The following is a 57,671-nucleotide window of genomic DNA, read 5'->3' on the forward strand; positions in this document are numbered from 1 at the left end:
TTTAATCAGGGTGTCGGGCGTTCAAGTCGCCCATGGGTCACCAATTTCTAAATTTAGCCGCAGATGATGCGGTTTTTATTTTGTTTGAATCAAAAAAATGCCGCCCAAGATCTTGACCGATCGTGGCGGCATTTTTTTAGTTACAGGCGCTAATTTAGTCTAATCTATCGATAATACTTATCAAGGACAAGCATGATCTCATCAATTTTCGCTTCACCATCGCCTTTTTCAAAGGCATCTGCTACACAAGAATTCATATGTTTTTTTAAAATTTCCAGGTTCGTCTTTTTTAAAAGGGCCTGAACTGCGAGGATTTGTTTCGAAATGTCAATGCAATACCGATCATTTTCAAGCATCTTTATAATGCCATCAATCTGACCCCGGGCAGTTTTAAGCAGGTTTAGCTCGGTTGTACGATCTTTGACTTCCATAATTATTCAGTGATTTCAGAGGCCGGGTAACCTGCTTCTGTGAGGGCAGCAGTCACTGCACTTAGATTAACATTATCGGAAGCTGTGAAACTGGCCTGGCCTTGTTCTAGAGATACGGACACATCACTGATTCCATCAATGCCATTTAACACACTTTCAACACATTTAACGCAGTGTTGACAACTCATATCACTAACTTTTAATAATTTTTTCATTTTTTTTCCTTCTTTCATTTCAATTTTTTTATCTTTAAGCAGTGTTGCTTTGCTAACGGTAGGATTTGCTTCGGGTTGCTTTACGTTTAATAATTTAGCTTTAAATGTTTTTAGCGATAAAGCGTTGAGCACAACGGAAACTGAACTTAAGCTCATTGCGCCGGCGGCAAACATTGGGTTTAGTTTTAGCCCAAACGGTATAAATAAAACACCAGCAGCAAGGGGGATACCAATCACATTATAAATAAAGGCCCAAAATAAGTTTTGTTTGATGTTCTTCAAAGTGGCCTTACTTAATTGTATTGCTGAAACAATATTCATTAAATCGTTTTGCATAAGGATAACATCGGCCGATTCAATGGCGATGTCGGTGCCGTTACCGATTGCAATGCCGACATCACTTTGGGCTAACGCCGGGGCATCATTGATGCCATCTCCGACCATGATTACCTGATGTCCCTCTGCTTGCAGATTCTTTATCATCGATGCTTTTTCATGGGGAAGCACATTGGCTACGACATTTTCGATGTTGACCGTGTTGCCAATCGCCTGCGCTGTCCGTTCGTTATCGCCGGTGAGCATATAGACCTTGATCCCCATTGCTTTTAGTTGCGAAACGGCTAAATTACTGTTTTCCTTAATGGTATCGGCAACGCCGATGATGCCTTTGACCGATTGATCCCAGCCTACTAATAGCGGCGTTTTTCCCAAATCAGAGAGTCGCAGATAATCATTCATAATGTGTTCAACGGAAAGGCTATTTTGCTCCATTAGTTTGATATTTCCTATCACTACATTTTTACCAGCAAGCTGACCTTGAATACCTAATCCAGATAACGAATCAAATTTTGACACTTCATGTAAAGAAAGATGAAGTTCATCAGCTTTCTTTACAATCGCTTCACTCAGCGGGTGCTCTGATTTTTTTTCTAAAGAAGCGGTTATGGTTAACAATTCATTCTGATCGATTTCAGAATCATAAAGAATGATATCGGTAATCGATGGAGAACCGATCGTTAAGGTACCGGTCTTATCGAAAACAACGGTATTTGATTTGCCAAGAATTTCCAAAGCCGGACCATTCTTAAATAAGATGCCTTTTTCGGCGCCTTTTCCGGTACCAACCATAATAGCTGTTGGAGTGGCTAGTCCTAAGGCACAGGGGCAGGAAATAACGAGAACAGATATCGCAGCCGATAAGGCAAAAGATAGCCCAAAACCAAGGATCATCCAGATTATAAAAGTCAGCAGTGAGATTCCCATTACTGCGGGAACAAAAAAGCGACTGATTTCATCGGCAATTCTGGCAATTGGGGCTTTCGATGACTGTGCTTCTTCAACCAGTTGTATAATTTTACTGAGGGTAGTGTCCTGTCCGATCTTAGTCGCTTTAAATTCAAAAGAACCGGTTTTATTCATACTGCCGGAAATAACAGTGTCACCGGTCACTTTTTCGACAGGCAAACTTTCGCCAGTCAGTAGAGATTCGTCAACGCTGGAATGACCACTCAGAATAATCCCATCGACAGGAACACGTTCTCCGGGGCGAATAATGACAATATCATCGATTCGAACCTCATCAATAGAAATTTCGACTTCTAAATTATTTCTTAACACGCGGGCGTTTTCGGGTACTAAAGCAATCAATTTTTCGATCGCTTGGGACGTTTTTCCTTTTGCTTTTGTTTCAAGAAATTTGCCTAAAGTGATTAAAACTAAAATAACAGTGGTTGATTCAAAATAGAGTTCATGTGAATAGTGATGAATCAATTCCATATTATCATATGAAAAACCATAAGCGAGGATAAACAAAACGATAACCCCATAGATAAAGGCAGCACTCGTGCCTACGGCCACGAGCGAATCCATATTAGGAATACGTTTGGCCAGAGCTTTAAAACCATTGATGTAAAAATGCCGACACAAAAAGACAACCGGTAAGGTTAGAAACATTTGCGTTAAGGCGTTAATCAGTAAGTTTTTTTCGCCAGCTAAAAAAGCGGGAATTGGCAAGCCGATCATCGGACCCATGGCGAGATAAAATAAGGGGAGGGTAAAGATCAGCGAACTGATGAGTCGCGATTTAACTTCGTCAATTTGAACTTGATAACTGGGCTTATCATTTTGTTTTTTATTAGTACCTGAGGTGAATTTACTTCCTTCTTCAACCAGTGTTGCGCCATAGCCTAGAGCTGTGATGGTGGTGACAATCAGCGGTACGGGAGCAAGTGTCGGATCATGCTGGACAATTAGTTTCTCATTTGAAAAATTAATAACGGCAGAATCGACACCATCTATTTGGCCAACTTTACGTTCAATGGCGCTGGCACATGCGGTGCAGGTCATGCCACTAATATTAAACTGCGTTCTTTCCATAGTGAGTCCTCCTTTTAAATCTACCCCTCATGGGGAGGGGGTGTCTTTATAACCGAATAATACACCATTTATCGATTTGTGTCAACACAATAATTAATTTTAAGAAACATGCAATCGGTTGCTAGAAAAAATTACATCTTGCTATCATTTTTTAAAGTGCTATAATGAAAAACAGAAATATTGGGTATATTAATAAGAAGAAAATGTTTTGAAATTTAATTGAAAGGAGATTAATCATGTTACATAGTGAAGACGCAGATATTAATTTGGTTATCAGGCAAGTTATCGATCTTGATATGAAGGCGGTGCGGATCAAAAAAAATGTTAGCCAACGAGCGGATCGAATTTTAGAACATACTAAAAATAAGATTAAAGCAAATGAGAAAAATGAATTAGATGGTGTTCAGGAATTAGCCAAACAAAACTATCACGTGGAGATTAGCAAAGCCAAAGAAGAGCGTCAAAGCATCATTGATTCGATGGTTCAGGAATTAGCTAAGACTCAATGCCGATATGATGAGAAAAAAGATGAAAAGGCACTGGAAGTTCTGGAAAAACTCTTTAAGTAACCGATGGCAGTATCTGATTCTATGGATTTTCGATCTAAATTTTATAGAAAAGTGTGAGAGTTAAATGTCTAAAAGTAAACATGCAGCTATAAATACAAAAGTGCTTGCAATGCGAGCTCGAAGAATTAATGATAAAGATTATCTTGAGTTGATTAAGGCAAAAGACTTGAAAGAAGTATTCCTTTACCTAAGAGATCATACTTATTATGGCGATTTTTTAAGTAAAATGAATCCAGAAGATCTTCATCGAACAGAGATTGAAGCGCACTTGAATGATTTGAAAGTGCGTGACACCGAAAAGCTGATGCATTACCTACTCGGTGAGGAAAAGAATTTTCTTCTGATTTTGCTAATCCGTATGGAGGTCGAATCGATTCGAATTTTAATTCGTGGCATCGCCAGAAGTGGTAATTTGGAATCACTCAAGGCACTAATGATTTTTTCCGAAAAGTACACTAAAGTACCTTTTGATCGTCTTTTTCGTGCTAGAGACTGGGAAGAATTTAAAAAGATGCTCGTTAATACCGATTACTACCGTATTTTTGAAATTTATAAGGATATCAAGGGTCCCCATGACTTAGTAATGGTGGAAAAAAATCTGGATCGCTATTATTATGATTTGTTAAAAAACCGTTTAATGAAGCTTGATAAAAAATCGAATCAAGATTTAATCGATCTACAAAGACGAAACTTCGATTTGCTAAATTTAATCTGGATTTATCGCGGAAAAAAATTCTATAGCTTATCCCGAGAAGAATTAATTGCCTATTCGCTACGCGGTGGTCTGGAGCTTAATGAGAAACGTTTATTAAGCCTGGTTGATGCAAAAAATCTCGTCGAAATTAAAGCTTTATTAACAAATTCTGATTATGCATTTCTTTTTAACCACACGGATACCATCGATTTATTTATGGAAAGACGCAAGGAACGCTATTTGTATTATCAGAACTTAAAGCTTTTCGGCGATAGTGACAGTGGTTTGGGTCGGGTTGTAGCATATGTGCGCTTGTTGGATTTTGAAATCGAAGATATCACGTCAATAATTGAAAGCAAGCGTTATCGAATGGGCGCGGATGAGACAAAAAAATATTTAATCAGACCCATTGATTAGGGTGTGAAAGGAAGTACTCTATGGCAGTTGAAAATGTGATTATGATGGATGTAGTCGGCAAAATTAAAGATGTAGACAAATTTGCCAAAGACATTTTTCTTTTCAATGACATACAAATAGTGGACGCCATGCACGAGATTGACTCGGGTAGATTTATTCTGCCAATTCGGGAAGAAAACATGGGAGAACTATTGGGGTTTGCTCAGCTTGTGTCTGGAGAAACCATGATGGATGAGAAGAATTTTGTCAAAACCGTAAATAAATTAAATGAACTCTACAAGGGATCCCTCAGTTTAGATATGGTGTCTTTAGCGAAAGGTGATACGGATCTCGGAAAAGCGTTGGCCAATGCTAAAGCTTTTGAAAACAATTTAGTCCTTGAGTATGGTGAGATCAAAGAAATAAACGATCGCCTTGAAACGCTTGAAAAAAGCAGAACGGCTTATGGCTATTTAGATGAACTGGAAGCTAATATGAGCGAACTTGATCATCTCGAAAATTTTTCGTTTAGTATGGGATCAGTTACAAAGGATAATGCCGCCCGCTTGAAAAGTATTTATAACAGTGTGACTTCAATTGTATTTCATGTTGGCAATCAGGTAGACAATGAAGAAGTGTTTATGATTGTGTCCCCCAGGGATTTAGAAATTGAATCCAAGCGGATTCTAAAGGCGCTGAATTTTAAGCCCATTGAAGGGTTTAGTTCAGAATATACCGAAACACCAAAGATCATTCTTAAAAAAATTAATCAAGAAGTTGAAGTGTTAAAAGAAAGAAAATCAAAGTTACTTGTGGATTTGAATGCCCATTTAAAAGAAAATAAAAAAGAAGCAACGGAGAGTTTTAATACCCTGAGTTTATATGGGAATTTGAGCATCATTAAAAAATATATGGCCTTTAGTGAAGAGAATTTTTATTTTTCTGGATGGATTTCCAGACGTGATAAAAAACGGATGGAGGCGATCGCCGCTAAATACCCGGAAATGATCATCATGTTTTCGGATACAAATAGTGGTAGTGGAAAGCCACCCACTAAATTGAAGAATAATTGGCTTTTTCGTCCCTTTGAGACCTTAGTAAAAATGTATGGCGTGCCCTCATTTAATGAGCTGGACCCAACCCCTTTTTTAAGCATAACCTATATGTTTTGTTTCGGATTTATGTTTGGTGATGTTGGCCAGGGCCTTATTTTGGCTCTCGCTGGCTGGATCCTGGGAAAAAGGGGAGTAGAGCTTGGGAAAGTGCTGTTACGATTAGGGATGTGCTCTACGTTTTTTGGGTTTATGTATGGCAGTATTTTTGGATTTGAAGAGGTGATTCATCCGCTCTGGTTAAGGCCCTTCCATGAGATTAATACCGTCCTTCTTTCGGCCGTTCTGATCGGAATTGTGATGCTTTTTGTTGCCTATATTTATAGTATCATCAACAAACTTAAAAAGAAAGATATCAAAGAGGGGGTTTTTGGAAAAAACGGCCTCTGCGGTTTTGCTTTATATGTCAGTCTCTTGGGGATTATGGGTTTGAACTTTGGAATATTTCCGCATCTGGAAATCTTAGTTCCCGGGTTGATTCTTCTGGCAGTGTTTTTGGTATTTCTGGTACTAATTAGAGAGCCTTTGGCAAACTATTTGATGAAGAAAAAGCCCTTGTATGAAGAAACGGCATCAGAGTATTATGTCGAGAGCGGTTTTGAGCTTTTCGAAATGTTTTTGGGTATGTTGAGCAACACCCTTTCCTTTATCAGAATCGGTGCCTTTGCATTGACCCATGTGGGTCTGTTTATGGCCTTTCAGACATTGGCCATCATGGTACAAAATGGTGTGATCAGTTTTGGAATACTCATCTTTGCCAATATATTTATCATTGCCTTGGAAGGTCTAATTGTTGGTATTCAGGCATTAAGATTACAATTCTATGAGTTGTTCAGTAAATACTATTCAGGTGACGGGATTGAGTTTAAACCGGTTGATCTGGAAATTAATCTAAATTAAGGAGAATTAAAATGAATCTATTAACTCTGATTACAATTGGAGCAGCACTGTTAGTTTTGGGAACAATCGCTTGTGGGGTCTATTTTGTCTATAATGATTGTGATGAAAAAAGTCAGAATATGAAAAAATTCTTGCGCGTAAATCTGTCAACATTTATTCCTTTACTCGCTGGGGCCCTTATTTTTATGGCTCCCAGTATTGTTTCAGCCGCGACTGACGGTGTATCCAGTGGAATCACAGATGCCGGTTTAGGTTATATCGCGGCAGCACTATCGACCGGGCTGGCTTGTGCTGGGGCTGGTTATGCAGTCGGGGTTGTTGGTTCGGCCGCCTTGGGTGCCGTTTCTGAAGATCAGAAAATTTTAGGTAAAACCCTTATATATGTTGGCTTGGCAGAGGGTGTTGCAATCTACGGTCTGATCATTTCAATTATGATTATTGGAAGTTTATAAAAATGAAATCTTATGTGATTAGTGAGAACCGGGACTCTTATCTGGGAATGCAACTAGCGGGTATCGAAGGGACTTATTTAAAATCAAAAGATGATATTGAAGCGGCTTTTAAAGAAGCCTTGAAAAACAAGGATATTGGAATTATTTTTTTGACGGAAAAAGCATATTTGATGATGGAAGAAACTGTAAATGAAGTAAAGAAGAAGTATTTTACGCCTTTAATTACAATTATTCCGGATCGTTATGGTTATCAAAGAAGCGAAGGAATGATAACACGGTATATTAAAGAGTCTGTGGGATTGTAAGGATGTGATAAAATGATTTCTGTAGAAGAAAAACTCCGGGTGTTTACCCAATATATTTTAAGTAAAGAACGAAAATGGGGAAAAGATATCATCTACGAAGCGAAAGAAAAGCGGGACGCCCTATTGGAAGACTCGTGGGAAAAAATCAGAAAAGAAAAAAGGTCTGTTGAAGAACGGAGTTACCATACTATTTTCAGAGATAAAAATAAAATTATCGCAGAAGGAAAAAACAAAGCCAAAGCATTAGAACTGGAAGAAAAGAAACGCATTTTACTGGATTTTAATCAGATTATCCGGGAAAAGGCCAGAGCGTATCTGACCGAAGAAGTTTACGAGTGCTATTTGCGTGATTGTATCGCCCAGATACCGCAGGTATTTGAAAGTAAAAAGGAACTGGTTGTTTTTGTCAATGAACGCGATTACGAGCAAATCAAAAACCTCATTGACGAGCAGTTAGATGGTTATGCGGTAAACTATCATAAGAATTGTCAGGAGTGTATTGGCGGATTCATTGTCGAAGATGAAGAAGTCAGCCTTCATTGCGATTTTACCGTTGAAAGTCTCATAAAAAGCAATTATAAACTCATCGGAATGACACTTAATGGGTTTATGGAAAAGCAGGTGATTTAGGTGGCAGTTACAGAAGAAAAGAAAATTACCGGGATGATTTCGGCGATTAATGGACCGGTTATCAAAGGTAAAAACATGACCACCTTTAAAATGCGGGAAATGGTCACGGTTGGTGACAAACGGCTCATTGGCGAAGTGATTATTCTAGAAGGTGACATAGGCACGATTCAGGTTTATGAGGAAACGGAAGGGCTGAAAATTGGCGAGGTAATCAACCCTACCGGCAGACCACTGAGCTTGAATTTAGGTCCTGGGATGTTAAAAAACATGTTTGACGGAATCCAGCGTCCCCTGGAAAAAATTCAGGAAATCTCGCCAATTTTTATTCCGGAAGGAATAGGACTTTTATCCATTGATGACAAAAAAATGTGGGAAACCGTCTTGAGTGTTAAACCGGGGGATGCGTTAGCGGCGGGGTGTATTTTTGGCACCGTTTCGGAAACGGAAGTTATAAAAAATCGGTTACTGGTGCCACCAAACCTTTCGGGAACCGTTATTGAGGTGGTCCCTGATGGCAGCTATACCATTGACGATGTGCTGGTGCGAATTTCGGATCATAAGAATCAGGTTCATGAATTAAAAATGGCCCATGAATGGCCAATTCGTACACCTCGTCCCAATGCCTACCGAAAAGAAACCCTGGTGCCATTAATCACTGGACAGCGGGTAATTGATATCTTTTTCCCCATTGCCAAAGGTGGAACAGCAGCGATCCCCGGGGGATTTGGAACCGGAAAAACGATGACTCAGCATCAGTTGGCCAAGTGGTCGGATGCAGATATCATTGTCTATATCGGTTGCGGTGAGCGGGGAAATGAAATGACTGAAGTTATTGAAGATTTTCCCAAACTTATCGATCCCCGGTCGGGCAAATCGATTATGGAGCGAACGGTTTTAATTGCCAATACGTCCAACATGCCAGTAGCGGCCCGGGAGGCCAGTATTTATACTGGCATCACCATTGCCGAATACTATCGGGATATGGGTTACGCGGTGGCAATGATGGCAGACTCTACTTCGCGCTGGGCGGAGGCGCTGCGCGAGATCTCCGGCCGTCTGGAAGAGATGCCGGCAGAAGAAGGATATCCGGCCTATTTACCATCCCGAATTGCTGAATTTTACGAACGGGCTGGTAGTATTGAAACCCTGGGCGGGGATGAGGGTTCAATTACGATTATCGGTGCCGTATCACCAGCCGGAGGAGATTTCTCCGAACCGGTTACTGAAAACACCAAGCGCTTTGTCAATGTTTTTCTGGCGCTGGATAAGAGTCTTGCCTATGCCAGGCATTACCCGGCCATTAACTGGCTGGAAAGCTACAGTGGCTATATTAAAATATTATCAGACTGGTATGAGGACAATGTGGCCGAGGATTGCATTTCACTCAGAAATAAAATGCTGGAGTTGATGTATGAAGAAAACAAGCTCCAGGAAATGGTGATGCTAGTTGGAGAAGATGTGCTACCCGACGATCAGCGCTGGGTTCTTGAGATTGCCAAACTGATCAAAGTCGGTTATCTGCAACAGAACGCCTATAATAAAGATGATACCTATGTCCCCTTGGAAAAACAGTATGCGATGCTAAAAGCCATTGAATATTTATACGAACGCGGTCGGGAAGGCTTAAAACTCGGAATACCGACATCGCAACTAAAAGATCTGAATATTTTTGGGCAGTTCATAAAAATGAAGTATACCATTCCAAATGATGATTTAAGCGGGATTGATCGGCTAAAAGATGAGATCGACCAGTATTTTGAAGTGCTTTTTAAAAAATATGAGAATTAGGGGGAAACAATGAAAAAAGAGTATTTAAAAATTGATAAAGTCGTTGGTCCCCTGATTCAAATCTCGGATGTGGACGATGTTTTCTACGGTGAAGTGGTTGATATTGTCGAAATCAGCACCGGGAAAGTCAAAAAGGGAAAAGTCATCAAAATTGACGAAAAAAAGGTTACCGTCCAGGTTTTTCAAAGTACGGCCGGCTTGGCCGCCGGAAACAGTATTATCAAATTTACTGGCGAATCCTTTAATTTGCCGATGTCCCTGGATTTACAGGGACGGATCTTTAATGGCATCGGTGAACCGATTGATAATGGCAGTGACATTTTTAGTTTGGTTGAAGCAAACATTAATGGTCGTCCCATTAACCCGATGTCCCGGGAATATCCGCGGAATTTTATCCAGACGGGTATTTCTTCCATCGATACTCTGGCGACGCTGATCCGCGGTCAAAAATTGCCGATTTTTTCAGGTAATGGCTTACCTCATAATGAATTGGCCGCTCAAATTGTTAAGCAGGCCCGACTAGGAGACAATGTTCACGAAGATTTTGCGATTGTTTTTGCCGCTATTGGGGTTAAACACGATGATGAAAAATTCTTTAGGAAGAGCTTTGATGATGCCAATGTCATGGACCGGGTGGTAATGTTTGTCAACTATGCTGATGATCCCATTGCTGAACGGATTACAACGCCCCGCTGCGCTTTAACAGTAGCCGAGTATCTGGCGTTTGAAAAACATATGCATATCCTGGTCGTCATGACCGATATTACCAGTTACTGCGAGGCATTGCGGGAAATATCCTCCGCTCGTGAAGAAGTTCCCAGCCGTAAAGGCTATCCCGGTTATATGTACTCGGATTTGGCTTCTCTTTATGAACGAGCTGGGATGTTAAAAGACCAGGTTGGTTCAATTACGTTTTTACCAATACTGACCATGCCAAATGATGATATAACGCATCCGATCCCGGATCTGACCGGATATATCACCGAGGGGCAAGTTGTTTTAGGGCGCGATCTTTTCCAGCGGAGTATTTACCCGCCGGTGGCTATTTTGCCATCGCTGTCCCGACTGATGAAAGATGGTGTTGGTGAAGGTTTCACCCGGGAAGATCATGCTGAGGTTGCCAACCAATTGTTTGCTTCCTATTCCAAGGTTCAGGAAGTAAGGGATTTATCTCAGATTATCGGTGAGGAGGATCTAAGTCCCACTGATAAAAAATATATGGCTTTTGGACGTGCTTTTGAGGCGAAATTTCTAAACCAGGGTTTTGATGAAAGTCGAAATATTATGCAAAGCCTTAACCTGGGGTGGAAACTTCTGGCTTTATTACCACTGACGGAGCTGGATCGACTGAGTCCTGAAAACATCGAAAAATATTTCCCTAAAGAAATGTAGGTGGGACGATGGCCATTAAAATAACGCCAACAAAAGCAAACCTGATAAAAGCGAAGAGTCGAATGAGTTTTTCGGTAAAAGGGTATGATCTTTTGGATAAAAAAAGAACCATCCTGATCCAGGAGATCATGCAATTGGTTAAAGAAGCGGAGTTGATTGAAAATGAGATCAACCAGAAGTTTCAGGAAGCCTATAAGGCATTGCAACAGGTTTGCATTAGCATGGGACTCAATCACCTGGAAGAGTTTGCCTTATCAATAAACTCGGAAATGCCCTTTGAGATTCGAATTAAAGGGGTAATGGGGGTTGATATACCGGAGGTGGTTTATACCGAAAAATACGAAAAAAGTCTTCCCTATGGATTTTATGAGAATAATCCGGCCCTGGATATTGCCATCAAAAAATTTAATGATGTCAAATTTTTGTCCTATCAATTGGCCCAGGTTGAAACAACGGCCTATAAACTTTCGTTAGAAATTAGAAAGACTCAAAAAAGTGCCAATGCCCTGGATAAGATTCAGATTCCCCGATTAAAGGACGAAATTAAGTATATTCAGGATACCATCGAAGAAAAAGAGCGGGAAGAGTTTTTCCGGCTTAAAAAGGTTAAAAATAGACGATAAAACAAAGCCGGAGCAACGCTCCGGCTTTTACTATGTCGTCAACTGCCTGCCGACCGAGCAATTATTAATTCATTGTTTGCTTGCGGACGAATAATTGTTGGTACGGGGTTAATAAGGGACCAAGTGTATTTTGTTTAGTTATTTTGAACGTTATATACGGCCTCTTTGGGAATCAGGTTAAAATCCGAGGCGGTCAGCAGGGCAATGGCTTTTTCCTGATCGTCGGCTTTTAAAATAATCAGGGGTGAACCCTGGTTATTGGGCATAACGAAAGAATAGACATATTCAATATTGACGTCATTTTCAGAAAGGAGCGAAAAGACATCATGAAGGCTGCCAACCTTATCAGAAGGATCCACCGCCAGCACATAGCTTTGTTTAACGACATGCCCAGCGTTTTTTAGAGCCTCGGCGCCCACCTCGGGTTTATCCACGACGATCCGCAAAATCCCGAATTCAGCGCTGTCAAAAACGGAAATAGCGCGAATATCAACCTGGGCATCTTTTAAGACTTTGGTGATCTTGCTGAGATGGCCTTTTTTATTTTCAATAAAGACTGATAATTGATTAATAAGCATGGTTTGCCTCCTATAAATTTTTAAGATCGCAGATCGATGACCCGTTTGGCTTTTCCTTCGGAGCGAACCAGACTTTTAGGCTCAACCAGATGAATACCGGCGTGGATGCCAAGGATCGTATGCAGTTTGGATTCGATTTCTTTGTAAAGCTGATCAAGCAGGGTAACCGAGACCAGCAGGTCCTGATTGATCACTTCGACATCGATTTCGATACGATCAAGATACCCTTTTTTGAGCACCCGAATCTGGTAATTTGAGCCGATTCCCTTAATGCCCAGGAGTACCCCTTCAATTTGTGATGGGAAAACATTAACCCCACCGATGATTAGCATATCGTCGGTTCGGCCAGTGATCTTTGCCATCCGGGCAGAGGTTCGGCCACAATCGCAGGGGGTGGTGTCAAGCTGAGTGATATCCTTGGTGCGGTAACGGATTAGCGGTAGTCCTTCTTTGGTAATTGGTGTAATCACCAATTCGCCGACCGAACCTTCCGGCAACACTTCCAGGGTTTCGGGATCAATAATTTCGGCAATAAAATGATCCTCATTGATATGCATGCCGTTAAAAGCCTGACACTCTCCGGAGACTCCGGGACCGATCAGTTCGCTCATGCCATAGTTTTCAGTCGAGATAATGCCCCAAGCTTCGTTTAGTTTTGCCCGCATTTCTTCGGTGGAGCCTTCGCCGCCAAAGAGTCCGTAGTTAAGAAACAGTTCTTCTTTGGGATCAATCCCCATTTCCTGGGCGGTTTCAGCCAGATGCAGGGCGTAGGAGGGGGTTCCGATCAGGACGGTGGATTGGAAATCCTGCATGATCATAATTTGTTTTTTAGTATTTCCGGAAGAAATCGGGATCACCCCGGCGCCAACCTTTTCCAAACCCTGTTGTAAGCCAAAGGCACCGGTAAAGAGACCAAATCCAAAGGTGATCTGCGCGGTATCTTCATTGGTGACGCCACCCATGGTCACAATCCGGGCGATGACTTCCCGCCAGACTTTTAGATCATTTTTGGTATAACCGACCACAGTTGGTTTTCCGGTGGTCCCGGAAGAGGCATGATAACGGACAATTTTATTTTTGGGTACGGCAAAGAGTCCGAAGGGATAATTTTTCCGCAGGTCTTCCTTAGTGGTGAGTGGGAGGAGCCGCAGATCTTTAAGGCTTCGGATATCCACCGGTTTAACCCCGGCGGCTTTGAACTTTTCATGATAATAAGGCACGTTTTCATAAACGTGATGCAGGGTTTTCATTAAACGCTTAAACTGGAGTTTCCGGATTTCTTCCCGGGATATTTTTTCTTTTTCAGACCATATTTTCATAACTTATTCCCCTCGTCTAAAAGCAGCATGTAGCAGCATTAATAAATTTATTTTGTCGGTTTCCAAGAACTTTTTAAAGAGACGATCTGGTTAAAAACCAGTGCACCTGGTTTAGAATATTTAGGATCGACCGAGAAAAAGCCGTTGCGGATAAATTGGAATTTTTCATAGGGCTCGGCCTTTAGCAGTTCTGGTTCAATATAGGCTTTGACAATTTCCAGTGATTTCTGATTGATCCGTTCCAGAAAGTTATCTTTGTTGAGGCCGGCATCATCCTCAACCAGGTAGTCGTAGAGGTGGAGTTCCACTTCGCTGGCGTGGTTGGCGTCCACCCAGTGGATGGTCCCTTTGACCTTTCGCTCACAGCCAGCGCCGGATTTGGTGGCCGGGTCGTAGGTACATTTAAGCTCAATCACCTGGCCATCGGAATCTTTGATCACTTCCTGACAGGTGATAAAGTAGGCACCGCGCAGGCGGACCTCATTTCCGGGGAATAGCCGAAAATACTTTTTGGGAGGAATTTCCATAAAATCCTTGCGGTCAATTAAAATTTCGCGGCTAAATGGTGTGCTGTAGCTTCCCATCGCGTCATTTTCCTGATTAAGTGGTAACTCAACCCATTCTGTTTGATTTTCCGGGTAGTTAGTAATGGTTACCTTCAGAGGATCAATGACCGCCATTAAACGGGGGGCCTTTAGTTTTAAGTCGTCCCGAATAAAATGTTCCAGCATCGCGATATCCACAGTACTGTTGGTTTTGGCGACTCCAATGGCTTCGCAGAAAGCCTGAATGGATTCCGCCGTAAAGCCACGGCGGCGCAAGCCGGAGATAGTGGCTAAGCGGGGATCGTCCCAGCCGTCGACAATTTTTTCATCGACTAATTGCTTTAAAAACCGTTTGCCGACAATGGTTTTTGTCAGATTGAGTTTGGCAAATTCGATTTGTCGCGGGGGTTCGTTCTTAAAATCGTCGATGTTAGCAAGCACCCAATCATAGAAGGGGCGGTGGTCTTCAAATTCCAGAGTACAGAGGGAGTGTGTAACACCCTCGATGGCATCCTCGATCGGATGGGCATAATCGTACATCGGATAAATAAACCAGTCGTTCTCGGTCGAATGGTGTTTGGTGTGCATAATCCGATAGATGGCCGGGTCCCGCATATTCATGTTGGGGCTGCTCATATCAATTTTAGCCCGCAGGATATAAGAACCCTCTGGTAGCTTTCCAGCCTTCATCTGGGAAAACAGGCTCAGGTTTTCGTCAATGCTGCGGTTGCGGTAGGGACTTTCTTTGCCGGGTTCAGTCAGGTTTCCCCGATACTGGCGCATTTCTTCAGCGGAGAGCTGATCAACAAAGGCCAGGCCCTTACCAATCAGTTCAACGGCGTATGCCGCCATTTTATCAAAATAACTGGAGGCAAAAAAGAGTCGGTCGTCCCATTTGATTCCCAGCCAGGTGAGATCTTCCTTGATCGAATCGACATATTCTAACTCTTCTTTGATCGGGTTGGTGTCGTCAAAGCGGAGATTAAACTTGCCGTGATATTGTTTTGCAATGCGATAGTTAAGTAGTGAGGCTTTAGCATGACCGATATGTAAATAGCCGTTTGGTTCGGGGGGGAAGCGGGTGTGAACGCGATCGTTGGTGTAGACTTTGTTAATAATGTCCTGATCGATTGCATTGGTGATAAAATTCGTCTTTTTTTCCGTGGTCTCCATTAATTTCCTCCTGTTTATATATTTGCCAATAATACCATAAAGTCGGGGTTATTACAATTTTTTTATAAACCGACCGTTCTGATAAAAGAGCTCTCCGTCGGCATAAATCGCACCGCCGTCTTTCATGTCACAGAGCATGTCCCAATGGAGCATCGAATCGTTGATGGGTCCGCATTCTGGATAGGATTTACCCAGAGCCATATGGATGGTGCCACCAATTTTTTCGTCAAAAAGCATGTTTTTGGTAAACTTAGTAATGCCATAGTTGGTGCCGATGGCAAATTCGCCAAGATAATGGGAACCTTCGTCCGTATCAAGTAGAGCGTTAAGCAAATCTTCGCCACGTTTGGCACAAGCCGTTACAACCCGGCCATCTTTGAAGGTGAGCTTAATGTCTTCAATTTCCTGTCCGCTGTAAATACCAGGAAAGGTGAAACGAATGGTTCCGTTTACGCTTTCTTTTACCGGCGCAGTAAAGACTTCGCCACTGGGGAAATTATGGTGGCCGTCGGAATTGATCCAGATCCGGTTTTCGGTGCAAAGGGTCAGATCGGTATCTTTGGCAAGCACATGGAATTCTTTTTTTTGATTTAAATAGGTGACCATTGCCGCCTGTTCATGATGAATTTTCTGCCAGGACGCAATGGGATTGTCGGTATTGAGGAGACAGGCAGAAAATACGAATTCTTCATAGTCAGAAAGTGACATGTTCGCTTCCTGGGCGCCACTTTCAGTGGGATAGAGACACAGCGTCCAATCCATTTCACCCCGGGCGACCCGGTCATTGTAAATTTTAGTAACCGGTGCGCCAGAACGGCGTTGTAGAGCGATACGCTCACCAGGAATTGCGGCCAGGGACCTTAAGTTATGGTCTCCCAAAATGTTTAGAATCTTATCCGCTTTTGAATAGATTGACATCATCATGGGGGCATTAAACTGCAGTTGATCATCACTGCCTTCCTTTAAAAGAATTTCTGAAATTCCTTCCGGGTTAAGCAAAACGGTAGGGTGGGCGCCAGCTTTTAACACGGCCTGGTAGCATTCTTTAATCAGGGGCAGAGCCAGATCAGACCCCCGGATTACAACCCATTCGTCTGGTTTCACATAGAGGGAATAGTTGATTAGGGTTTGGGCATATTTTATCAGTCGATGATCTCTCATGGTTTATCTCCTTATAATTGAAATAGTATTAGTTAAATATATCCGAAAAAAGAATTTAACTCAATAAAAAATTAAAAAAACAGGTGACAAATGTAAACGAACATTGTATAATAACTACAGTATAGTTAATGATTACATGTTCATAAATGGTAACAACGTTCAGACAGAATGGTCCATGCTCCATTTAAAAAAGAATAATCAGATCCTGTACATAAAATTAAGTGGAGGTTACTCATGGAAGACAGAACTTTAATTTGTCAAGATTGTGGCGAAGAATTTGTATTTACTGTAGGTGAACAAGAATTCTACCAGGAAAAAGGTTTTGACAATGAACCAAAAAGATGTCGTGAATGTCGAACAAAAAGAAAACAAACGAGAAGACCAAGAAATAGCAATTTCTAGGAATTACGAAAAAAACAATAAAGATCCCTTTTAGGGATCTTTTTTTCATGGTGTGCCAGTTAGCATCGGAATTGCCAGAATCAAATCGATTCGTAGATGGAATCGATTTGTCTTTATAATAGACGTCTCCGAGAAGATTTTCCGCGGATACGGAAAGAAAGATAAACAAATGATAGACAAGGCTTACGTTTATATCGTAAAATGTAATGACAATACACTTTATACGGGGTGGACTTGTAATCTAGAAGCTCGGATTAAGGTTCATAATTCGGGAACCGGAGCAAAATATACCCGGGGTCGCCTGCCGGTGACGCTGGTTTATTGGGAAGCCCTCAATAATCGGTCGGAAGCCCTCAGTCGGGAAGCCGTGATAAAAAAAATGTCAAAAAGACAAAAAATAAAATTGATTGAGTGTTGTGAATCGCAAGACCAATGAGGAGTTTTCATATGAATCCGTTAGTCAATGAATTTCCGGTATACGAGACCCTTGCCAATGGTAATACCATTATTATTATTTATGATTTGTTTATCCTTTCGCTTTTTTTGTTTGAACTTTTTCTATTTTATAATAAAGAACGACTTGTTGAAGCAGTAAAGCAAAATAAAACTAAAAAAATCAAACCATTTCGCCGTTTTCTGGTAAAGTTAATCGTTAATTATGAGTATCAGGGGATTCTAATGGTTACCAGTGCATTGCTAATTATTTCACTGGTGGTCGTGTCCAGCCATCATCGTATTCTAATGAGTGAACTGATCGGAATTTTAGGAAGTTTTGCCGTTTTTATCATCGTTGTATTTTTGGTTCAGCACCTCTTTATGAAAATTGACCAGTTTCAGGATCTTGTCGTCTCCCGATTTGTGGATCTGATCTTTTATCTGGTTTTGGGTCATTATTTTGTATTGTTTGCGAATTTTATTTCACCGCCAAGTTTGCCACTCGGTCTGGTGGGGCTTTCTTTTGCCTTGATCCTCTGTTTTTCGGTGATGATTCGAGCCATTGCAAATCCCAGTATCATTCGGAGTTCGGTTTCAAAAAGGCGAAAATATCAGGAAACCGCCAGTATTTTAAAGGGCATGCTGGTACTGGTTGTCAGCGAAATGAGTATCCTCTATTTAATGGTTTATAATTGCTTTAAGATCGATCCGAATTTTTATGCCGCTAATTCAGACCGGACCCTGGACGCCTTTGATATGCTTTATTACATGGTCATCTCTTTTGCCACCATCGGCTATGGGGATATCCATCCTGTACGCTTTAATGGGATGATCTACGGTGAACTGGTGGCGATGGTCATCGGTTTAGCCAGTATGTTCAGTACCGCTTGCTTTGTTGGGGCAGTGGTTGCCGGAGCCGCCCAGATGAGTTGGAGTCAAAGCCTGGAAAGCGAAAATCACAGTGACGGATCAGAGCAGAACGAACCCAGTGATCGAAAAAGCATGATCACCGTGGTTCGAGAAAAATTAAAAAATAAACAACTGTAACGTTCGCGGCACGATTGCAACGTCAATAATAAGAAAGGTTATTAATCATGAAATTTTATCTTGCATTATGGTTTGCAAAATTAATGGGTGTGGCCATCAACATGATCAGTAAGGATCGGGGCACCAATCTGCCTGGAGAAAAGGCTTTGACGATCGACCCTGATTTTGTAAGACATTTTAAAAACATCGACTATTCGAAGGTTATTTTCATTACGGGGACGAATGGAAAATCGTCAACGACTAACCTGGTTACCCACATTTTAAAACAAAACAGAAAAAAGATCGTCTCGAATCTGGAAGGTGCCAATTTACTCGGTGGCATTGCCACAATTCTGGCCAAAGAAGCGAGTTTATCGGGGAAACTTAAGGCCGACTATTATATTTTTGAAACGGATGAGCGCTACCTGCCCTTGATTTATGCTCAATTGCCAGCTCAAAACATGCTAATTACCAATTTGCAAAAAGACCAGGTCCAGAGAAATGGGGATCCGGATTTTATTATCCGTAAATTAAAAGAGGTGGTGAATCCCAAGATGACACTGATCCTCAATAACGAAGAACCGCGATCCCGATTTTTTGAGGAAACCGCCTGCCGCTCGATCTATTACGGAGTTTCCCATCACGATGAATCATTCACCAAAGGTGCGGATTTTCCCACCCAGGCGTGTCCCAAATGCCATCACGATATGAGCTTTGACTATTACAATGTGGACAGTATCGGGCCTTTTCATTGCGACTTTTGTGGCTTTGCCAGCAAAAAAACACCGGACTATCTGATCACTGACCTGAATTTTTATGATCAAAGTTTTAAGTTAAAAGATGTGAGCTTTCATATGCCCTACGATCTGCCCTTCATGTTTTATAATTACGCCGGTTCTCTGGCTGTTTGTGAAGCAATTTGTGGGATTGCGCCAGAAGCTGCGGCCAAGGCTTTTGAAAACTTTAAAAACATCGGCGGCCGCTTTGAGGTATTGACCTATAAGAATAAAACCATTAAATACATGCGGATTAAACAGGAAAATCCCGATACCCTCCAAAGTGCGTTAAATATTATGGCTTCTGATCAGAGTGAAAAAATGGTGGCCCTGGGTTTGTATGTGGTCAATGACTTTGTGCCTCATTATATCAATACCTTTTACGCCTTTGACTGTGATTTTAAACCAGTAGTCGATTCCAATGTTGAGCGATACCTGTGTTTCTCTGAGCATGTTTCATATGATACCGCCAATCGGCTTATTTATGATGGGGTTGCCAAAGAAGCGATCACGATCATGGACAGTGATAATATTAACGAAATTTTCGCCGAAATTGATAAGGCCAAAACCGATAATATTTATTTGATTACCTGGCTTTCCACCTTTGAAAAGATGAAAAAATTTATCGAGGGAGGACAGAATTAATGCAACAGACGATAAAAGTCGGCTGGCTTTTTAATAATATGTTTAACCTGCATGGCGACCGGGGTAACCTGTTGGCCATTCGGGCTGAAGGGGAACGGCGGGGTTACCGGGTTGAGGTCGAACAGATTAATCTCGATACGGAGACCTTTAATCCGATCGATTTTGACTTCCTGTTTTGTCCACCGGGAGAAATTGAACATTTTGAAGCAGTTGCGGCCTATCTGGAACCGCACCGCAAAGAACTGATGGATTATATTGAAACCCGGCCGATGCTGGTGACCGGCACCTCGGTGGGTCTTTTTGGTGAAACAATAAAGCGGGATGATCAGTCCACGATCAGAGGATTGGGAATTATTGAGGTGAAAACACGGGAAAATCATGTCGTCTACGGAGATGATCTTTATTACAGTTGTCGCTACAACGGCAAAGAAATGGACATCATCGGTAGTCAAATTCAGATGTTGGATCTGGATATCAAAGAAGAGTCGCCTTTTGGCTGGTTAAAATATGGTTATGGCAATAACGGCGAGACCCGCTTTGAAGGCGTTATCAGCGGCAAGGGTATGTTTACCAATACCTTGGGTCCGGTTCTGGTTTGTAACCCCTGGCTGACCGAAGAAATCATCAATTTAATTGAAGCCAATAAAAACTGGCCAGTCTGGGAAGACCAGCGTGATAATTTCTTGGAACTAAAATCACTAAAAACCAAGATCGCCCATATTAATAAAAAAGAAACCCGGCTGAAAAAGCTCGGTGAGCGTTAATCTAAACAACTAAGAAAGTGTTTAACGTGGTATTTAGCAGCAGCATTTAATACGAGGACTTGATCCCGACACTTAATATGAATAGAAAGAAAATAACCGTGAAAAAGAAAAAAGTAATAATCGGACTGAGTGGCGGTATTGATAGTGCTGCCTCGGCAAGTCTTTTAAAAAGTGAAGGTTACGAGGTTATTGGCGTAACCTTCAATTTTTTAAGTTCAGAACAAACCATCACGGCCGCAAAAAAGGTGGCCGAGAATCTTCAAATTGAGCATCATGTACTGGAAGCACAAAATCAGTTTAGAAAAAATGTCATCTTGCCCTTTATTGATGCGTATAAAAACGGCGAAACCCCGAACCCCTGCATGCTGTGTAATCAGACCATGAAATTCCCGCTGCTTTGTGATTTTGCAAAGATTAATGATCAGGCTGCAATCGCCACCGGTCATTATGCCGAGGTCAAAAAAAAGGACAACAGTTATGAATTATGGGCCAGCCCTAATGCCAGAAAGGATCAATCCTATTTTTTGTATCACCTTAACCAGGAGGTACTTAAAAAACTGATTTTTCCGCTGAATGCTTTTGAGTCCAAGAATCAGGTACGCGGGATGATTAAGAAGCTTTTACCGGAACTTTCAAAAGGTGCGGAAAGCCAGGGGATTTGTTTTATCCCTAAAAAAGGGCACCAACTTTTTTTAAAACAAGCAATTTTTGGATCACAGCCCGCCGAAGCTGGTATTTTTGTGGATTCTTCGGGGAAAATTTTAGGGCGGCATAAAGGGATACAAAACTTTACTCTGGGCCAAACGCGGGGGCTTGGTCTTTTATCAAACACAAAATGGGCAGTGGTCGGTCTTGAGCCGCAAACAAATACCGTTGTTCTTGATGATGAGCAGGTTTTGTTTAAAGATCGGATTTTTGTGGATCAACTATTTGTGCATCCTCACGTTGACCTTACCAAACAGGAGTTTTCCTTTAAAACCTGTCGTTGGGGTCATATCTACCGTGGTCAGATTGAACGGCTACCTGGCAATCAGGCGATTGTTCACAGTCGGCAATCAGTGCGGGCACCAGCCCCTGGTCAGGCCCTGGTTTTTTATCAGGGACGCCGGGTACTTGGAGGCGGAATCATAAAACATTTTGAATTTCGGTAGTCCTGCGGTATAATAGGTGAGATTTTAACATTTGCATGAGAAAATAAAGGGATGCACTGCAAAATAATTAATAAAAGGCTGGTATTGCCGATAAAATAAAGATAAGGTTTTTTATTTTAGTCGCTAAATTTTATTAGTTTTGGTTTATGAGCATACAATCGAAGGAGTTATAATAGATGGGGAAATTATTTGGTACCGATGGTGTACGTGGTATATATGAACAGGATTTAACATTGGAGTTGGCCTATGGCCTTGGTCAGGCGGGAGCCAGCGTATTAGGCAGAAATGCCCACCGGCCAAAGATTGTCATCGGTCGGGATACCCGTGAATCGGGATCGCCGCTAGAGATGGCATTAGCTAAGGGAATTCTCGCGGTGGGCGGCGATGTGCTACTGGTGGGAGTGCTACCAACGCCGGCCGTGGCAGTTATTACGCGGGCGCTTAAGGCCGATGCCGGAGTTGTGATCTCGGCGTCTCATAATCCTTATGAGTTTAATGGGATCAAGTTTTTCAATGGTCAGGGCTTTAAGCTAGCGGATGCGGTGGAAAACGAAATTGAAGAAATTATTTTACAAAGTCAGGTCGTGCCGCTAAAAGATGGTGGTAGTATTCAGACACTGGAAAATCCGGAAGTATTCTATCTCAACCATATCAAAAAAGCAATTGAAACAGATTTTTATGGGCTTCGGGTGGTACTGGATTGTGCTAATGGTGCTGCTTATAACATTGCACCGGCATTGTTTTGTGACCTTGGAGCAGAGGTTATCGTTATTGGTGATAAACCAGATGGAAAAAATATCAACGCCGGGTGCGGTTCGACGCATCTTACACCGCTTCAACAACGGGTAGTAAAAGAAAAAGCTGATATCGGTATCGCCTTTGACGGGGATGCTGACCGGTGTCTGGCCGTGGATAATCATGGGAATATCATTGATGGTGATAAGATCATGAATCTCATTGGCAGTCGGATGAAGGCTAGTGGCCGGCTGAAAAAGGATACGGTTGTGGTGACGGTGATGAGCAATATCGGTCTGGATATCGCCCTGAATCAAGCCGGATGCCAGACGATCAAAACCGATGTGGGTGATCGTTATGTACTGGAGGCCATGATTGAGGGGGATTATAATCTCGGTGGGGAACAATCCGGCCATCTTATTCTGCTGGATCATAATACTACTGGAGATGGCATGCTGACAGCGTTGGTTTTGCTGGAACTACTAAAAAAAGATGGACGAGATGCCAAAACACTGGGAGATCTCATGACGGTTTATCCCCAGATTCTGGTGAATGCCCGGGTTGAAAATGGACGAAAACAGGATTACCTGCGTGACGACCAGATTCAAAAAAAGATCAAAGAGGTCGAAACCCATTTTCACGGACAGGGGCGGGTACTGATTCGGCCTTCAGGAACGGAACCACTGGTTCGGGTGATGATTGAAGGAAAAGATCAGAACGAACTAACCCGGATCGCAAAAGAATTGGCTCAATTGATTGAGGCACGTTTGAGCGATTCAATCGAAGCCGTGGGGCGGCCTGTGGTGGCATAATTCGAATAAATAGCGAAAATCATTAAAAATTGATTAAGAAATGAGGGCTTAGGTCCTCATTTCTTTGTGTTAAAAGTGCTTTTATGATAGAATAATCGAGTTAGTATTTGGGGATAATAATGGGCCAAAACCAAAGTACAACAAAGAAGCGCCAGAACTCAAGTGTTGGTCCACACAAGGTTGAGTTGACGAGGTCAGGGAGTATCGAAAATTCGGCGGATGCCCTGGAGAATTGTCATAAAAAACTAAAGAGTGATCTTTAGGACAAAGATGGCATAAAAAAAGAAAACAGGTGAAAAAATGTGTGGAATAGTAGGTTATATCGGAGCTAAGCAGGCTCAGGACGTTTTAATTAACGGTCTTTCCCGGTTGGAGTACCGGGGCTATGATTCGGCCGGAATTGCAACGCTGGAAAATGACATCATCCGGATCGAAAAGAAAAAGGGACGGCTTATAAATCTGGAAGATGCTCTGGAAAAAGCAACCCTTTCCGGCCAGGTTGGCATTGGCCATACCCGCTGGGCGACCCATGGGGTTCCTTCTGATGCCAATGCCCATCCCCATTCCAGTGTTAATCAAGAGATTGCCGTCGTGCACAATGGCATCATTGAAAATTATATGGCATTGAAGAACGAGCTTAAAGATAGGGGCCACGTGTTTGTTTCCGACACTGATACGGAAGTAGTGGCTCATTTGCTTAATGAGCTGTATACCGGGGACATTGTCAAGACGATTCAAATGGCGATGCAGCAGCTAAAGGGTTCTTATGCGTTGGGAGTTCTTTGCGCTAATGAGCCGGATAAAATTGTGGCTGTACGCAAAGATAGCCCCCTGATTGTGGGTTTGGGAGACGGCGAGAATTTTATCGCTTCTGATATTCCGGCGATTCTAAACTATACCCGGGAAGTTTATCTGCTGGATAACGGCGAAATTGCAGTGCTTACCGCCGACACTATCCAGGTAATGAATAGTGATGGTGAGATCATCGAAAAAGAAATTTTCGCCGTCGATTGGGATCCCGGAGACGCGGAAAAAGGCGGCTATGATCATTTTATGCTTAAAGAAATGGTGGAACAGCCCAAAGCCATGATGGAAACATTAATGGGCCGATGCTGTGAAAGTGGCGTAACCTTCGCCGGTCTTAAGCTAAATACCGAGATGATGAAAAACATCAACCGCATTCAGATTGTTGCCTGTGGTACGGCTTATCATGCCGGAATGGTGGGCAAATACTATTTTGAAAAATTTGCCCGGATCAGCGTGGAAACCGAGGCAGCTTCAGAATATCGTTACAAAGATCCAATCGTGGATAAAAACACTCTACTGATTGTCATCAGTCAATCCGGCGAAACCGCTGATACGCTGGCTGCTATCCGGTTGGCTAAAGAACGGGGGGCCTGGGTTTTAGCGGTGACCAATGTGGTCGGAAGTTCGATCGCCCGGGAAGCCGATGATGTGATCTATACCAATGCCGGGCCGGAAATCGCTGTGGCATCGACTAAGGCTTATGTCACTCAGGTGGGTTGCATGATGATGTTAGCCTCGTTTTTAGGAGAACTTAACGGGAAAATGGAAAAGGCAGAAGGCTCTCGGATTTGCCATGGTCTGATGATGACCCCGGGACTCATCGAAAAAGCCCTGGAAACCCAGGCCGTAATTAAAGCGTTTGCCGATAAAAATCATGAAATATATGATCTCTTTTACATGGGTAGAGGTGTTGATCTTTATACCAGCATGGAAGGTTCGCTAAAACTCAAGGAGATTTCCTATATTCATTCCGAAGCCTACGCGGCCGGCGAGCTTAAACATGGCCCCATCGCACTAATCGAGGACGGTACCATTGTTGTGGCGGTTTGCACCCAGGAAAATGTTTTTGAAAAAATGCTTAGCAATATTAAAGAAGTCAAGGCTCGAGGCGCCCATGTCCTGGCGATTGTCCAGGAAGGCCATGAAGATATTGCCACAGAGGTCGATGAGGTGTGGGTAATTCCAGAAATGGACGATGATATCACCGCCATTCCCACCATTGTTTATCTTCAACTGCTAGCCTATTATCTGGCGGTTGCCAGAGGCTGTGATGTCGATAAACCTAAAAATCTGGCTAAGAGCGTGACGGTTGAGTAAAGAAGCGATTCGTCTTTAAGAGCTTAAATTCTATAATTGAAGTTAAGTACCAGTGCAGCAAAAAAGCTGATCAGATTATTTATTAATCGGATCAGCTTTTTTAGGTGCGCCCGGCATGGGCGCAATCTAACGGGTGAAAGTCCCGAGCACGGGTAGGTAGTGCCAAGTGCATAGCTTAAGGCAAGGGTGTCCCCGGTGACGGAGAATCTGAAGGAAGCCAGCGGCAAACTTCCGGTCTGTCGAACAGAAATCACATCAGGCATGTTCAACTGGGTAAGGTTGCCTAACAAACTGAAGCCCCAAAACTACTCGGAAGTTGATGGTGTAAATGTGGCAGATAGATGGAAGGAAAGATTGCGTTCTTACCCGGGGAGATCTCACGGACGTGTGGAAACAGAGTATGAAATACGGTTGAAATAAGATTTATCGTGAGAAGTCAGCCGAAGCCATAGTACGGAGACAATCTAGATGTCGAAGGAAGGGCTGAACCAGAGGAGGTGAAGATCAATGAAGATTACTGACGGTGATAAAATAAAACACAGAAAACTTTATAATGAAGGCGATCTGCAAAAGATATCTGCGGAACAGAAAAGATATGCAGACGTGTGCGCATCACCAAAGATAATTGAAACCGAAATCACCAATACAAACGAGCAGACGGATGGAATACTGGAGAAAATTCTAACCCGGGATAATCTGAACCTGGCCTATAAGCAGGTGAAGAAAAACAAGGGTGCAGGTGGAATAGATGGCATGCAGGTAGATGAACTTCTGCCCTACCTGAAAGAAAACCGGAATGAACTCATTGAAGCCATCCGAAGTGGTAAATACAAACCCCAACCCGTCAGATGGGTAGAAATACCAAAAGAAAACGGGAAGACACGAAAATTGGGAATCCCAACCGTTGTGGATCGATTGATTCAACAGGCGATCGCTCAGGTGTTAACGCCGATATTCGAACAACAATTCTCAGACAGCAGTTACGGATTCAGACCCAAACGCAGCGCTCAGGGTGCCCTGAAACAATGCCAGCAAAATATTACCGACGGATATAAATACGTCGTCGATATGGATCTGGAAAGGTACTTTGATACCGTCAATCACAGTCGACTCATTCAGATTCTGTCTGAAACCATCAAAGATGGTCGGGTCATCTCCCTGATCCACAAATTTCTGAACGCAGGCGTCATGTCAGGTGGCGTGTTCGAGCGTAGTGAGGAAGGCGTGCCGCAGGGCGGTCCACTCAGCCCAATTCTTGGAAATATCATGCTCAATGAATGCGATAAAGAACTGGAACGTCGTGGACACCATTTTGTCCGGTATGCTGATGATCTGATGATTTTCTGCAAGAGCCGGAGAGCGGCCGAACGAACCCTTAAGAACATCGCCCCGTTTATCGAAGAGAAACTGTTTCTTCGTATTAATCGGGAGAAAACGAAAGTGTCCAACGTCGCAAAAGTGAAATTCCTCGGATACGGATTCTATATCTACCAGGAACAGGGAAGGTTGCGAGTTCACCCCCAGAGCATCGATAAGCTGAAGGATAAAATCCGACAGATTACCGGACGCAGTAATGGGATGGGAATTCAGAGACGAAAAGAAAGAATGCTGCAAATCGTGCGGGGCTGGGTCAATTATTTCAAGCTGGCGGATATGAAAAATATATTGAAACCGCTGGACAAGTGGATGAGAAGCCGAATCCGGATGGTGATCTGGAAACGCTGGAAGAAAGTAAAAACGCGCTTTACCAATCTCAAAAAGTTGGGACTGGACGAAAAACGGGCGTGGATGTGGGCAAACACAAGAAAAGGCTATTGGCGAACCGCCCATAGCCCAATCTTAATGAGAACCCTGTCTAATGATCGACTCAAGCGGGCAGGATATCCCAATTTTTATGATTATTATCTGCAAGTAACCGTGTAAACTCTGGAACCGCCGTATACCGAACGGTACGTACGGTGGTGTGGGAGGTCGGCTGATCAATTAATGGTCAGCCTCCTACCCGATTTCTTATTCTACCAGGTACTAAGGATATAATTTGCAAGTGCCGAAAGTGAGGCGACGATGCCGCCAATAGCGATAATCAGGTTACTGGTCGTTTTTTCCTGTCGATACTTGATAATAAAAGCCATCCCCAGGTATCCCCAGAACATTGCATTTAAATCACTGATCGGAAGGCCTTTAAATAGATTATAACCAAGTAATATGATAAACATACCGGTTAGACCCAGTAAACCATAATCCTGGGATTTATCAGCAGTTACCGTTTGAGTCGCTTCTGGATTTGGGGTTTCATTTAGTAATTCATCATCTTTCATTTCATACCTCCAAATTTTTATTAGTTCTAACTATATCAGATTAGAAATAGTTTGTCGAGACAAGATCATAAAAGCGCCAAGGAATATAACTTTCTCAGTGATTTATTGGCGATGATGTTGTTCTAAGTACGCTCTTTTGTCGAGTTCAGGATTTGTAATGCGGTTGTTGATATACGACTTGAATATAGAGGAATGATTACCTTAGCTCAGAATCATCCATAATTATAATTGGAAGTACTTGACCTATTTAAGAGGCGCAGTGATTGGCATGGAATGGTTTTTGTAGATTTTTGTAACCGGAGACAAGGATACGGAAAAAGAAGAAGTAAACACCGTTATTCTTACAAACGGACACCAAAACTATGCCATTTTTGTGGATCAGCTTAAAAAAACAGGGATTTGTTGTGATGACTCTTGAAGATCACCTGGCCGCGAATCCGGGAATAACCGATTCGACACTGTTGGGAAACAGGCAGGTTGTCTGGTATGAGATGCTAAATTGTTTTTGGCTCCTCAACAGTTACATTTGTAACACGTTCAAGCGATTTCACAACCGTCTGACCGTTTACGTTGAGGTCTAAAAGTCAATCAAGTAACAGCTTAAAAGAATCTTAAAGGTGCGACCATGACATCTTGACATCTTTTTTAAAAAGTGGTATAAAATAATCAAAGTTAGCACTCGTCGATAGAGAGTGCTAACAAATATAATATGTAAAGGAGTGGTTATGGTGACAGCACTGATTCCGTTTAACAGAAAAAGAAATGATTTGATGAATACCGGTTTTGAAGATTTCCAAAATATGCTAGACGACTTTTTTGCAGAGGGTTGGCCGATGAGAAGAAGCTTGGCGGGTGACACCTTCAAAATTGATTTGCAGGATAATGAAAAAGAGTACATTGTCGAAGCAGAGATGCCAGGTGTTGCTAAAAGTGACATCAATGTTTCACTTGACGAAGGAAAACTGCAAATTTCAGTTAAGAAGGAAGAGCTCAAGGAAGAAAATGAAAAGAATTATATTCATCGTGAAAGAAAGTTTTCTTCCATGACCCGGAATGTATTTCTGGTCGACGCGGCTTCTGATGACATTAAGGCTAAGCTGACAGATGGAGTTTTGACCATTACAGTGCCCAAAGCGGTAAAACAGGAACAGTCCCGATTAATTGAAATTGAATAAGGGTCGTGATGCGGTAGAAAAAGTTCTACCGCTTGTTTTGAGCAAAAAACCTCATTAGCCTGGCTGATGAGGTTTTTTGGTACAATTTGGAAGCCTTTAGTTTTTTAACGATCGTGAAATAGTTTTTTCTCCCTGGCGCATCATTCATAGGATTGAGCAGACCCAGGTCCTTATTATTTCAGTGTTGGATGGTCGTCGGAATCTGGAAGATTTATAGATGAAAAAATTAGTTTTAAAATAAAAAGCAGAGAAAAGTAATCATGTACAGTATCTTTTCTGGCTTAATCGTCTAAAGTAAGTAATAACCCTTGTAAATGCTATAAATATAGTTTATAATTAAATGTCAAGTGATCAATCAAGCTGTATCTTCTTTTTTGCGGATACAGCTTTTTAATTTGAAAAATAAAAAGAGAGTAGAAATAAAACGTGATAAATAAAAAATTTAACCAGTATAAACTCAGTGATGAGCTATTAAAAGCCATCGAAAAACTAAATTTTGAAACCCCTACCAAGGTTCAGGAAGCCGTGATTCCGATTGCTTTAGAGAAAAAAGATATTCTCTGCAAGGCTCAAACCGGCAGTGGTAAAACCGCTGCCTTTGGGATTCCGATCTGTGAGCTTTTAGATTGGGAAGAAAACAAGCCGCAGGCCCTGGTGCTGACTCCGACCCGGGAGCTGGCACTGCAGGTTCATGAAGATATTTTTAACATTGGCCGCTTCAAGCGGGTGAAGGTATCTGCCCTGTATGGAAAATCGCCGATTCGCCGTCAGGAAAAAGAACTGAAACAGAAAACCCATGTGGTAGTGGGAACCCCAGGCCGGGTCATGGATCATATTGAACGGGGAACCTTTATTACCGATGAGATTAAATATCTGGTCATCGACGAAGCCGATGAGATGCTAAATATGGGTTTTATCGATCAGGTTGAGGAGATCATCAATGAGATGCCCAAAAATCGAGTGACGATGTTGTTTTCGGCCACTCTGGAAAATGAGATTCAGCGGTTGTCAAAAAAATATATGAATGATCCCCAGATCATTGAAATTGAGGCCGAGGCCAAACGAACTGATGCCATCGAACAATTTGCTTATAAAACTGGCCATGAAGATAAACTGGATGTACTAAAAGATGTGCTGGTGGTAGAAAACCCTGACAGTTGTATTATATTTTGTAATACCCAGGAACGGGTCAATGCTATTTATAATCTTCTTGGCAAGGACAATAAGGCCTGTGAAAGGATTCACGGCGGGATGGAACAGGACGACCGCACTCTAGTTATGCAGCGCTTTAAAAAGGGCGCTTTTCGCTATCTCATTGCCACCGACGTAGCCGCCCGGGGGATTGATGTCCATGAAATTTCACTGGTCATTAATTTTGATGTGCCCTGGGAAAAAGAAACTTATGTCCACCGCATCGGACGGACGGGCCGTCGGGGTACTACCGGTAAAGCCATTACCCTGGTTTCCTCAAAAGAAGTTCGCTTGTTCCGGGACATTGAGAATTATACCGACAAAGAAATTATTGAAAAGGAATGTCCCACCCTGGCTACGGTCCATTCACTAAAACCGGCTTTTATAGAAAAGATGCAGGAGAAACCGGAGGAAAAGCTGGACAAAGCCCATGATCTGGTCAGTGAAATCACCAAGCTTCATATCAATGCCGGTAAAAAGACCAAAATGCGAGCGGTGGATATTGTCGGGACTCTTTGTAATCTGGAGGGCATGACGGCTGCGGATATCGGCGTGATCACGATTCTCGATGTATCCACCTTTGTGGAAATCCTAAATAACAAAGGCCCTCAGGTATTAAAAGAGCTGCAAACAAGGAATATTAAGGGGCGGCCTAGAAAGGTGACCCTGGCCGAAGATAAGCCGGTTACCATTGCGCGTAAGAAGCCGATTCGTCGGTTTTACTAATTAAATGATCAAGTAATTAAGTTATTAGGTTTAATAAGTGTAACACGTGAAATGATTATAGTGAGGTGTCTATGGATTATTTATCAGCCATCACAGCGTTTAAGCCCGGATCAGCCCAGGAGCAGGCTGATCAAAAAACGATGATAACCTTTATCAAAAAAAATCCGAATGTCTTGCTTCGGGAAAATAAAATTGCCCATCTGACCAGCTCAGCCTTGATTTTTAATCCAGCGCAGGATAAACTGTTAATGATTTATCATAACATTTATAAATCCTGGTCCTGGACCGGTGGTCATGCTGATGGTGAACCGGATCTGCTGCAGGTGGCCATCCGCGAAGCCAAAGAAGAAACCGGATTAAGACAAGTAACCGCCGTAGCGGATAAAATTATCTCATTGGATATTTTGCCAGTTTTTGGTCATCTTAAAAATGAACAACCGGTTTCGGCTCATTTGCATTTATCGGTAGCCTATTTACTATCGGCTTATGAAGATGAACCGCTGGTGATTAAGCCAGATGAAAACAGTGGGGTTAAATGGATCACGATAGATGAATTGTCAAGCCATGTCAGTGAACCCCATATGCTGGTGGTCTATAATAAAATTCTGAACAGATGCTAATTTGTTGTGTCTATATTAAATTGCGTAAAATGGTTTAGCACGGGCGATCCGAGATCACCTGTTTAGTTGTCAGTCTAATTTGTCACACCCGTTAATCAAACGTATGGTAAGATTTAAAATCAAGGAGGATCTATGTCCATTTCAAAAGCCATTGAATTTTCTGCCAAAGCCCATGACGGTCATTTTCGCAAGGGCTCCAAAATTCCTTATATCACTCACCCCTTTGAGGTTGCTAAAATTCTCGGTGAGACAGTGGATCCGGAAGAAAATGAAGCCCTGATCTGTGCCGGACTCCTTCACGATACGGTGGAAGACACGGATACCAGTCTGGAAACGATCCGTCGGGAATTCGGAGAAGCAGTGGCCGAACTGGTAGCCTCCGACTCAGAAGACAAATTGTTGCCCTGGGAAAAACGCAAGCAGAATACCATCGATTTTCTCAAGAACCGAGCGACCCGGGAGATGCAGATGCTGGCCTGCGCCGATAAACTGGCAAATCTGCGAAGTGTTAAAGAAGATTACGAAAGAATCGGAGAAGAGGTCTGGGATATTTTTGTCAGAGGTAAAGAAAAGCAGGCCTGGTATTACAAAGGTGTGCGGGACGCATTGGCACCCCTAGCGGGTTTGGCAATGTATGAAGAACTAAAAGAATTGATTCAGGAAATCTTTGACTAATAGAAGGATGTCCTGCTGATCCTTATAAACGTAAAGAATGAAGCGTTAATAAAAGATAATATTACTCCATCCAGTCGAGCTGGAGAGAAAGGACGGCCATATAAAGTCAATCGGATTAAATTGGGAGGTTGGAATACCTCTCTTTTTGTTTGCCAATTTAACAGAGTATTAACAATCTCTTTACCTCCACAAAACCTTTTAGTCTTTTTTATTTGGTAAGATAGCTATGCAATCAACGAAATTTAAGGAAATTTAAAGGAGAAAAAAATGTCAAAAAGTTTGAAAAAAGTTTTAGTATCATTGTTAGTCGGTGCAACGGTGCTGACCCTCGCAGGATGTGGTTCTTCAGGATCAACAACGGCAACCACCAGTGACGCAATTTCAGGAGAAATAAACGGTGGGGGCTCCACATCAGTGCTGAAGGTCATTGATGCAGCTGGTTCAGAGTTTACTGCCTTAAACCCAGAAGTCAAGTTTACCTACAGTGGAACCGGTTCTTCCGACGGAATTAAAGGAGCAGCAGCGGGTACTTATTCCTTTGGCTGTGCATCACGAGACTTAAAAACCGAAGAAAAGGGTAGCTTAACCGAATTGGTCTTTGCTTTTGATGGTATTGCTGTTGTTGTAAATCCAGCTAACACAGTATCCAACCTGACAACTGAACAAGTTGCAAAAATTTATATGGGTGAAATCACCAACTGGAGTGAAGTTGGCGGAGCAGATGCACCGATTGTTGTTGTATCTCGTGAAGATGGATCGGGAACGCGTGGTGCATTTGAAGAATTAGCGGATTTTGAAGAAAAACTCAAACCTGATGCCACTATTAAAGAAGGTAATGGAAATGTTCAAAGTACGGTTGCCGGAAATGAAAACTCCATTGGTTATGTTTCTTTAACCTTTGTTGATAAAACCGTTAAAGCCGTTGATATTGACGGCGTAAAAGCGACTGTGGATAATGTTAAAAATAAAACTTATAAAATTTCACGACCCTTCCTGGCTATGTATGATAAATCAAAGGTTGATGATGCAACTCTTGCTTTCCTTGACTTCCTGATGACCAAAGATGGACAGGCCATTGTTGAAGAACATGGTGGTATCTCAGTACTTTAAAAAAATAATTGAGACTCCTGAAAAGGAGTCTCTCTTCATTAAAATAATCCCATGACATCAAGTAACCTGCATGGGTTAGAAAAGGAGCGTTTATTTTGCAAGCAATTAAACGTAAGAAGCAACAAGAGAAAATAATTGAAGGCTTTTTTCTTGTCTGTGCTTTTGTCGCTGTCGTCAGTGTTTTGGCGATCACTGCCTTCGTTTTTTACAACGGACTAAAACCTTTTATTTCCAACAGTTATCCGCTTTGGAATTTTTTATCCGGTGTTGAATGGCGACCGGGTTCGAATATGTATGGGATCTTTTACATGATTGTGGGATCTGTTTTTGCAACATTAGGCGCGATTCTGATCGGAGTGCCAATCGCGATTCTCACAGCAGTCTTTATTTCAGAAATGGCCGGATCACGGGTAGGCAAAATCATTCGTTTTGCGGTGGAATTATTGGCAGGGATACCTTCCGTTCTATATGGGGTTTTTGGATTAGGAATCATTGTTCCTTATGTGCTGAAAATATCGCCTATGGCTCAAGGGGAGTCATTGTTGTCGACCATTCTGGTTCTGGCAATTATGATTCTACCAACCGTCGTCAGCATTTCAGAAACGTCCATCAGTGTGGTTCCAAAGGCATATCGAGAAGGCTCCTATGCGTTGGGTGCATCGAAAATACAAACCATCTTTAAGGTGGTGTTACCGGCAGCACGTTCTGGGATTATGACTGGTGTTATTCTTGGTATTGGCCGGGCCATTGGTGAAACGATGGCGGTTATGCTGGTTTGTGGTAACCCCATTGCCGGTATACCCACTAGTCTGTTTGATCAGGTTCGTCCGCTGACCACTAATATTGCGCTGGAAATGGGTTACGCCTCCGGTGTCCATCAGGAGCTGTTATATTCAACCGGTGTGGTGCTATTTATTTTCATCATGTTGATTAATCTGATTGTTAATAAATTGGTTAAGGCAAAGGTGGGCAGTTAAATGAGCAGAAGCATAAAAGACCTATTTGTTAAAGGTATTATTTATCTGGCAACCGGAATTACATTAAGTGTGTTGCTTTTTATTATTGGCTTTATTTTTGTTCAAGGAATCGGGTTGGTTAATTGGGATTTTTTAACCCGGGATTTCAATGAAAAAGTAGGTTATGCCTTTACTGAGGCCAAGGACGTACCTTTAAGCATTGATGAAGAAAAGCTTAATGATATAAATTCATTGGATAACCGATATGAGACCGCATTAGAGGGACCAATCTACGTCGAGAACATTGGGGCAGCTATTTCTAAGGTCGCTTATAAAAACCATAGTACCGAGCGCGAACAGATTGTTGTTACCTATCTCGAAAAGGACTCACCATTACAAAGTGCTATCGATTCAACTGGAGCAGAAATAAAAATTGGCCCCGACTATATGTTACAGAGTATTAATGGAAAAGATTTTACTGATTTATCGCTAGAAGAGGTCGCCAAAACCATCGCGACTGAATCCGGTGAACTGAAAATAAAAATCGTCCAGCCGGGTGGCGGAATCAAATCAAATATTATCACAACACTATACATGGTCTTGCTCTCCTTGCTTGTGGCACTGCCAGTGGGTATCTTTGGAGCGATTTATTTGACTGAATATGCAAAACCAGGGAAACTGGTTAATATCATTCGATTTGCTGCCGAATCTCTGGCGGGTATTCCTTCGATTATTTTTGGTCTGTTTGGGATGGCTTTCTTTGTAGTCGCTCTGAATTTTCAGATCTCACTGATTTCCGGGAGTCTGACGGTTGCGGTCATTCTTTTGCCGGTTATTATTCGGAGTACAGAAGAAGCTTTAAAAACGGTCCCCATGGCTTTTAGAGAAGGATCTCTGGCACTTGGTGCCACTAAGCTTCAAACCATTTTTAAAGTCGTACTACCCTGTGCGGTACCTGGTATTGCCACAGCGGTGCTACTCAGTATTGGCCGGGTGGTTGGTGAGTCTGCGGCACTACTATTAACTGCAGGGACGGTTGCTCAAATCCCGGGTACGCTATTTTCACCAGGGAGCACCCTAACCGTACAGGCCTATTACGTGGCCAAAGAAGAAGGCAATATTGAGCTGGCTTGTGCAGTCGGCATTGTCATAATTGTAATTGTTATTGTACTGAACATCTTGTCCCGTATCACCTCTGACAAGTTGGATGTCTTTAATAAAAAATGAGGAGTAATATGGATAGAAATATAAAGTTTAACGCGAAAAATCTTGATTTGTATTATGGCGATTTTCAAGCGCTTAAATCAATCAATATGGAAATTCGCGAAAATGAAGTTACCGCATTTATTGGACCATCCGGCTGTGGAAAATCCACCTTCTTACGTTGCCTGAATCGGATGAATGATTTAATCGACTCGGTAAAAATCAAGGGGGAAATTCTCTTTGATGAAAAAGATATTAATGGTGATATTGATGTCATAAACTTAAGAACCCGGGTGGGGATGGTCTTTCAGAGTCCGAATCCCTTTCCCATGAGTATTTATGAAAATATCGCCTATGGACCCAAATGTCAGGGTATGAAGGACAAATCGAAATTGGACGCAATCGTAAAGGAGAGCTTGATGAAAGCGGCTCTCTGGGACGAGGTTAAGGATCGATTAAATAAATCGGCACTTGGCATGTCAGGTGGTCAGCAGCAACGTTTATGTATTGCCAGAACCATTGCCATGAATCCGGAAGTGATTTTAATGGATGAACCAACCTCGGCGCTTGATCCCATTGCGACGGCCAAGATTGAAGACTTGATGTCGAGTTTAAAGAAAGACTATACCATTATTATCGTTACTCATTCCATGCAGCAGGCGGGCCGGATTTCAGATAAAACAGCTTTCTTTTTAATGGGAGAGGTGATTGAATTTAATGAAACACCGATTATTTTCACAAATCCCAATGACAAACGGACAGAGGATTACATTACAGGTCGCTTCGGTTGATAAGGAGAATAAATCATGCGAATAGAGTATAACGAAGAATTAAGAATGATCAAAGACGAGATTTTGATGATGTCAGCGATGACAGAAAAAATGTTAGCTGATTCAGTCCAGGCATTAAAATCTCAGGACTGTGAGTTGGCCAGATCAGTGATTGAACGGGATGATTTAGTAGATGCCAAAGAAATTGAGCTTCAACTGATTGTAAGTCAGGTGATTGCCACCCAAGGACCGGTTGCCACCGATTTAAGACGACTGGCGTCAACCTTGAAAATTATTACCAATCTGGAACGAATTGCTGATATGACAGTCAATATTTCCAAACGGGTGATGGAATTATCAGATACTGTTTATATGAAACGATTGGTGGACATCCCTCGTACCTGTGATCTGGCACAAACATTATTAAAGCTTGCAATTCAAGCTTTTGTGCATGAAGATATCAGTCGACTCCGGGAAGTCGTTGATCTGGAGGATGAGATTGATGCCTTGAATATGCAGATTCATCATGACTGTTTGGCTTATATGATTGATAATACTAAAAATATCCATCAAGGTTCGGTATTCATTTTTGTTGGATCTTATCTTGAGCGTATTGGTGATCATGCCACCAATATTTTTGAAACAGTTTTTTACATCATTACCGGAGATTATATTGATTTTAATGATCTGGATGAGGAAACCATTGTGCGTATCATTGAAACACAAAAGAAAATTGAAGCCGCCGGAAAAGAAGACTAAGCGTTAAAACGGATAAAAAAAGCCAGAGGATTGATTCTTTTGGCTTTTTTTGCATTAAAAACATAAAACGACCTATTAATTGGAGAAAACGGGAATCTGGGGAGAAGTAGAACGACAGCGTAAATAAAACAAGGGGTAAATACCCCTTGCCCATCTTTAACGATTGCGACCGTTAATCTCTTCATCACATTCAGTGATAGATTTGTTGAGTTTTTTTATTTCTGCATCAAATTCTTCCATTTGGGCAACGATCTTCCCGCTTGAGACATGCATGCCGGATTGCTTAAAAATAAAGCTGCGTTCATTTTCAACGTCTTCCAAGTCTTCTTTCAAACTGGCCAATTTATTCTTTAGTTCGACATCATTTAGTTTACTTAATTCATTCATCTTTCTCTCCTGTTATTTAAAATGATTCTTATTTTTAGTATAACATGGTCAATTTCTGAATGCAACCGACTAAATAATTGAAATGACCCAGATAGGAGAGAAGAACACAGAAGGCACGATCAAAATTATATAAAACGAACAAAATACTATTTTTGTCTCATTAAAAAACCTAGGAAACCAGGGCGAAACAGCAAAAAGGCAGGTGAACACCTGTCTTTTTGCTGTTTCGCCATTGCTTTTGGGTGTTTTAAGCATTATAATAAACGAGTTGCAAAAAATTAAGTTGGGTAAAAACTTTGTAAAAAAACGTTTACACACGGTTGGAAATGGTATATAAGTATCATTAATCTTTAATGTAAGAATACTTTAAAACTGCTTCTTGAATACGTATGAATTCGCGTAGATTGAATTCTGGTAGAGTGAAATTCAATACTTTTGAGAAGCCAAACAATAAAGAAAAGGAAGGGGAGAGTATGAAATCAATCAGGTTACGTCTTATCATGTTGTTCACCGCACTCATTTTGGCAGTCACAGGTATTTTGGGGGTGATTGTCGTTGGTCAGTTTACCAGCGTTCTGGAGGAGGATGCCCATGAACAATTACGAAGCATGGCACAGGTTCAGGCCCGGTATATTGAAGCCAGAATCAATAATCAACTGAATTATGTAGAGACTCTGGCTCAAAATTCGATGATTCTGGATCCAGCAGTGCCTCAGGAACAGCGGGATGCTTTTTTCGAGGCTGAGGCCGCAAGAACGGGGTATGATTCTTTTGCCATCGCCGATTTGACAGGAAACGGTATTACGCAGAGTACCACTAGAAATGTGATTAACGTCGCCGACCGAAGCTATTTTATCGGGGCAGTGGCCGGCGTTCCAACGGTATCGGATATTGTCCTTAGTCGGGTTGACGGGGAACCAATTCTGATTGTTGCAGCGCCGATCCGTCGAAATGGCGAAATTATTGGAGTTCTTTTTGGAGCAAAGGAAGGAAGAACCTTAAGCAGCATTGTCGGTGAGGTAACCTACGGAGAAACCGGTTTTGGCTCATTGATTAATAACGATGGGATTGCAGTGGGAAATGCGGATCTGGAGTTGGTCAAGCAGCAGTTTAACTTTGCCGAGGCTGATGTAGAAAATCCCGATTATGCCCAGTTGGCTGAGCTGGTACGCAGTGACATGTTAACCCGTGAACCGGGCTATGGTGACTACAGCCTTGACGGGAAGGACATGCTGATTGGTTTTGCCCCAGTCGAAGGAAGCCCCTGGATACTGTCAGTAGCTATGGATCAGGTTGAGGTGGATGCCCAGGTGGCTGAAGTCAGAACTACCGTCATAACCGTGATCCTGTTAGCAATTATTGTTGCAGCATTTGCCGTATTCCTAATCAGTGGCACCATTGCCAAGCCAATTATGGCAACCACTGAGGAATTAAACCGCCTGGCGGGCTTTGATTTTCGACATAATGAACAATCCAATGCTGGTAAATATCTCAATCGACAGGATGAAATCGGTACGATGCTAAAGGCTGTGACAACCATGCAGCAGAATGTAACGGAAAATCTGATTAATAAACTGGAACATATTTCCCGGGGGAATCTGGATGATGAAATTATTATGGTCGGTGACAATGATCAGGTCGGACCAGCCTTACAGGATACCCAGGATGCCATCAAAACCCTGATCACCGATACCAGTATGTTAGTTAGTGCAGCAGTTGCTGGCCGGCTGGATGAACGGGCCGATGCGTCAAAGTACAATGGCGATTATCAGAAGGTGATTGCCGGGGTCAATCAGACTCTGGATGCGGTGGTTGAACCGATTAAAGAAGCCTCCAGCGTTCTGGAAGCGATGGCCAGAGGGGATCTCACACAAGACATGCAGGGCGACTATAAGGGCGAACATGCGCTGATTAAAGTCTCTGTTAACAAAACCTTTGAGAGTATCAAAATGCTGGTCAGTGATACTAATTCTCTAGTAGCAGCTGCTGTCGCCGGAGAGTTAGAAACCCGGGCCGATACCACCAAACATCAGGGTGAATATGCGAAAATCATTTCCGGGGTTAACGCCACCCTGGACGCCATGGCTAAGCCGATTCAGGAAGCCTCCGGGGTCCTTGAGGAAATGGCCAGGGGTAATCTTGACCAGGGTATGGCAGGCAATTATACAGGGGAATATGCGGTTATTAAAGATTCGGTTAATAAAACCTTTGACAGTATCAAGATGTTAGTTGGTGACACCAACAGTCTGGTTGAATCTGCTGTGGCAGGCGATCTCAATGCCCGGGCCGATACCTTTAAACATAGCGGCGAATATGCCCGGATTGTCGCTGGTGTCAATGCCACTCTCGATGCCATGGTAGCACCAATACAGGAAGCCAACACGGTGCTCGAAGAAGTGGCCAACGGCAGCCTGAAACTGCGAATGGCAGGGGAATATCAGGGTGAGCATTCAGCCCTTAAAGATTCCCTCAACAGTACCCTGGACTTTTTACAGGGGATTGTTGATGAAGTGTCTGATATTCTGGACCAGATGGCCAATTCCAATATGGTCGTCAGTACTACCGGGGACTATAAGGGTGATTTTGAACCGATTAAAACGGCCCTTAACCATATCATCGCATCCTTTAACGGGATCTTAAACGACATGAATGAAGCGGCCGATCAGGTCTCTGCCGGGGCAGCTCAGGTATCGGATAGCAGTCAGGTGTTGGCCCAGGGTTCGACCGAACAGGCCGCCGCTATCCAGCAATTGAGCTCGTCCATTGATGAAATAGCGGATAAAACAAAAGACAATGCCAAGCGGGCCAGCGAAGCCAATATGCTTTCGACCACCGCCCAGGAAAAAGCCCAAAAAGGCAATGACAGCATGCGCCAGCTCCAGGCATCGATGGATGAAATCAACCAGGCGTCCGGCAATATTTCAAAAATCATCAAGGTCATCGATGATATTGCTTTCCAGACCAATATTCTGTCGCTAAACGCTGCTGTAGAAGCCGCCCGAGCCGGGCAGCACGGCAAGGGCTTTGCTGTAGTCGCGGAAGAAGTTCGTTCGTTGGCCGCCAGAAGTGCAGAAGCCGCCAAGGAAACGACCGCTCTGATCGAAGGATCAGTCAGAAAAACCGAAGATGGTACCGCCATTGCTGATGAAACAGCCAACGCATTAGAAGAAATTGTAGCAGAAATTACCAAGGCCGCGGAACTGGTTCAGGAAATTGCCGAAGCCTCCAATGATCAGGCTACCAATATCACCCAGATTAATCTGGGGGTCGACCAGGTCTCTCAGGTTGTCCAGGGAAATACAGCAACCGCTGAGCAATCTGCGGCAGCCAGTGAAGAGTTATCCAGTCAATCGCAGTTACTCAAGGAAATGATCACGCGGTTTAAATTAAAATAATAAGCTTAAATACAAAAGAATCAAACCAAAAAAGACAAGGAAATTTTTCCTTGTCTTTTTTGGTGGTAAGATCTTCGCACGCGAAGAGAGTACAAACTTCTTTACGAAGAAGTTTGTTATTCTTCTTTAGCCCAATCATCAAATCCCTGCATAACCTTATCATAGGTTTGTTGGGAGATTTCTGGAAGTTCACCGCCAAAGGCTTTTTTAGCACTTTCAAAGCCTTCTTTAAAGGCATTTCTGAGGGTTTCAAGTTTGCTTTTATCACCACCGGAGAGCGCTTTAGCAAAATCAATAATCCGTTCTGATGTTTTGTTTACCCCATAATAGCCATCTTCAGAAATCGCTTCCTGGGCAGCCGCTTGAGTTTTTGAATCGACAATGATGTTAACTTCTTTTCCGTCGGCCAGATCTTTAAGAACCTGACTCACTTTCTTACCCTGTTTTTCAATCATGGCTTCAACCATTTTCTTGAAAGATTCGGTATTTCGGGCAAAATCCTGCTTGATTGCGTCTATCTTTTTACGGTCGACCGTGTAGGTTCCAATGTCTTCAGAAGTAGCAGTGCCAAGTTCTATGGAGTCGAGTTTTTGTACAACGGGTTGGACTTTATCGGCAGCCTCGGGCTCAACTTTGATGTCAGCATTTTGGGTGACGCCTTTTGTCTGAACTGCTTGATTCAGAGTTTTGTTCGCATCAATTGCATTTGCATTCATAACATCCTCCTTAATAGATATTAAATAATCGTTTCTAAATTATTTTCTCGCTTCTATAAACTATATCGACAAAATTCAGCAAAATATAACATTAAATTTAAAATAATCGCAGTTAGAAAATAATCAGAACCGATTTCATGCAGATGGTCGCGATAAAACCACTTGATAAAAGAAAAACGAAGTGGTATACTAAAAAATAAAAGTTTGCACTGTCTAACAGAAGTTTTTAATTTGCAATTCGTTAATCTGATAAATGGAAGTAATGGGAGTTATTGATGGAGAAGATACAAAAGGATCAGGTCTTTTATCAGTCCCTTGAAGTCATTGCCGAAAAACATGCGCCAGTTACTCTGATTCTCTTTGACATTGATGATTTCAAGGTAGTCAATGACGTCTATGGCCATCTTTCCGGTGATTATGTGATCCGGGAGGTTTCACAAATTATAAAAAAACAGCTTCGTACCTCAGATATTGGGGCCCGATATGGCGGAGAAGAGTTTGCGGTGTTGCTACCGGGAACCGGGGAACCTTTTGGACAGAAAATTGCCGAACGGATTTGTACTTCTGTTGCAAAGTACCCTTTTGAATTTGATCATCAAAAAATGCGAGTAACTCTCTCAGCTGGGGTTTGTCATTCAACGGTAGCATTGAGTCGGGGTGAACAAACCATGTTGGTTGATCGGACCGATGAACTTCTATACTGTTCAAAAAGAAATGGTAAGAACCGAGTTACCAGCGCTCAATTTAAATAAGGTCCGTCGCGAGGAAAGGATAGTTAGATGACAGAAAAAAAGGCATCCCGAGAGATCTGTGATTTTTCGAAATATTTAAACGAAGTGTATCAGCGATATTATGTAGTAGGAAATCAGGAAATCTTTACTGTAAAATTCCGGACCTATCTGAAACAGTTGATAAAAAAACTCAATGAGGCATCATTTGATGATCTGAAAAAGTATCGAAACGCAAACTGTCTCAGTAATTGTCTGCCGGGACATTCCATCCGATGCGCTTTGCTGGCCATGGGTATTGCTAAAGAGTTGGGTTTGCGCCAATCGGAGATCACAGAAATTGGGCTGGGGGCAATCCTTCATGATATTGGCAAGCTCTTTATTCCCAGAGAAATCCTGGACAAGCCCTGTAAACTCAGTGAAGTTGAATTTGATGTTATCAAAACGCACTCGGAAATTGGGTTTCAGGTGCTCAAAAAGCAAAAATGGTTGCCCGTGTCAAGTGTTCAAATTGTTCATAATCATCACGAACGGCTTGATGGCAGTGGCTATCCCAATCACTTGACAGGGGACGAGATCCATCGACACGAGCGTATTGTCGGAGTTGCCGACGTTTTTGATGCGATGACCAGCAAGCGTAATTATCGTGAGGCCTTGAGTTATGAATTTGCCTTCTTGGAAATAGTAAAAGAATCACCCCAGATGCTAGATGGGCATATTGTTTTAGTTTTAGGTGATCTCATCAAGAAACACAGCCACTCTCAAAGCGAATTAACTAAGCAAATAAAAATGAGGAGAGAATTATGCCATTATCCATGTGTAAAATAGGAAGTACAGTGATTGTGAAGGATTTAAGTGTGGACGAAGCCTTACACAAGCGTCTTTATAGTATGGGGTTTATTAAGGGCGCGTTGATAAAAATTATCTCGGCCGAGCATCAGGGACCTATGACCATTGAGTTGTTAGGGAGTCAGCTGGCTTTGGGCTATGAGATCACCTCTTTAATTCAGGTTGTTACTTCAAAATATCATTAAAGTGTTATTTTTAAATAAATAACCATGAAAGCAAAAAATAGTGTAATCGAGAGGCAAATTTCATTAAAACCCAACTCAATGGCGTTAAGAACGGCCAGATAATTTTTTTTCTTGAATAAGCCATAGTAAATAACTAGTCCCAGGAATAAGGAACCCACGAACAAGAGCAGCTTTACCCCATGGGATAAGATTTCCACCGGGAAGTTGACCTCAAAGAGAATCGAAATTAGTTCACTACCAAAAATTCCGCCGAAAAAACAAAGCATACTTAAACCTAAAACCACTGCCTTCTCCAAAATATCGGAGTTGGCGGTTTCTTTTTTGCCCGACTCACCGAAAAGAAGCTGGCCATATTTGATAAAGACAATAATGGTTCCCAGGTTAATAAAAATCAGGCCATATTCGATCCAGGAACCGGAGGAACCCTCGGAGATCAAGTATTTAGAAATACTACCGTTAAAAAGTGGGGCCCCAACGATACCTAAAATTGAAATGACAGTCGCCATTCCGACTGCCGGCATGTGATTAAACACCCCTTTAATCTCATCTAAATTTCTGGTTTTATATTCGGTAATAATCATCCCGGCGGTTAAAAAAAGAGTAGATTTGAAAACAGCATGATTCATAATATGATAGAGACCACCCCAATAGGCTTGGGGACTACCCATGTTGATACCGACCATGATCAAGCCAATTTGGGAAACGGTTGAATAAGCCAGGAGCAGTTTAATATCGGTTTGAGCAAAGGCTAACACAAAACCGACAATAGCAGTAATAAATCCAAGCACCATAAAAAGTTCAGAGGTGTCAATCAGCGGTGAAAAGGCTAACTGCAGGCGGATAAATAGGTAGACCCCCGTTTTAACATATAATCCGGATAGAATAGCAGAAACCTCAGATGGCGCACTGGGTGTGCCATGGGCCTTTGGCAGCCAGCTAAAAAGGGGCATTAAAGCGGCTTTTAAGCTAACTGCGGTAATCATAAAGGCATATGGGAGAATCATACTATCGGGGTCCTTAACCTGGCTTAGAGCGGTTTCGAGCGCGTAGAAGTCAAGAACACCAATTTTTTTGTATAGCATCCCCAAACCCATCAAAAAAAATGACATCGCTACAACGTTAATCAAAAAATACATCATTCCATCATAAATAGAAAGGTTGGTCTTTTTATACATAATCAGAATGGTAATGATCAGGGTGGCAGCTTCAATGAGAACAAAAATATTAAACAAATCGTTCGAAATAAAAATACCGATAATTAAGCTCTCAAGACTCAGAAAAAGAAAGAAAAACAGGTGATCGGCATACTGCTTTTTTTGAACAAAGGTTACCATCGCGAAAAACAATAAACAGGTTAAAAGAGCCATGGTTGAGGCCAGAAGATCAGCTCTTAGGGTGATGCTAATCGTATCCGGCCAGCCACCAATGTTTTCAAGGATGGTACCATTTTTGCGAACCTCAATAAAAATCACGAAGACCAAAACCAGCAAGACGGCCTGAAATAAAATCATCAATTTTTTTGCTGCTTTAAGGGGAATCAACTTAACAACAGTTCCAAAAATAATCGGTAACAAAATAATCCAGTGTAAATTAATCATGGGGGGTCCTTTTTTTCATAATTTTTTGCCAGTTGCTGGACCCGTAACGATGATAAAGATGAATAAACATCGTTAAACCAGCAGCGGTAACACCAATACCAATGACAATATCGGTAATCATCAATGCCTGAGGGAGCGGATCTGCGACCTGGAGGGTCTGGGCAACATCGCCAATCGGGGGGGCGCTTCCTGGGGCAATATTGGTTGTAATAAAGTATAAAATAATGGCGACTTGCATGATACTGATGGACATAATCGATTTGATGATGTTTCTTCTGGCAATCAGGCCATAAACACCGACAAAAAAAAGGATAATACTAATCGATTCTCCGTTAATGGTAATCATTAAATACCCCCTTCATAAAAGGCAAATCTGAAAAAAACAATCGTAAAGCCGCTGCAGACCTTCAAACCGATTAGAAAATTCATGACGATAAGATAACACAGATTCATGAATTCCGAATGGTTGGAGGTCGTTGGAAATAGAAAAAGAACCGGGTACAGAATAATACAAACAAAAAGCGTCTTTTCTGCGGTTTTTAGAGTTTTAAGTCGGATACACCGATCCGGTTCTACCAGATAACGACTGATAAAAACCGCGGCTAATACAGCTCCGCCCTGAAATCCCCCGCCGGGACTGGCATGACCGTTTAAAATAATGTAAAATCCAAATAACAAAATAAAGGGATATAAAAGCCCGGTCATACGAGAAATAATTTCAGAATGGTCAGTCATCGGTTCGCCTCCAGGAAAGAGTAATGACAGCCGAAACACTGACTAAAAGAATCAGGGTTTCAAAAATACTGTCAAATACCCGGTAATTGAGGTAGATTGCGGCGACAGCATTTTGGGCATGGGTGTCCGTGTTAAAATGTTCAATATAAAAATCTGCCACGAGTGGCTCAGCGATCAAAGGTGCATCAAAATTAAGATAAAGAATCAGTACGGTAAGCGATAGGGTAAAGATCATTGTGATAATTCTACGATTCATTATCGGCTCCTTCCTCACAACGAGTCAAGTGTATATTTAAGTCGCCATGGTTTGATAGTAAATAGTCTTCCAATGCATCGATCTGGTAATCTTCGGCACAGCCATAAATCCAAATATCGTCGTCGGTGTGATGAATGGCCAGGTCAAACTTTTCCTGGGCGAGGATGGTTTCAATGGGTTCGCGGGAATAAATAATCTGCGGTTCCATTTCCCGTTTAATTAAAAAGGTCTCCAGATTATATAAAAATGGGGATTTGCTTTTTACCAGTCGAATATCCTGGAAATGTGAGTCATTTGTGTAATAAATGGAAAAGACTTTATATTTTCTCAGCGCTACCAGATATAAAACCGTGGTAATCGTGCTGCCAATGATCGCTTCAGCAATGGCCACATCCGGAGCACCGTAAAGCAGATAGACAAAGGAACTGATTAGCGAAAAAACGCCCAAATAGACAACGGCCCGTCTTAGTTTTTTTGTGTTGAGGGCGATAATTGCCATAATAACCAAAGCGATGAGAAAGATGTTTTCGGTCATGGCCCGGTCTCCTGATCAATGGTATAACCACTTAAAAAAGCCGATCGGGCAATGGCGTGGGTGGATAATGGGTTTGTGATCATCACCAGCAACGTTATCAGCAGTATTTTCATGGCAGCAAAACTGATCCCGGATAAAATGGTAAAAGCAATCATGGCAGTCAGAAAGCCAACGGTTTCGATTTTAGATGAAATAAGGATTCGCGAATAAAAATCCTTAAACCGAAACAGACCGATGACGCCAAAAGCCATAAAAAGAAGGGCGATAATCATGAGTAGATAGGCGAATAAATCAATCATGAGAGGTCTCCTTTTTTTCGATAAATCGGGCAATGAGTACTGTGCCGATAAAGCCAAGTAGGGCATAAACCAGTGCGACATCAAGCAAGTAGGGCTGATTGGTAATAAGGGATAGAATAATGATCGACATAATGATTTTTGCTGAAATGGCATTCAGGCCCAAAAGGCGATCCCAAATGGTAGGTCCTAGAATAACCCGAACAAGAACTAGGGCAATATAGATGGCAATGACAAATAGGGTGGCTTCTAAAAAGGTCATGATTCCAAACTCCTTAAGATCATTTCGTAGGGGGAACAGGTTTTACCTTCAGTGATATCCGTGAAGGTATTTTCATCCTGAAAAGCCAAAATTTGAAGCAGTCGGCCATTCTTTCCGATTGTCACCGTTCCGGGAGTCAGGGTGATGGCATTGGCTAATAAGCAAATAGCCAGGTCATCACGGATACATGTTTCATATTCAATAATTTTAACAGCATCCTGACCTCTTATGATTTTTAAAATAGCGGAAAAGCCGGATCGATATATTTGGATGAATAAATACGTAGTGTAATGAAAGAGTACAGCGGGTTTAATTGAATAAGCCTCGATATAATCATTCTCCAGCAGATAGCGATTGGTGAATAAAACCGAAACAATTGAAAAAAAAAGGCCGATCAGGATTTGAGGAAAGGCCAGACTTTCATTAAAAATAAGCCAGATGCCAGTAAAAATAAAAATAAGTATAATAAAATGCCTTAGTTTTTTCATAGTGCTCCTTCCTTGCTTTTAGAATAACCATTTAAGTAGACTTCATTATAATCAAGACGACAACCGGATGTCAACGAGTTTAGAAAATTATACGGTGATCACTAAAAAATAAATAATTAGATCGATAAAAAAGAGGCCGGGATCAGGAATCCGGGCCTCAAAAATATACGACTAATACTTGTCCATATCATCCAGTATGATGCTTGGTTCAGGCAGCGGTTTCTCAACTTTTTTAATGGGTTGTGTCGCTGGTGTTTGCTCTGACGAGTGCTTTGATTTTAGTTTAAAAGCATCCACCATGTGTTTTAACATTTCTGCCTGGCCGGAAAGTTCTTCGCTGGCAGCGGCACTTTCTTCGGCGGTGGCTGAATTCGTTTGAACAACCTGGGATACCTGCTCAATGCCCTGAGTGATCTGGGCGATTTCTGAAGCCTGATCATTGGAAGCCTGGGCGATGGTGCCGACTAAACCGGCGACCTTATCAATTTGATTTAAAATCTCTTTTAAGCTCTCGGCGGTATCATCAGCTATTTTTGTGCCAACACTAACCTTGTCAATGGAGCCTTCAATTAAACCGGTGGTTTCTTTGGCAGCTTCTGCACTTCTGGCGGCCAGGGTTCTTACTTCCTCAGCGACCACGGCAAAACCCTTGCCATGCTGACCAGCTCGGGCAGCTTCAACAGCGGCGTTGAGGGCCAGAATATTGGTTTGGAAGGCGATATCATCAATGACCTTGATAATTTTAGAAATATTATTTGAGGAGTCGTTGATATCGCCCATGGCGCCAATCATGGTGGTCATTTGACGATTGCCTTTTTCGGCGTTGGAGCGAACATTAACAGCCAATTCATTGGCTTCGTTAGCATTCATGGCGTTACGTTTGGTTTCGGCAGCCACTTCTTCAATGGAAGCGGTCAATTCCTGGATAGCGCTGGCCTGTTCAGTGGTGCCCTGGGATAAGGCCTGTCCGCCGTCAGAGATCTGTTTGGCACCCATATCCACCTGGCCAGCGGCCATATTGATTTCGGTCATGGTATTGCTGAGGTTGCCGGTAATATCATTAAGAGCTGTTTTAATAGCCTGGAAATCGCCCAGATAATCGGTTGTGATCTGTTGATCGAGATTACCCCGTCCCATTTCTTCAAGGGTATGGGTGATTTCATCGACATATCGTTTTAAGAAGGCGATTGTCTGGTTCATATTGTCTTTAATAAGGGTATAATCACCGTTGTAGCTCCCTGTCATACTGGTGTTAAGATTGCCCTCCGCCAGTTCTTTTAAGGTTTCCGAAGCTTCCTGAACTGGTTTGACAACGGCATCCAAGGTCGCATTAACACCATCCACTATTTGGGCAAAATTTCCCTGGTGACGGCTGGCATCGGCACGGGTATCCAAGCGGCCATCAATACCGGCCTCGGCCAGCATGGTCGCATCACTAATCAGATTATCAACTGAATTTTTAACATCGCCTAAGGTGCTGACAATTCCGTGGAATTGAGCACTGACTTCAGTTGTATATTCATCAGGTTCACCAATATTTAAATCAAAGTCTAAATCACCCGCTGAGAGACGAATCAGGTTGTTCCCCAGACGGGAAACTTCGGCCTTGGTATAATCGCTGACCCGGATAATCGGTGTTAGGTCCGTGACAACTTCAACGAAGCCAATATTTTCGCCTTTTTTATTTTTTAGGTAGGCGGTATCTTGTTTATTGCTTCGACCGACCCATTCAAAATAGCTGTCGTTTAAGCCCTGATCGACCAGACGTCGGATACCGCAGCCTTCGGTTCGGCAAATATCAGCATTGGCATTGTAGCAGTCCATGCCACAGGCCGAGGTGCGATCTTTGATAACCCCGTTGGCAATCATCAGATCTTCAAAGGGTTTATTCATAAAGGTCCACTTCATATCGTTGTCGGTGACATGGAGGGGGAATGGTACTGCATCGATAATGGCTTCATACCAGACCATCTTATCAACAACGGTATCCAGGGTGCCGTTAACACCTTCAACAATTTCCTTAAAACCGCCCTGGAAGGCTGCTGAGTTACCACGGGTATCCCATTTTCCTTCAATGGCCGACTGCGCCAGCATGGTTGCTTCACGAATCAGGTCGCGAATGGTTTCGATGGTGAGTTTAAGGGCGGGAGCAAGTTCATCTTGAGTATCCTTTGGTTCCATATCGGTGCTCACATCACCCCTTGAAATCTGGTTCATAGTCCCAATGATGACATTTTGGATCTCATCGGAGAAGTCGTCCATGGACTCGGCCATCTCGCCGATTTCATCCTTCCGTTTCATATTGAGACGGAGGCTGAAATGTCCCAGACTCATTTCCTTGATCATGTGGTTGGCCTGTTGCAGGGGTTTGCTGATCATTGAACGGAGGACCAACCCGAAGATGATCGCAACACCGAAGGCTGCCAGGGTTACAATAATCATGGTGGTCGTGGCCGTGTCTGCCGTAGCCATATCGATTTCTTCGGTTTTCTGTGCTTCTTCTAATTTCATCGGTACCAGTTGATTAATGGTATCCATCACCACCGAAGCGGCAATTTCATAGGAACCGGTATCGGCCATCAGTGCGAAAGCTTCGGCATCCCGATTCTGGATAGCCAGCGCTTTTACCTTTTCAAATTCCTGAGCCAGAACCTTGCGGGATTCAACCAGATCGTCAAAGACCGCTTGCATCTCCGGATCGACGATTGTTTTCTCGAAAGCCGCTGCTGCCTCATCGATTTCGCCATTGCGGATGATGACCTTATCGGCATTGGACTGGATCAATTCGGGGCTGTTTTCAATGATCATATCCCGGACGATAACCCGCATTCGCTGGTAGGAGGTGGAAATCTGACCAACATCGGCAATTGGTACCGTCATCTTTTCGTAGAGTATACGATTGGAGTTTTGAAGATCCTGTAAATTCATAACGCCAACAACGCCAACTACCCCGGTGATCAGGGCGATAATAATGAAACTTAACATCAGTTTCACTCCGATTTTCATGTTTAAGATCCAGCGCATTTTTAATTCCCCCTTGAAATAGAATAAATTCCTCTTTGGCAAACTATTTACCCCAATAAAATACGTAATAACAGAAAAATCAAATAACAATTATTTAAAAATTTCGGACTGTTTAAAGCCCCCTGGTTTGCATCAGCGCATAAACCAGAGGGCTTTTATCGGGGGATGAATTGAGGTGATTTTGTGGAGCGTCTGTGGTAACAAGCAACGGTAGTAACTAACTGTGATACTTAGTACTTATCCGTTTCATCAAGAAGAATACGTGGCTCAGCAGGTGGTTGAGTTTCCTGGGTTTGCGGTTGTGAAACAGTGGCGGTGCTAATCGCGCGTTGGGTTACACCTTTTACCTTAAAGGCGCCCACCATTGCTTTTAGCATTTCGGCTTGACCAGAAAGTTCTTCACTGGCGGCGGCACTTTGCTCGGCAGTGGCTGAATTGGTCTGAACCACTTGAGAAACCTGTTCAATACCCAAGGTGATCTGGGCGATTTCCGAGGCCTGTTCATTGGATGCCTGGGCAATATCAGCAACGAGGCCAGTCACTTTCTCAATCTGATTAAGAATTTCTTTGAGACTAAGTGCCGTTTCATCGACAATTTTTGTTCCCATACCGACATTCTCGATGGAACCTTCAATAAGGCCGGTAGTCTCCTTGGCGGCTTCGGCACTTCTGGCAGCTAAACTTCTTACTTCTTCAGCGACCACAGCAAATCCTTTGCCATGTTGTCCGGCCCGGGCGGCCTCAACGGCGGCATTAAGGGCCAAAATATTTGTCTGGAAGGCAATGTCGTCTATCACCTTGATGATTCTGGAAATATCATTGGAAGATGTATTGATATCACTCATGGCGGTGATCATTTTTGTCATTTGAGTATTGCCAACTTCGGCATTGGTACGGACCTCAATGGTCCGCGTATTGGCTTCATTGGCGCGCATGGCATTCTTTTTCGTTTCACCGGCGACTTCTTCGATCGAGGCGGTCAGTTCCTCGATCGCGCTAGCCTGTTCAGTGGTGCCTTGGGCTAACGCCTGACCACCATCGGAAATCTGTTGAGCACCGACCTCAACCTGACCGGCGGCCACATTAATCTCAGTCATGGTATGGCTAAGGTTGGTGTTAATGTCGTTAAGAGCAGTCTTGATGGCCTGAAAATCGCCCAGATAGTCGGTGGTGATTTCCTGACTTAGATTACTTCGACCCATTTCTTCAAGCGTACTGGTGATCTCGCCTACGTATTGACTCAGGAAACTGATGGTTTGGTTTAAGGCATCTTTTATCTGGGCATGATCACCGTGGTAGTTACCTTCCATTTTGCTACGTAAATTTCCCTGAGACAATTGGGTCAGGATTGCCGAAGCTTCTTCAATGGGAGCAATGACTGCGTCCAGCGTTTGATTAAAGCCCGTGACAATTTTTCCGTATTCTCCAGGGAAGCCGGAGACATCACCACGATTGCTTAAATTTCCCTCAATGGCGATGCGGGCCATTTTTTCAGTTTCATCCACCAGATTAATGATGTTTTGAATCATGCCTACCAGAGCAGGAATCAGGGTATCGTTATCGCTGCGTTTGCCAATTTTGGTCAGTACTTCCAGGTCGACCATATCGCCGTTGGCGATATGGGTTGAGATTTCAACAATGCGGGTTAAGCGAGTGTGAACATCATTGACTGATTCTGCAATATTGCCGTAAATCCCCAAATGATCGGCATTCATTTTTTCGGAATAATCATTAAGGCTCATTTTTTTAAGCACACGGCTACCTTCCTGCAAAGCCCCCAGACCGTTAATACAGGCATTGATGTTGTTCTTTAAGGTATTAAAATCACCATTGTAGGTGGCAGTGATTTTTTCCGGAATTTGACCTTTGCCAATACGAGAAACATAATCGGCAGCTACGTTAAGTGGACCGACTACAGCGTCGAGGGTGTGATTCACGCCAACAACAATATCTTTAAATCCGCCTTTGAACGCTTGTGCATCGCCCCGGGTGGAGAGTTCACCGGCAACGCCGGCCTGGGCTAGCATGGTGGCTTCGGCAATCAAGCCTCGGATCGATTCGATGGTTTTTTTAAGAGCTGGCTTAATTTCATCCTGATCATCACCGATTTCAATCGTGGCCGAAACATCGCCATCTGAAATCTGGTTCATTACTGCAATGACATCAGTTTGAAGGACATCGGCAAAATTATCCATCGCGATGGCCATTTCTCCGATTTCATCATTCGGTTCCATATTGAGACGATCGCTTAAATGACCCAGTCCCATTTCTTTAATCATATGGTTGACTTTTTTTATGGGGTCGGTAATTCGTTTGGCAATAAAGTAGCAGAAAACAAGACTGATGGCTAAAACAACAATAGAAATAAGGATACTGCTAAAGATGGCGCCAGGTAGAGCGGCCAGAACCTCATCTGATTCTATAACCAGAACCACCGTCCAATCCATGCCTTCTACCTGCGAAGAAGCCATGTAATACTCCTGATTGTCAAGTGTATAGGTCGTAGCGATGGTATCTTGTTCCAGGCCGGTTCCTATGGCAGCCCCGAATGTTTTATACCTGGCATCTGTTTCTGCCAGGTTAATGGGATTCATCTGATTAACGACATTATCCCGGTCAGGATGAGAGATAGCTGTGCCGGTAGAATCTACAATATAGGTATAGCCGGTCTCGCCAAAGGTCATCGTGTCGGTAATGTCATTTAAAAACCAGGCATTGGCCACCGCCACCAGAACCCCGGTGACCGCACCATTTTCAAAAATCGGTACGGAGTAGGCCATGATCAGCGCCCCGTTATCATCAGGATTAACGCTGATAATCGGATTCATGGTACCTCTTTCTCCGGCGGCTGAAAGATGAAAATAATCCCGTTTGGTGATATCCACAATTTGGCCACGATCACCGTAACTGTCGGACAGGTAAAGGTTTCCATTGAGATCGGAAACACCAATGCGAAGGAAACGGTTAGAACTGTTGACGTCATTTTTTAGCATCGTCATTTTTTCATCAATTGGAATAGTACTGGCAAAAATTTTATCCCGGGAGGCAATTCCTTCAAGATAAATATAATTCTGTTCGTTGCGGCTGCTAATAATTTCAGCTGAATTTTGAGCCTGGGTTTTTAGCGATTTCTCGGCTTCAGTTACCACAGCATTGGTTAATGCATTAATGGAGACAAAGGTAAAGATTGCACAGACAACCAGAATCAGTCCGGAAAAATAAACCATCAGTTTTGTTCGAATGCTTTTCATATTCATGACCCCTTTTGTGTTAAAAATTATTCTAGTCTGATAAAATAAAATGATTGCGTTACGCAGTTAATACTTTTTTACAGGATAACCGCTTTTGCCAAAATAATCAATGGTGAATCCGGTTATGTAAATAGATTTTTTAAATCGAGCGTTGTTAAGAATTGAATACCCGAAAAGGATACTTTCATTCGTCTTTTTTAACAATTGGGATAAGAATTGTCATGATGAGCTAATTGCATGACAATAGATAACTTGCAGGCAAGTTAAGTGCTATAAACGGTTGTTTTAAATTAAAAAAGAAATAGACTTATTTTCTCGGATTTGGTAAAATTAGCATACAGAAAAAGGCGATTTGATAAGTCCCCGGGAATAACCGAAAATAATCAAATAGCCCGGCAGTTACTGCCCTGAAATAAAAAAACAAATAACAGGAGGAAAAAATGGCAATTTTTGAACGTCTCAGTGACTTGTTAAAGGCGAATGTTAATGACATACTGGACAAAGCGGAAGATCCGGAAAAAATGGTGAAACAGATTATCATTGACATGGAAGCGCAGGTTAACAGTGCAACCCAGGCATTGGGTGCCGCCATGGGCAGCGAAAAACAGGCATTAAAACAGCTTGAATCCGCAAAAGCTGCTTCAGAAGACTGGAGTAAAAAAGCGAAAACGGCATTATTAGCTGGCAATGAAGCATTAGCAAAAAAAGCGCTGGAACAAAAAACAAGTGTTGATGGTGATCTTGTTCAGTTTCAGGCCGCTTATGATTCAATGAGTTTGCAAGTCGGCCAATTAAAAGATCAGGTCCGCCAGTTAAAATCAAAGCTCGAAGAAGCCCGGATGAAACAGAACATGTTGATTGCCCGTTCAAAAATGGCTGATGCTCAAAAAAGTGTCAGCACCTCTTTAAACAGTACGGACAGTAAAAGTGCATTTACGAAACTGGACAAAATGGAACAGAAAGTAAATGCTAAAGAAGCAGAAGCCCAGGCGTTTACGGAAATGGCCGGAGAAGATAGTAGTCTTGAAGATGAGTTTGAAGCATTGGAAAAAACGGCGGCGGTTGATGATGAACTGGCCAAGCTTAAAGCAGAATTAGGAATAGAATAGTATCATGGCATTTATTATTGGAATACTGATTATGATTGCAGGGATTTGCTATGCTTTTTACGTTTTAAAAAAAAGCAAGGCAAAAGCTCAGGAAATTCAGTTTCAACAGACAACCTGCATTAAAGACGTTTTGGACATTGTCGGCGATTTATCCAGTTTGGATGAAAATTACCGGCATTACAGTGAGGTAAAGGGTCACCTTCACAGCGTATCAGGCGATGTGCAAGCACCTTTTTCCCAACGGCCGGTGGCCTATTACGAAAATGAAGTATTTTCCGTTAATGAAGAAACGAGAACTGAACGGGATGATAAGGGCAATACCAGAACCATTACAAATAAGGTGGAAAGTTCTTTATCGAGTGAAAAGAGTCCGGTCGAAGTTTATCTTTCGGACAGCAGTTCAGATGAAAAGGTTTATATTGATATGGCCAGCTTTGGTGGCGATGTGGATTTGATGCCAGGTTGCAACCGCATGGAGTCACCTGACTCTGGCTGGGTCAGAAACAACTTTAATTTAAGCTTTTCAAACCCCCGCGGTTCACGCTTCCTGGGTTATCGCTTTTTCGAAGAAATTCTCCCGGAAGATCAACCAATGTATATTCTGGGTGAAATTCATAAACGGGGAAGTCGGCTTTATGTGGGGCGATCGGTGACAACTAAAAAACCATCTCACGTGACCTATAAATCAGAAGAAGAATTGTTAGATGATATTAAAAATGAAAAATTTATCGCATTAGCTATTGCAATCGGCAGTGTCATCGCCGGAATAGCAGTGATGTTCCTATTTTCCTAAACCAAATTGGTTCGGGAAAGGGATAAAATTATTTAAGAAACCGCGGCGATTAATCACCGCGGTTTCTTAAGTACTAATGAAAAATCGGGTTAAACTTGGTGTTGCCAGTTTTTGCAAACATCCGACCACGCGACACTGTTTGAATATTTTTCCAGTTCTTCAATGGTCAACTCAATGACACTGTTGCTACTGCCACAGGCCGGAAAGACGGTATTAAATCGCTTAAGAGACTGATCCAGATAAACCGCTACATCATCATTGATGGCAAAGGGGCAGACGCCGCCGATGCTATGACCGACATAGTGATCGACTTCTTCCGGGGAGAGCATTTTAGCCTTGGTTTTAAAATGAGCCTTAAATTTAGCATTGTCAATTTTAGCGTCACCGGCGGCTACCACCAGCACGCATTTTTCGTTCAATTTAAAAGATAAGGTTTTGGCGATTCGTTCCGGCGCACATCCCAGCGCCTGAGCGGCCAGTTCTACTGTTGCCGATGAGGTTTCAAATTCCTGGATCCGAGAATCCAAATCCCATTGTTTAAAATAGGACCGTACTTTTTCAATTGCCATTTTGTTAAGCTCCTGTTCTGATTCGATTTATTAATCGAAATTAATTTATTACAATTTTATCATAGTTTATTTTGAAGAACAAATCGTAAATAAAGATCGTCTTAATAAAGTTGAAATACAAAAGCTGCAAAAAATAAAAAGGCAGTGATCCCGGATGGATGCACTGCCTTTTTTATATTAGGAATGAAAAGAAAAAGGGGAGATGTTTATCTCTTGTATAGATAATACCCTGCTAACCTTTAGCGAAGCTTGGAATTTAGTAAAACTTAAAAAAGGTTAAGCGTTTTGTAATGTGCATTAATCGATGAAAGCGATTTAATGAAAGCGATTGAAAAAAAAGTCACTTGCATGTATAATTTAACCATTATAAAATAAAACATGAAGAAAGATGAAAACCTGATCAAGAAAAAGTAGAAAAAAAGCGTTATTCGAAACTGAATGGCTTAAGATAAAAAAAAGAAAGTGTAAGAGGTAGTTATTGATGAAATTTAAGAAGGCGATTATCTTCCTGTTAGCTATGGTTTTAATTGGAAGTTCGTTCCCGCTGGGCGTTATGGCAGAAGATCAATCCATGGTTATAAAGAGTCTTGATCAAGTAGCGGACCTGGATAGTGCTTCGCGTAACAGCGACCAGATTATTGTTATTTACAAAGAACAGGGGCATGTGGAAAATCTCTCTCTGACCACCAAAGACATTAAGGGGGGAGAAACCCTAAGTGAACAAGTGGATATTATAGCGGTTGCTGATTCGGCTAATACGGATGAGCTTTTGGCCAGACTATCTGAAAACCCCAATGTTCTGGTAGCGGAGAAAAATAGTTACATTCAGACTTCGGCTTTGCCCGATGATCCGGATTTATCTAAAGCCTGGCAGTTTGAACGAGTCGGTGCGGATGAGACCTGGAATAAGATAAGTAATTCAGAAACCGTGGTCGTGGCTGTTATTGATACCGGCCTTTATACCCAACATCCTGATATTTTAGCGAACGTGACTGCAGGCTATGACTATGTCGATGGAACGACCGATATGGTTGACCTATCCGGTCATGGTACACTGGTTGCGGGCTGTGTGGCGGCAGTGACTAATAATGGCATTGGTGTGGCGGGAATCGCCGGAGCGGCGAATATTAAGGTTGCTCCATACCGGGTTGGCGGTTTGTATGATGGGGACAAGAACCTCGATGTCGGTTATATTTGCGCCGCCTTGTATGAGGCGGCAGCACGGCCGGAGGTTAAAGTCATCAACATGAGTTTTGGCGGCTATATGGTTTCTGCTGCACTGCGGACAGCCGTGGAAAATGCTGTTAACGCTGGTAAGGTATTAGTGGCGGCGGCGGGTAATGAAGGGGCAAACCCCAATTACAGCGGCGAACTGGCGGTGCCAGCGTCATATAATAATGTTATCTCGGTGGGTGCAACCGACAAAACCAACAAGATTGCTTATTTTTCTCAACACAATAGTT

54 protein-coding genes (1 of these 54 running past the window's edge) are annotated in these 57,671 nt (G+C 42.5%); 34 read left to right on the forward strand and 20 right to left on the reverse strand.

The window, feature by feature from the left end; translation table 11 throughout:
* Positions 1 to 164: 164 nt before the first annotated feature.
* Both U2P91_RS14660 and U2P91_RS14665 read right to left on the reverse strand, forming a co-directional pair.
* Entirely contained in the window at positions 165 to 431 is a 267-nt protein-coding gene (locus tag U2P91_RS14660; RefSeq protein ID WP_111887564.1) for a metal-sensing transcriptional repressor, read from the reverse strand.
* A gap of 2 nt (positions 432 to 433) precedes the next feature.
* Positions 434 to 3,022 carry a heavy metal translocating P-type ATPase gene (locus tag U2P91_RS14665; protein ID WP_111887563.1) on the reverse strand — a complete coding sequence of 863 codons (2,589 nt, stop codon included), beginning with the start codon at positions 3,020 to 3,022 and terminating at the stop codon, positions 434 to 436.
* Between the two features lie 236 nt (positions 3,023 to 3,258).
* Between U2P91_RS14665 and U2P91_RS14670 the strand changes: the two genes are divergently transcribed.
* From U2P91_RS14670 to U2P91_RS14710, 9 genes are all read left to right on the forward strand, one after another.
* Positions 3,259 to 3,591 carry a hypothetical protein gene (locus U2P91_RS14670; RefSeq protein WP_111887562.1) on the forward strand — a complete coding sequence of 111 codons (333 nt, stop codon included), beginning with the start codon at positions 3,259 to 3,261 and terminating at the stop codon, positions 3,589 to 3,591.
* Positions 3,592 to 3,655: 64 nt separating this feature from the next.
* The gene (locus U2P91_RS14675; protein ID WP_111887561.1) at positions 3,656 to 4,702 is read left to right on the forward strand and encodes a V-type ATPase subunit; all 1,047 of its coding nucleotides are present in this window, start codon (positions 3,656 to 3,658) and stop codon (positions 4,700 to 4,702) included.
* 20 nt (positions 4,703 to 4,722) lie between these two features.
* The gene (locus U2P91_RS14680; RefSeq protein ID WP_111887560.1) at positions 4,723 to 6,693 is read left to right on the forward strand and encodes a V-type ATP synthase subunit I; all 1,971 of its coding nucleotides are present in this window, start codon (positions 4,723 to 4,725) and stop codon (positions 6,691 to 6,693) included.
* A gap of 11 nt (positions 6,694 to 6,704) precedes the next feature.
* The gene (locus U2P91_RS14685; RefSeq protein WP_111887559.1) at positions 6,705 to 7,145 is read left to right on the forward strand and encodes an ATP synthase subunit C; all 441 of its coding nucleotides are present in this window, start codon (positions 6,705 to 6,707) and stop codon (positions 7,143 to 7,145) included.
* A gap of 2 nt (positions 7,146 to 7,147) precedes the next feature.
* Positions 7,148 to 7,450: a V-type ATP synthase subunit F gene (locus tag U2P91_RS14690; RefSeq protein WP_111887558.1), complete on the forward strand. Its 303-nt coding sequence runs from the start codon at positions 7,148 to 7,150 to the stop codon at positions 7,448 to 7,450.
* 12 nt (positions 7,451 to 7,462) lie between these two features.
* A complete protein-coding gene (locus U2P91_RS14695) occupies positions 7,463 to 8,080 on the forward strand; it encodes a V-type ATP synthase subunit E (protein ID WP_111887557.1) in 618 nt (205 codons plus the stop codon).
* Between the two features lie 33 nt (positions 8,081 to 8,113).
* Positions 8,114 to 9,868 carry a V-type ATP synthase subunit A gene (locus U2P91_RS14700; RefSeq protein ID WP_322519931.1) on the forward strand — a complete coding sequence of 585 codons (1,755 nt, stop codon included), beginning with the start codon at positions 8,114 to 8,116 and terminating at the stop codon, positions 9,866 to 9,868.
* 9 nt (positions 9,869 to 9,877) lie between these two features.
* Entirely contained in the window at positions 9,878 to 11,260 is a 1,383-nt protein-coding gene (locus U2P91_RS14705) for a V-type ATP synthase subunit B (RefSeq protein WP_322519899.1), read from the forward strand.
* An 8-nt stretch (positions 11,261 to 11,268) separates the two neighbouring features.
* A complete protein-coding gene (locus U2P91_RS14710) occupies positions 11,269 to 11,883 on the forward strand; it encodes a V-type ATP synthase subunit D (protein ID WP_111887555.1) in 615 nt (204 codons plus the stop codon).
* A gap of 134 nt (positions 11,884 to 12,017) precedes the next feature.
* Here the strand turns inward: U2P91_RS14710 and U2P91_RS14715 are convergent, their stop codons facing one another.
* Genes U2P91_RS14715 through U2P91_RS14730 form a run of 4 tightly spaced genes read right to left on the reverse strand, consistent with a single transcriptional unit; the run spans position 12,018 to position 16,659 of the window.
* Positions 12,018 to 12,461: an amino acid-binding protein gene (locus U2P91_RS14715; RefSeq protein ID WP_111887554.1), complete on the reverse strand. Its 444-nt coding sequence runs from the start codon at positions 12,459 to 12,461 to the stop codon at positions 12,018 to 12,020.
* Between the two features lie 20 nt (positions 12,462 to 12,481).
* Positions 12,482 to 13,780 (reverse strand): phenylacetate--CoA ligase family protein, encoded by a 1,299-nt coding sequence (locus tag U2P91_RS14720; protein WP_111887553.1) that lies wholly within the window; start codon positions 13,778 to 13,780, stop codon positions 12,482 to 12,484.
* A gap of 47 nt (positions 13,781 to 13,827) precedes the next feature.
* A complete protein-coding gene (locus U2P91_RS14725; RefSeq protein WP_322519900.1) occupies positions 13,828 to 15,498 on the reverse strand; it encodes a glutamine--tRNA ligase/YqeY domain fusion protein in 1,671 nt (556 codons plus the stop codon).
* A 51-nt stretch (positions 15,499 to 15,549) separates the two neighbouring features.
* Entirely contained in the window at positions 15,550 to 16,659 is a 1,110-nt protein-coding gene (locus U2P91_RS14730; protein ID WP_111887551.1) for an aminopeptidase, read from the reverse strand.
* Positions 16,660 to 16,893: 234 nt separating this feature from the next.
* Between U2P91_RS14730 and U2P91_RS14735 the strand changes: the two genes are divergently transcribed.
* The 9 genes from U2P91_RS14735 (at position 16,894) to ltrA (ending at position 27,452) form a co-directional block, all read left to right on the forward strand.
* Complete coding sequence (locus tag U2P91_RS14735) at positions 16,894 to 17,061, forward strand: zinc-ribbon domain-containing protein (protein WP_041668887.1); 168 nt, start codon at positions 16,894 to 16,896, stop codon at positions 17,059 to 17,061.
* Between the two features lie 169 nt (positions 17,062 to 17,230).
* On the forward strand, positions 17,231 to 17,497 hold the full coding sequence (locus U2P91_RS14740) for a GIY-YIG nuclease family protein (RefSeq protein ID WP_322519901.1): 267 nt from the start codon (positions 17,231 to 17,233) through the stop codon (positions 17,495 to 17,497).
* 11 nt (positions 17,498 to 17,508) lie between these two features.
* Positions 17,509 to 18,543 (forward strand): potassium channel family protein, encoded by a 1,035-nt coding sequence (locus U2P91_RS14745; protein ID WP_322519902.1) that lies wholly within the window; start codon positions 17,509 to 17,511, stop codon positions 18,541 to 18,543.
* Positions 18,544 to 18,590: 47 nt separating this feature from the next.
* A complete protein-coding gene (locus tag U2P91_RS14750) occupies positions 18,591 to 19,943 on the forward strand; it encodes a MurT ligase domain-containing protein (RefSeq protein WP_322519903.1) in 1,353 nt (450 codons plus the stop codon).
* Positions 19,943 to 20,707: a cobalamin biosynthesis protein CobQ gene (locus U2P91_RS14755; protein ID WP_322519904.1), complete on the forward strand. Its 765-nt coding sequence runs from the start codon at positions 19,943 to 19,945 to the stop codon at positions 20,705 to 20,707. The genes U2P91_RS14750 and U2P91_RS14755 overlap by 1 nt, the downstream gene beginning before the upstream one ends.
* Before the next feature lie 98 nt (positions 20,708 to 20,805).
* Positions 20,806 to 21,858 carry a tRNA 2-thiouridine(34) synthase MnmA gene (mnmA, locus tag U2P91_RS14760; protein WP_322519905.1) on the forward strand — a complete coding sequence of 351 codons (1,053 nt, stop codon included), beginning with the start codon at positions 20,806 to 20,808 and terminating at the stop codon, positions 21,856 to 21,858.
* 176 nt (positions 21,859 to 22,034) lie between these two features.
* Positions 22,035 to 23,405 carry a phosphoglucosamine mutase gene (glmM, locus tag U2P91_RS14765; RefSeq protein ID WP_322519906.1) on the forward strand — a complete coding sequence of 457 codons (1,371 nt, stop codon included), beginning with the start codon at positions 22,035 to 22,037 and terminating at the stop codon, positions 23,403 to 23,405.
* A gap of 300 nt (positions 23,406 to 23,705) precedes the next feature.
* Positions 23,706 to 25,529 carry a glutamine--fructose-6-phosphate transaminase (isomerizing) gene (gene glmS / locus U2P91_RS14770; RefSeq protein WP_322519907.1) on the forward strand — a complete coding sequence of 608 codons (1,824 nt, stop codon included), beginning with the start codon at positions 23,706 to 23,708 and terminating at the stop codon, positions 25,527 to 25,529.
* 507 nt (positions 25,530 to 26,036) lie between these two features.
* Complete coding sequence (gene ltrA, locus U2P91_RS14775) at positions 26,037 to 27,452, forward strand: group II intron reverse transcriptase/maturase (RefSeq protein ID WP_322519908.1); 1,416 nt, start codon at positions 26,037 to 26,039, stop codon at positions 27,450 to 27,452.
* Between the two features lie 92 nt (positions 27,453 to 27,544).
* On the opposite strand, the gene U2P91_RS14780 is transcribed toward ltrA, so the two are convergent.
* Entirely contained in the window at positions 27,545 to 27,847 is a 303-nt protein-coding gene (locus tag U2P91_RS14780) for a DUF6442 family protein (RefSeq protein ID WP_111887530.1), read from the reverse strand.
* 725 nt (positions 27,848 to 28,572) lie between these two features.
* Between U2P91_RS14780 and U2P91_RS14785 the strand changes: the two genes are divergently transcribed.
* The 9 genes from U2P91_RS14785 (at position 28,573) to phoU (ending at position 37,032) form a co-directional block, all read left to right on the forward strand.
* The gene (locus tag U2P91_RS14785) at positions 28,573 to 29,022 is read left to right on the forward strand and encodes an Hsp20 family protein (protein WP_322519909.1); all 450 of its coding nucleotides are present in this window, start codon (positions 28,573 to 28,575) and stop codon (positions 29,020 to 29,022) included.
* Between the two features lie 426 nt (positions 29,023 to 29,448).
* A complete protein-coding gene (locus U2P91_RS14790; protein ID WP_322519910.1) occupies positions 29,449 to 30,939 on the forward strand; it encodes a DEAD/DEAH box helicase in 1,491 nt (496 codons plus the stop codon).
* A gap of 71 nt (positions 30,940 to 31,010) precedes the next feature.
* Entirely contained in the window at positions 31,011 to 31,559 is a 549-nt protein-coding gene (locus tag U2P91_RS14795) for an NUDIX hydrolase (RefSeq protein ID WP_322519911.1), read from the forward strand.
* A 132-nt stretch (positions 31,560 to 31,691) separates the two neighbouring features.
* Positions 31,692 to 32,234: an HD domain-containing protein gene (locus tag U2P91_RS14800; RefSeq protein WP_322519912.1), complete on the forward strand. Its 543-nt coding sequence runs from the start codon at positions 31,692 to 31,694 to the stop codon at positions 32,232 to 32,234.
* A 267-nt stretch (positions 32,235 to 32,501) separates the two neighbouring features.
* On the forward strand, positions 32,502 to 33,344 hold the full coding sequence (locus U2P91_RS14805; protein WP_111887514.1) for a phosphate ABC transporter substrate-binding protein: 843 nt from the start codon (positions 32,502 to 32,504) through the stop codon (positions 33,342 to 33,344).
* Between the two features lie 95 nt (positions 33,345 to 33,439).
* Positions 33,440 to 34,321, forward strand: a complete 882-nt coding sequence (gene pstC / locus U2P91_RS14810) for a phosphate ABC transporter permease subunit PstC (protein ID WP_322519913.1) — start codon at positions 33,440 to 33,442, stop codon at positions 34,319 to 34,321.
* Positions 34,322 to 35,527, forward strand: a complete 1,206-nt coding sequence (gene pstA / locus U2P91_RS17985; RefSeq protein WP_414733652.1) for a phosphate ABC transporter permease PstA — start codon at positions 34,322 to 34,324, stop codon at positions 35,525 to 35,527.
* 8 nt (positions 35,528 to 35,535) lie between these two features.
* Positions 35,536 to 36,294 (forward strand): phosphate ABC transporter ATP-binding protein PstB, encoded by a 759-nt coding sequence (pstB, locus tag U2P91_RS14820; RefSeq protein ID WP_111887511.1) that lies wholly within the window; start codon positions 35,536 to 35,538, stop codon positions 36,292 to 36,294.
* 15 nt (positions 36,295 to 36,309) lie between these two features.
* Positions 36,310 to 37,032: a phosphate signaling complex protein PhoU gene (phoU, locus tag U2P91_RS14825; protein ID WP_111887510.1), complete on the forward strand. Its 723-nt coding sequence runs from the start codon at positions 36,310 to 36,312 to the stop codon at positions 37,030 to 37,032.
* A 156-nt stretch (positions 37,033 to 37,188) separates the two neighbouring features.
* On the opposite strand, the gene U2P91_RS14830 is transcribed toward phoU, so the two are convergent.
* Complete coding sequence (locus U2P91_RS14830) at positions 37,189 to 37,419, reverse strand: hypothetical protein (protein ID WP_322519914.1); 231 nt, start codon at positions 37,417 to 37,419, stop codon at positions 37,189 to 37,191.
* A gap of 473 nt (positions 37,420 to 37,892) precedes the next feature.
* Here U2P91_RS14830 and U2P91_RS14835 point away from each other — a divergent pair, with 473 nt between their 5' ends.
* Complete coding sequence (locus tag U2P91_RS14835; RefSeq protein ID WP_322519915.1) at positions 37,893 to 40,814, forward strand: methyl-accepting chemotaxis protein; 2,922 nt, start codon at positions 37,893 to 37,895, stop codon at positions 40,812 to 40,814.
* A gap of 116 nt (positions 40,815 to 40,930) precedes the next feature.
* Here the strand turns inward: U2P91_RS14835 and U2P91_RS14840 are convergent, their stop codons facing one another.
* Positions 40,931 to 41,530 (reverse strand): hypothetical protein, encoded by a 600-nt coding sequence (locus U2P91_RS14840; protein ID WP_322519916.1) that lies wholly within the window; start codon positions 41,528 to 41,530, stop codon positions 40,931 to 40,933.
* A gap of 275 nt (positions 41,531 to 41,805) precedes the next feature.
* On the opposite strand from U2P91_RS14840, the gene U2P91_RS14845 reads away from it, so the two are divergent.
* Genes U2P91_RS14845 through U2P91_RS14855 form a run of 3 tightly spaced genes read left to right on the forward strand, consistent with a single transcriptional unit; the run spans position 41,806 to position 43,292 of the window.
* A complete protein-coding gene (locus tag U2P91_RS14845; RefSeq protein ID WP_322519917.1) occupies positions 41,806 to 42,282 on the forward strand; it encodes a GGDEF domain-containing protein in 477 nt (158 codons plus the stop codon).
* A 27-nt stretch (positions 42,283 to 42,309) separates the two neighbouring features.
* Positions 42,310 to 43,086, forward strand: coding sequence for an HD-GYP domain-containing protein (locus tag U2P91_RS14850; RefSeq protein WP_322519918.1), 777 nt, complete (start codon positions 42,310 to 42,312; stop codon positions 43,084 to 43,086).
* Entirely contained in the window at positions 43,062 to 43,292 is a 231-nt protein-coding gene (locus U2P91_RS14855; RefSeq protein WP_322519919.1) for a FeoA family protein, read from the forward strand. Before U2P91_RS14850 ends, U2P91_RS14855 begins: the two co-directional genes overlap by 25 nt.
* On the opposite strand, the gene U2P91_RS14860 is transcribed toward U2P91_RS14855, so the two are convergent.
* The 10 genes from U2P91_RS14860 to U2P91_RS14905 all read right to left on the reverse strand — a co-directional run bounded on the left by U2P91_RS14860 (position 43,289) and on the right by U2P91_RS14905 (position 53,737).
* Entirely contained in the window at positions 43,289 to 44,890 is a 1,602-nt protein-coding gene (locus U2P91_RS14860; RefSeq protein ID WP_322519920.1) for a complex I subunit 5 family protein, read from the reverse strand. The genes U2P91_RS14855 and U2P91_RS14860 overlap by 4 nt on opposite strands.
* Complete coding sequence (locus tag U2P91_RS14865) at positions 44,883 to 45,236, reverse strand: cation:proton antiporter subunit C (protein ID WP_322519921.1); 354 nt, start codon at positions 45,234 to 45,236, stop codon at positions 44,883 to 44,885. Before U2P91_RS14865 ends, U2P91_RS14860 begins: the two co-directional genes overlap by 8 nt.
* On the reverse strand, positions 45,236 to 45,625 hold the full coding sequence (locus U2P91_RS14870; protein ID WP_322519922.1) for an MnhB domain-containing protein: 390 nt from the start codon (positions 45,623 to 45,625) through the stop codon (positions 45,236 to 45,238). Before U2P91_RS14870 ends, U2P91_RS14865 begins: the two co-directional genes overlap by 1 nt.
* On the reverse strand, positions 45,618 to 45,881 hold the full coding sequence (locus U2P91_RS14875) for a hypothetical protein (RefSeq protein ID WP_111887496.1): 264 nt from the start codon (positions 45,879 to 45,881) through the stop codon (positions 45,618 to 45,620). The genes U2P91_RS14870 and U2P91_RS14875 overlap by 8 nt, the downstream gene beginning before the upstream one ends.
* Positions 45,871 to 46,416: a DUF4040 domain-containing protein gene (locus U2P91_RS14880; RefSeq protein WP_322519923.1), complete on the reverse strand. Its 546-nt coding sequence runs from the start codon at positions 46,414 to 46,416 to the stop codon at positions 45,871 to 45,873. The genes U2P91_RS14875 and U2P91_RS14880 overlap by 11 nt, the downstream gene beginning before the upstream one ends.
* Complete coding sequence (mnhG, locus tag U2P91_RS14885; RefSeq protein ID WP_322519924.1) at positions 46,413 to 46,715, reverse strand: monovalent cation/H(+) antiporter subunit G; 303 nt, start codon at positions 46,713 to 46,715, stop codon at positions 46,413 to 46,415. Before mnhG ends, U2P91_RS14880 begins: the two co-directional genes overlap by 4 nt.
* Positions 46,708 to 46,974, reverse strand: a complete 267-nt coding sequence (locus U2P91_RS14890) for a monovalent cation/H+ antiporter complex subunit F (protein ID WP_111887493.1) — start codon at positions 46,972 to 46,974, stop codon at positions 46,708 to 46,710. The genes mnhG and U2P91_RS14890 overlap by 8 nt, the downstream gene beginning before the upstream one ends.
* On the reverse strand, positions 46,971 to 47,462 hold the full coding sequence (locus U2P91_RS14895; RefSeq protein WP_322519925.1) for a Na+/H+ antiporter subunit E: 492 nt from the start codon (positions 47,460 to 47,462) through the stop codon (positions 46,971 to 46,973). Before U2P91_RS14895 ends, U2P91_RS14890 begins: the two co-directional genes overlap by 4 nt.
* Positions 47,463 to 47,633: 171 nt before the next feature.
* Positions 47,634 to 50,486 carry a methyl-accepting chemotaxis protein gene (locus tag U2P91_RS14900; protein WP_322519926.1) on the reverse strand — a complete coding sequence of 951 codons (2,853 nt, stop codon included), beginning with the start codon at positions 50,484 to 50,486 and terminating at the stop codon, positions 47,634 to 47,636.
* 230 nt (positions 50,487 to 50,716) lie between these two features.
* On the reverse strand, positions 50,717 to 53,737 hold the full coding sequence (locus tag U2P91_RS14905) for a methyl-accepting chemotaxis protein (protein ID WP_322519927.1): 3,021 nt from the start codon (positions 53,735 to 53,737) through the stop codon (positions 50,717 to 50,719).
* A 440-nt stretch (positions 53,738 to 54,177) separates the two neighbouring features.
* Between U2P91_RS14905 and U2P91_RS14910 the strand changes: the two genes are divergently transcribed.
* Positions 54,178 to 54,846: a PspA/IM30 family protein gene (locus tag U2P91_RS14910; RefSeq protein ID WP_111887490.1), complete on the forward strand. Its 669-nt coding sequence runs from the start codon at positions 54,178 to 54,180 to the stop codon at positions 54,844 to 54,846.
* A gap of 4 nt (positions 54,847 to 54,850) precedes the next feature.
* Entirely contained in the window at positions 54,851 to 55,639 is a 789-nt protein-coding gene (locus U2P91_RS14915) for a GIDE domain-containing protein (protein ID WP_322519928.1), read from the forward strand.
* 89 nt (positions 55,640 to 55,728) lie between these two features.
* Here the strand turns inward: U2P91_RS14915 and U2P91_RS14920 are convergent, their stop codons facing one another.
* Positions 55,729 to 56,208, reverse strand: coding sequence for a YbaK/EbsC family protein (locus U2P91_RS14920; RefSeq protein WP_111887488.1), 480 nt, complete (start codon positions 56,206 to 56,208; stop codon positions 55,729 to 55,731).
* A gap of 481 nt (positions 56,209 to 56,689) precedes the next feature.
* On the opposite strand from U2P91_RS14920, the gene U2P91_RS14925 reads away from it, so the two are divergent.
* Positions 56,690 to 57,671 carry the 5' end (the start) of a S8 family serine peptidase gene (locus U2P91_RS14925; RefSeq protein WP_322519929.1) on the forward strand. Its footprint extends 1,013 nt past the window's final position, so 982 of the gene's 1,995 nt are visible here — the first part of the coding sequence; the start codon lies at positions 56,690 to 56,692; the stop codon falls past the right edge of the window.

Source organism: Acetobacterium sp. K1/6, assembly GCF_034438075.1.
In the GTDB taxonomy this organism is placed as follows: Bacteria; Bacillota; Clostridia; order Eubacteriales; family Eubacteriaceae; genus Acetobacterium; species Acetobacterium carbinolicum.

Coding starts and splice junctions, on each gene's coding strand:
- U2P91_RS14660 (WP_111887564.1), bottom strand. CDS start 431: ATGGAAGTCAAAGATCGTACAACCGAGCTAAACCTGCTTAAAACTGCC.
- U2P91_RS14665 (WP_111887563.1), bottom strand. CDS start 3,022: ATGGAAAGAACGCAGTTTAATATTAGTGGCATGACCTGCACCGCATGT.
- U2P91_RS14670 (WP_111887562.1), top strand. CDS start 3,259: ATGTTACATAGTGAAGACGCAGATATTAATTTGGTTATCAGGCAAGTT.
- U2P91_RS14675 (WP_111887561.1), top strand. CDS start 3,656: ATGTCTAAAAGTAAACATGCAGCTATAAATACAAAAGTGCTTGCAATG.
- U2P91_RS14680 (WP_111887560.1), top strand. CDS start 4,723: ATGGCAGTTGAAAATGTGATTATGATGGATGTAGTCGGCAAAATTAAA.
- U2P91_RS14685 (WP_111887559.1), top strand. CDS start 6,705: ATGAATCTATTAACTCTGATTACAATTGGAGCAGCACTGTTAGTTTTG.
- U2P91_RS14690 (WP_111887558.1), top strand. CDS start 7,148: ATGAAATCTTATGTGATTAGTGAGAACCGGGACTCTTATCTGGGAATG.
- U2P91_RS14695 (WP_111887557.1), top strand. CDS start 7,463: ATGATTTCTGTAGAAGAAAAACTCCGGGTGTTTACCCAATATATTTTA.
- U2P91_RS14700 (WP_322519931.1), top strand. CDS start 8,114: ATGATTTCGGCGATTAATGGACCGGTTATCAAAGGTAAAAACATGACC.
- U2P91_RS14705 (WP_322519899.1), top strand. CDS start 9,878: ATGAAAAAAGAGTATTTAAAAATTGATAAAGTCGTTGGTCCCCTGATT.
- U2P91_RS14710 (WP_111887555.1), top strand. CDS start 11,269: ATGGCCATTAAAATAACGCCAACAAAAGCAAACCTGATAAAAGCGAAG.
- U2P91_RS14715 (WP_111887554.1), bottom strand. CDS start 12,461: ATGCTTATTAATCAATTATCAGTCTTTATTGAAAATAAAAAAGGCCAT.
- U2P91_RS14720 (WP_111887553.1), bottom strand. CDS start 13,780: ATGAAAATATGGTCTGAAAAAGAAAAAATATCCCGGGAAGAAATCCGG.
- U2P91_RS14725 (WP_322519900.1), bottom strand. CDS start 15,498: ATGGAGACCACGGAAAAAAAGACGAATTTTATCACCAATGCAATCGAT.
- U2P91_RS14730 (WP_111887551.1), bottom strand. CDS start 16,659: ATGAGAGATCATCGACTGATAAAATATGCCCAAACCCTAATCAACTAT.
- U2P91_RS14735 (WP_041668887.1), top strand. CDS start 16,894: ATGGAAGACAGAACTTTAATTTGTCAAGATTGTGGCGAAGAATTTGTA.
- U2P91_RS14740 (WP_322519901.1), top strand. CDS start 17,231: ATGATAGACAAGGCTTACGTTTATATCGTAAAATGTAATGACAATACA.
- U2P91_RS14745 (WP_322519902.1), top strand. CDS start 17,509: ATGAATCCGTTAGTCAATGAATTTCCGGTATACGAGACCCTTGCCAAT.
- U2P91_RS14750 (WP_322519903.1), top strand. CDS start 18,591: ATGAAATTTTATCTTGCATTATGGTTTGCAAAATTAATGGGTGTGGCC.
- U2P91_RS14755 (WP_322519904.1), top strand. CDS start 19,943: ATGCAACAGACGATAAAAGTCGGCTGGCTTTTTAATAATATGTTTAAC.
- glmM (WP_322519906.1), top strand. CDS start 22,035: ATGGGGAAATTATTTGGTACCGATGGTGTACGTGGTATATATGAACAG.
- glmS (WP_322519907.1), top strand. CDS start 23,706: ATGTGTGGAATAGTAGGTTATATCGGAGCTAAGCAGGCTCAGGACGTT.
- ltrA (WP_322519908.1), top strand. CDS start 26,037: ATGAAGATTACTGACGGTGATAAAATAAAACACAGAAAACTTTATAAT.
- U2P91_RS14780 (WP_111887530.1), bottom strand. CDS start 27,847: ATGAAAGATGATGAATTACTAAATGAAACCCCAAATCCAGAAGCGACT.
- U2P91_RS14785 (WP_322519909.1), top strand. CDS start 28,573: ATGGTGACAGCACTGATTCCGTTTAACAGAAAAAGAAATGATTTGATG.
- U2P91_RS14795 (WP_322519911.1), top strand. CDS start 31,011: ATGGATTATTTATCAGCCATCACAGCGTTTAAGCCCGGATCAGCCCAG.
- U2P91_RS14800 (WP_322519912.1), top strand. CDS start 31,692: ATGTCCATTTCAAAAGCCATTGAATTTTCTGCCAAAGCCCATGACGGT.
- U2P91_RS14805 (WP_111887514.1), top strand. CDS start 32,502: ATGTCAAAAAGTTTGAAAAAAGTTTTAGTATCATTGTTAGTCGGTGCA.
- pstA (WP_414733652.1), top strand. CDS start 34,322: ATGAGCAGAAGCATAAAAGACCTATTTGTTAAAGGTATTATTTATCTG.
- pstB (WP_111887511.1), top strand. CDS start 35,536: ATGGATAGAAATATAAAGTTTAACGCGAAAAATCTTGATTTGTATTAT.
- phoU (WP_111887510.1), top strand. CDS start 36,310: ATGCGAATAGAGTATAACGAAGAATTAAGAATGATCAAAGACGAGATT.
- U2P91_RS14830 (WP_322519914.1), bottom strand. CDS start 37,419: ATGAATGAATTAAGTAAACTAAATGATGTCGAACTAAAGAATAAATTG.
- U2P91_RS14835 (WP_322519915.1), top strand. CDS start 37,893: ATGAAATCAATCAGGTTACGTCTTATCATGTTGTTCACCGCACTCATT.
- U2P91_RS14840 (WP_322519916.1), bottom strand. CDS start 41,530: ATGAATGCAAATGCAATTGATGCGAACAAAACTCTGAATCAAGCAGTT.
- U2P91_RS14845 (WP_322519917.1), top strand. CDS start 41,806: ATGGAGAAGATACAAAAGGATCAGGTCTTTTATCAGTCCCTTGAAGTC.
- U2P91_RS14850 (WP_322519918.1), top strand. CDS start 42,310: ATGACAGAAAAAAAGGCATCCCGAGAGATCTGTGATTTTTCGAAATAT.
- U2P91_RS14855 (WP_322519919.1), top strand. CDS start 43,062: ATGCCATTATCCATGTGTAAAATAGGAAGTACAGTGATTGTGAAGGAT.
- U2P91_RS14860 (WP_322519920.1), bottom strand. CDS start 44,890: ATGATTAATTTACACTGGATTATTTTGTTACCGATTATTTTTGGAACT.
- U2P91_RS14865 (WP_322519921.1), bottom strand. CDS start 45,236: ATGATTACCATTAACGGAGAATCGATTAGTATTATCCTTTTTTTTGTC.
- U2P91_RS14870 (WP_322519922.1), bottom strand. CDS start 45,625: ATGACTGACCATTCTGAAATTATTTCTCGTATGACCGGGCTTTTATAT.
- U2P91_RS14875 (WP_111887496.1), bottom strand. CDS start 45,881: ATGAATCGTAGAATTATCACAATGATCTTTACCCTATCGCTTACCGTA.
- U2P91_RS14880 (WP_322519923.1), bottom strand. CDS start 46,416: ATGACCGAAAACATCTTTCTCATCGCTTTGGTTATTATGGCAATTATC.
- mnhG (WP_322519924.1), bottom strand. CDS start 46,715: ATGATTGATTTATTCGCCTATCTACTCATGATTATCGCCCTTCTTTTT.
- U2P91_RS14890 (WP_111887493.1), bottom strand. CDS start 46,974: ATGACCTTTTTAGAAGCCACCCTATTTGTCATTGCCATCTATATTGCC.
- U2P91_RS14895 (WP_322519925.1), bottom strand. CDS start 47,462: ATGAAAAAACTAAGGCATTTTATTATACTTATTTTTATTTTTACTGGC.
- U2P91_RS14900 (WP_322519926.1), bottom strand. CDS start 50,486: ATGCGCTGGATCTTAAACATGAAAATCGGAGTGAAACTGATGTTAAGT.
- U2P91_RS14905 (WP_322519927.1), bottom strand. CDS start 53,737: ATGAAAAGCATTCGAACAAAACTGATGGTTTATTTTTCCGGACTGATT.
- U2P91_RS14910 (WP_111887490.1), top strand. CDS start 54,178: ATGGCAATTTTTGAACGTCTCAGTGACTTGTTAAAGGCGAATGTTAAT.
- U2P91_RS14915 (WP_322519928.1), top strand. CDS start 54,851: ATGGCATTTATTATTGGAATACTGATTATGATTGCAGGGATTTGCTAT.
- U2P91_RS14920 (WP_111887488.1), bottom strand. CDS start 56,208: ATGGCAATTGAAAAAGTACGGTCCTATTTTAAACAATGGGATTTGGAT.